Genomic DNA, 56,244 nt, shown 5'->3' with positions numbered 1-56,244 from the left:
ATCGCCTGAGCGACGGCGCCGCGGTCGCACTCGGCGCTAGAACGCGCCACCCATCTGCTCGAGTCGCTTGACGCGCTCGGCGATCGGAGGGTGGGTGGCGAAGAGCTTGTCCATGATGCCGGGCTTCAACGGATCGGCGATCCAGAGGTGGGCCATCGAGGAGTTCTGCCGTTTCATGGGCCGACCGTAGGTCTCGAGCTTCTCGAGGGCGCTCGCGAGCGCGTCGGGGTGCCGGGTGGTCATCGCGCCCGTGGCATCCGCGAGGTATTCACGTTGGCGCGAGACCGCGAGCTGCACGAGGCTCGCCACGAGCGGGGCGATGAGCATCGCCACGAGCCCGAAGATCATGACGATCGGGTTGCCGTTGTTGTTGCCACGGCCGAAGAACGCCATGCGCACGAGCATGTCGGAGATGAAACCGACGGCGACGACGAGACCGAACACGACCATCGAGAGCCGGATGTCGTAGTTGCGCACATGCCCGAGCTCGTGGGCCATGACGCCCTCGAGCTCGGCGTCGTCCATGATCTCGAGCAGGCCGGTCGTCGCGGCGACGACGGCGTGCTCGGGGTCACGGCCGGTGGCGAATGCGTTCGGCGCTGGGTCTGAGATGACGAAGACCCGAGGCATCGGCGTGCCGGTGGTGATCGAGAGGTTCTCGACGGTGCGCCAGAGCCGCGGGTGGTCGGCCTTGGACTGCAGCTCGACCGCGCCCGACATCGAGAGCGCCTGCCGATCGGCGGTGAAGTACTGGAACAGCGCGTAGGCGGACGCGATGACGAGCGTCACGATGACGATCGTGATGTCGCCGTAGATGTAGGCCGCGAGCCACCCCAGCCCACCGATGATGGCGAGGAAGAACAAGACGATGAAGACGGTGTTTCGTTTGTTCTTCGCGATCGCGCGGTACATCAATGACCCTTCGGGGTCTCGATACGCGTCACGCTCCGCGCGGCGCTACTCGACCTCGATGGGCGCCTGACGGCGTCTATCAGCAGGGCGTCCATCAAAACTGAACGCGCGGCGGCTCTGCGATGGCCGCGGGCTCCGTGACCTCGAAGAAGTCACGCTCGTGGAAGCCGAGGTTGCGCACGAAGAGCGTGTTCGGGAACACCTTGATCTTCGTGTTGAGCTCGCGCACACCGCCGTTGTAGAACCGGCGCGAAGCTTGGATCTTGTCTTCGGTGTCGACGAGCTCGGACTGGAGCTGCAGGAAGTTCTGGCTCGCCTGCAGCTGCGGGTACGCTTCGGCGACCGCGAAGATCGACTTCAGCGCCTGCTGCATGTGGTTCTCGGCAGCACCGGCCTCACCGGGGCCTTGGGCCGACAACGTCTCGGCACGAGCCCGGGTGACGTTCTCGAAGACCGACTTCTCGTGGGCGGCGTAGCCCTTCACCGCCTCGATGAGGTTCGGAATCAGGTCGGCGCGACGCTTCAGCTGCACCGTGATGTCGCTCCACGCCTCGTCGACACGCACGTTCAGTGTGACGAGGGAGTTGTACGTGGCCCAGAGGTAGATGCCGATGATCACCACGAGCGCAACGACGATGATGACGGGGATGAGCCATTCCATGGCACGGACTCCTAGCGCTCTGAGCTTGGTTGCTGTGCGTCCATCCTACCGAGGGGCCTTCACAGCGGCCTGCGCTTCCCATGAGACTCGGAGGAACTCGACGGCCGCCTCCGGGCATAGGCTCAGCCTGTGACGGAGCACGCAGAACCCCGCCGGAGAGGTCGCCCCCGTGGCGCGAAGGCAGGCGACACCCGTGCGCGCATCCTCGAGGCGGCGACGGCCGAATTCGGCGAGCACGGCTATGAAGCCGCGTCGATGCGGGCGATCGCTCGGCGCGCGGGCGTCGATCCGGCGCTCGTGCACCACTACTTCGACGACAAGCGGGCCCTCGTGGCGGAGGTCGTCGAGGTGCCGTTGCGCCCCGACCGCTTGGTGCGCGACGCACTCGCCGCCCCGATCGACGAACTCGGCGAACGGCTCGTGCGCGCGGTGCTCGGCGCCTGGGATTCGAGCGCGGTGCGTCCGGCGGCGGTCGCGGCACTCCGTTCCGCGATCGGCCAGGGCCCGGTCGCTCGCATGCTGCGCGAGTTCCTGCGCCGCGAGATCATGCAGCGAATCGCGTCGGCACTCCCTGATGCCGACGACGCCGATCTGCGGGCCGAGCTCGCGGCCTCGCAGCTCGTCGGCGTGATCATGGTGCGGTACGTACTCGAGTTCGAGCCGGTGGCGTCGGTCAGCGTCGACGAGCTCGTGCGCCGGGTCGCGCCAGCGGTGCAATGGCACCTGACCGGGCGTCCCGACTCGCTTGACAGCGTCGTTCGCCCGGCGCACAATTCAGCAAATGATGAATAGCTCGGATGCCGCGGCAGCCGGCGCCGTCGGCGCCGCGGTCATCGTCGAGAACCTCACGATCGTCCGGGGCGGTGCGACCGTGCTCGACCGGCTCTCACTCGCGGTCCCCCGCGGCCGTATCGTCGGCCTCCTCGGCCCGAGCGGCAGCGGCAAGACCACGCTCATGCGTGCCCTCGTCGGCGTGCAGATCGTGAAGTCGGGCACGATCGAGGTGCTGGGGCTGCCGGCGGGCAGTCGCCCGCTCCGCAAGCGCATGGGGTACGTCACCCAGCAGGCGAGCGTCTACGACGACCTCACCGTGCGCCAGAATCTCGCGTACTTCCGGCGCATCGTCGGCGCACCGGCATCCGACATCGACCGTGTCATCGAACGCACCGACCTCGGCACCGTCGCCGGCCGCCTCGTCGGCTCGCTCTCGGGCGGGCAGCGCAGCCGGGTTTCACTGGCGGCGGCGCTCCTCGGCCGACCCGAGGTGCTCGTACTCGACGAGCCCACCGTCGGCCTCGACCCCGTGCTCCGCGTCGAGTTGTGGGACCTGTTCCGGAGCCTCGCCGATGACGGCACCACCCTGCTGATCTCGAGCCACGTCATGGACGAGGCCAAGCGATGCGACCGCCTGCTGCTCATGCGCGACGGCCGGCTGCTCGCCGACGACACCGTGCGCGGCGTGCTCGAGGTCACCGGCACCGACGATGTCGAGCAGGCCTTTCTGCGCCTCATCGAGCGCGGTGAGCCCGACCTGCGGCCGACGAGCGAGACGGAGGCGCAGCGATGAACCTCACGCGCACGTTCGCGACCACCGGCCGTGTGCTCACCCAGATCCGCCACGACCCGCGCACCGTGGGCCTCCTGCTCATCGTGCCGAGCCTGCTCATCGGCCTCGTCGCGTGGATCTTCACCGACACCGACGTCTTCTCCGACATCGGCCCCGCGATGATCGCGCTCTTCCCCTTCATCGTGATGTTCCTCGTCACGAGCATCTCGACCCTTCGGGAGCGCCGCAGCGGCACCCTCGAGCGGCTGCTCTCGATGCCGATGGGCAAGGGCGATTTCATCCTCGGTTACGCCCTCGCGTTCGGTTTGCTCGCGGTGTTCCAGACCGCGATCGCCGTCTCCTTCGCCGTGTGGGTGTGCGGCCTCGAGATCGCAGGGTCGATCTGGCTCCTCTTCGCCGTCGCCGTCGCCGATGCGCTCCTCGGCACGGCGCTCGGGCTCCTCGCGAGCGCCTTCGCGCGCTCCGAGTTCCAGGTCGTGCAGTTCATGCCTGTGCTCGTGTTCCCGCAGATCCTGCTCGGCGGCATCTTCATCCCGCGCGACCAGCTGCCCGAGGCGCTCGAGGTGATCAGCGAGTGGCTGCCGCTCAGTTTCGCGATCGACGCGCTGCAAGCGGTCGCCGACGACTCCGAGAGCGCCGCGTGGATCGCGGCGAAGATCCTCGTCATCTGCGCCTGGATCGTCGGCTCCATCGTGCTCGGCTCGGTGACCCTGCGCCGGCGCACCCCGTAGGGGGCGATTACTCGCCGAGCACGGCTACTCGCCGAGCACCCGGTCGAGATACGGGTTCGCGAAGCGGCGCTCGGGGTCGAGCTCGTCGCGAACCCGCACGAAGTCGTCGAAGCGGGGGTAGACCTCGCGCAGCGAGTCGGCTGTCTGCGTGTGCAGCTTGCCCCAGTGCGGCCGGCCGCCGAAGTCGCGCATGATCGCCTCGACGCCCGCGAAGTACTCGCAGTGGTCTTCACGGAAATAGCGATGCACGGCGATGTAGCCGGTCTCACGGCCGTGCGCGGTCGAGAGCCAGTTCTCATCGGATGCCGCGGCGCGAACTTCGATCGGGAAGCTGACGCGCCAGTCCTTCCGCTCGATGAGTGCGCGCACCTCACGTACCGCATCGGGGACCGTGTTGAGCGGCACGGCGTACTCCATCTCGCGGAAGCGCACGGTGCGGTTCGTCACGAACACCTTCGGCGAGAAGTCCGCGAAGTCGCGGTCGCCCGTGAGCTTCTCCACCTGGCGGGCGAAAGTCGGGATGACACCGGGCACCGCGCGGCCGACCGCGCAGATGCCGCGATACATTCCGTTCGCGAGCAGTTCGTCGTCGACCCAGCGCGAGACGCGACCGAGTGGGCGCCGCGGGGCGTCGCCCGGCAGTCGGGTGTTCGTCTTCGTGAGCGCTGCCTCGGTGTGGGGGAACCAGTAGAACTCGAAGTGATCGGCGCTGCGCACGCGCTGCTGCCAGCCATCGAGGACCTCGCCGAGCGGCTCGGGCTTCTCGACGGCGTTCAGCACGAATCGCGGCACGAGTTGCAGCGTGACCTCGACGAGCACGCCGAGCGCGCCGAGCCCGAGTCGCACCGCGGGCAGCAGTTCAGGTCGCTCGGTCTCGCTCACCGTGAGGAGTTCGCCGCCGCCCGTGACGAGCTTCGCGGCCACGATCTGCGTCGCGAGTCCGCCGAGCCCGAGCCCTGTGCCGTGCGTTCCCGTGGAGGTCGCACCGGCGATGGTTTGCCGGTCGATGTCGCCCATGTTGGGCATCGCGAGACCGTACGGGGCGAGAAGCGCCGGCAGTTCGTGCAGTCGGGTGCCGGCGCCGAGCGCGACTCGGCCGGTCGCGATATCGGCATCGACGACGCCCGACAGCGCGGTGAGGTCGAGCTGCACGCCGGGCGCGACCGCGATGCCGGTGAAGCTGTGTCCGGCACCGACCGCCTTGATGCGCAAACCGGATGCCGCGGCGGCGGTGACCGCCCGTTGTACCGCGCCAGCGGTGGCGGGCCGCTCCACGCGTAGGGGCCGCACCGATTCCGTGCGACCCCAGTTGCGCCACGTCGCCCCGGTCGCCGTCACAGGAACGCCTCGTTTCCGTCCCGACCCGTCAACACAGGCCACGTCGCCCCGGTCGCCGTCACAGGAACGCCTTTCCTTCGCCCCGATAGCTCGGGATCGTCTCGACGACCTCGCCGGCTTCGACGACGACGAACTCGTTCAGGTGTTCGGCGAGCTCCCCCGACTTCGTGTGCCGCAACCACACCCGTTCGCCCACCGAGAGGCCGCGAGCGGCCCGCCCGCTCACCGGCGTCTGCACTTCGCCCGCCATCTCGCGAGGCTCCATCACGAGCCCCTCGGGCCACGCGATCTTCGGCAGCCGGTCTGCGGCAGGCGGGCCCGAGGCGACCCAGCCGCCGCCCAGGATCGTCGCGTGATCGTGGCTCGGCCGGCGCACGATGTCGAGTGCGAACGCGGCGGCCGGCGCCGGAGTGAATCGCTGGTAGCCGTCGAAGAGATGCCCGCCGAAGATGCCGGAGCCGGCGGCGATCTCGGTCACCGAGGCATCCGCCGCCGTGACCTCGAGCGACCCCGTGCCGCCGCCGTTCACGAACTCGAGCTCGGTGACCTTTCGCACTGCAGCGACCGCGCGAGCGCGGCGCTCGACGAGCTCGGGCATCGACTTCGATTGCATCCACCGGTTCACCGCGCCGTCGACGGGGCGGCCGGCCGGCCGGTTGACGACGCCCGCGATCTGCGCCTCGTACGACATCATGCCCACGAGCTCGAACCCCGGCCGCTTCACGATGTACGCGGCGAGCGCGGCGGCGTCTTCGGGCGAGTGCACGGGCGAGCGGCGCACGCCGAGATGTCCGAGCAACGGGGCGTTCCACGAGGCGTCGAGCTCGAGGCAGACCCTGATCCGCTCTCGCTTGCCGGGCGGCAGCACCGCGTCGACGAGGTCGAGCTGTGCCGGCGAGTCGACCATGAGGGTCACTCGCGCGGCGAAGTCGGGGTCGCTCGCGAGCCGGCGGATGCTCGCCCGCTCGGCGGTCGGGTAGCCGACGACGATGTCGTCGACCGTGTCGGCGAGCCAGAGGGCCTCGGCGAGCGTGTAGGCGAGCACCCCGTGGTATCCCGGCATCGCGAGGAGCGCCTCGACGACCCCGCGCACGCGCAGCGACTTCGAAGCCACCCGGATCGGCGTGCCGTTCGCCCGGCGCAGCATGTCGAGGGCGTTGTGGCGCAGCGCCCCGAGGTGCAGTGCCCCGACGGGGGCGTCGAGGTGGGCGGTCGCGGCGGTCAGCGCCGGCCAGTATCGTTCGGGCCGCAGCCACTCCGCGGCATCCGTCGCCGGCACGCCGGTCTTGCGCAGGTCGAGAGCCATCAGCGCACGCTTCTCACGCGGGCGACCGCGAAAGCGCCGGCGAACGAGAAGGCGGCACCGAGGAGGAACACGAGCATGAACGAGCCTGAGATGACCACCGCGGCGGCACCGATCATCGGAGCAACGGCCTGCGGAACCGCCGAGGCGATGTTCATGATGCCCAGGTCTTTGCCCCGCGACGCCGCGTCGGGCAGCACCTGGGTCGCGAGCGCCTGATCGACCGAGAGGAAGCACCCGTAGCCGAGCCCCAGCAGACCGGCTGCGACCATCGCGACGGTGAGGTCGGGGAAGAGCGCGAGCAGCAGGGCCGCGACGCCCTGCAACGCCGAAGCGAAGAAGACGAACATCTTGCGACGGCCGAGTCGGTCGGAGAGCTTGCCGAGGAGCAGCGAGGCCGCGATCACGAACACCATGTAGATGAGCGTCAGCACGATGAGATCGTCTTCGGCATGCGCGTCGTTCAATTGGAACATCAGGAAATAGAGCAGCAGGCTCGTGCCGAGCGCGTTGCCGACCGAGACGAGCACCCGGCTGAGCAAGGTCCAGCCGAAGTCGGGGTGCTTCCGCGGGCTGATCCAGAATCCGGCGATGATGCCCTTCGCCGTGACGCGGGCGCGCTCGGCCGTCGCGAGCGGCTGATCGGCACGGAAGAGGAACGGAACGGCGAGCACGACGAGGATCACGGCGAGCAGGATGTAGCCGACCGAGGCGTCGGTCACGAGCTCGGTGACGAGCACGAGCCCGACGATGATGCCGACCGCCTGCGGCGCCGACATCCAGCCCGAGACGAAGCCGCGCTGGTTCACGGGCACCTGGTCGGAGATCGTCGCGGTGAGGGCGGCGGTCATGATGCAGAAGCCGACGGATGCCGCGACCCACGCCGCCCCGATCGCCCAGATCTCCGTTTGCAAGCCGAGCGAGACGAGCGAGAGCGCGAAGACGACCGCGCCGATCGCGATCCAGGGGCGGCGGCGCCCGAACCGCGACGTCGTGCGGTCGGAGAGCGCGCCGGTGAGCGGATAGGCGATGATCGTCGCGATCGCGGCGATGCCCGAGATCATGCCGAACGCGACGACGCTGTCGACCCAGTTCTCGGGGTGCAGTTGCGCGTCGATCTGGGCGGGCAGCAGCAGCTGCACGGGCGTCAGCTGCGCCATCCAGATGCCGAGCCAGACCGTCGCGAACGAGGCGATCCATCCGGCCGAAACCCGTCGAACCGGCTCGCCGAGCGCGGAAGCGGGCGGCGGCACGGGAGGTTGCGCGGAGGGCGCGGCATCGAGGCTCGTCATCGGGGTTCGGCCATTCTCGAGAGGGCGTCGGCGGCCGCGTGCGCGACCGCCCGGGAAGCGGCATCGTCTCGGTCGACGAGCCAGGTGAGGGTGAGCCCGTCGGTGAAGGCGACGAGCACGCGGGCGACCTGCGCGACGGGGGCGCGCCACACGGTGCCGGCCCGCCGGGCGGCCGCGTCGAGGGAGCGGGCGGCCAGCTCGGTGTACCGCGCGTACTGCGCCAACGCGAGTGGATGCCGCTCGGGCGAGCGCAGCGCGTACTGGGTGAGCTCGAGCATCGCCTGTTCATGCTCGGGATCGGCGCGGAGGTGTTCGAAGTACCGCAGCAGCCCGGCCTCGAGCATGTCGCGCAGATCGTCGCCTTCGAGCTGATCGGGCAACACGGCTGCCTGCTCGCGGGCGACGACCGTGGTGATGAGCTCGTCGATGAGTTCGTCGCGCGAGTCGAAGGCGTAATGGAAGCTCGCGAGTGACATGCCCGCCTCCGCGACGATGGCTCGGGTCGTGGCCTGCGCGATGCCACGGCGCGACACGACCCGCAGGGCCGCTTCGACGAGAGCGGCGCGGCGCTCCGGTGCTGGGATGCGGGTCACGCGACTCCTCTCGACACCATTGACGCGAAGTGGGACACCTGTCCCAGTCGCATCAGTATGCATGAAAACCGTTACGCTCGCACCATGCGCCTCGGAGTGCTCGACGTCGGTTCCAACACGGTGCACCTCCTCGTCGTCGACGCGCATCGCGGTGCCCGGCCGGTCCCGACGTCATCGAACAAATCGGTGCTTCGGCTCATGCGATACCTCGAGCCGGACGGCGCGATCAGCGAGGTCGGCGTCAGGGCGATCATCGAGGCCGTGGGCGCAGCGGTCGACGCGGCCGGTCGAGCCGGACTCGACGAGCTCCTCGCGTTCGCGACTTCGGCGATCCGAGAGGCCGCGAACGGCGAGGCGGTGCTCGATCGCGTCGCCGAGGAGACCGGCGTGCGCCTGAGCGTGCTCTCGGGCGAGGAGGAGGCACACCTCACGTTCCTCGCCGTGCGCCGCTGGTACGGCTGGTCCGCGGATCGGATCCTGGTCTTCGACATCGGTGGCGGCTCGCTCGAACTCGTGCAGGGACTCGACGAGATCCCGGATGTCGCGCGTTCGCTCCCCCTCGGCGCCGGCCGGTCGACGATCGAGTTCCTGCCCGACGACCCGCCGTCGACCGAGCAGGTCGCCCACCTCCGGGGGCACGCCCGCGCCGTGCTCGCGGAGGCGATCGCGCCGTTCCGCGAACTGCCCTCACCCGATCACGTCGTGGGCTCATCCAAGACGATCCGATCGCTCGCGCGGCTCGCGGGCACGGTAGAGGAGGGTGTCGGGTCATCCGATCGGATCGTGCTCACGCGCCGCGCTCTCGACGACTGGACGCCGCGCCTTGCGAAGATTCCCGCTGATGCGCGGCCCGCGCTCCCCGGTATCACCGCCGACCGAACCTTCCAGATCGTCGCAGGCGCCGTCGTGCTCTCCGAGACGATGCGCGCGTTCGGCGTCAACGAGCTCGAGGTCTCGCCGTGGGCGCTCCGCGAAGGGCTCATCCTCCGGCGACTCGATCGGCTCGGCTGAGACCGATCACGTTTCGGGGCGGATCGGGCCGGCGACACCGGCGGGGCCCGTCGGTTCACCCGCGAGGGGGTCGACCGGTTCGGGCAGGTCGGGCTCGATCGCCTCGCGCGCGGTCTTCGCCCAACTCGTTCGCCCCGTCCAGTGACGCACGAGTGCTGTGAGGAAGACCGGGAAGACGATCCAGGTGTAGGCGGCGTACGGCACCGTCTCGACGAGCGCGAACAGGAACCCGCGAACGCTGCGACGACGGAGGAAGAGCGTGATGAAACCCGGACCGAACCCGAGCATGAAGAACAGCAGGAGGATCGTCAACGTCGCCGGGATGATGGGAATCTGCAACACGACGGCCAGCACGATCGTCGCGAAGAAGTCGAGCCCGGCGGCGGAGATCAGCACGGGCGTCAGCATGTAGTGCACGGCGTCGATCCTCGCGATCGGGCCCTGCTCGATGCGAGCGGTGCCACCGATCAGGCCGAGCGCCTGCCAGCCGCCCTGAGCCCAGCGCACCCGCTGGCGGTAGAGGCGTCGCAAGGCGGGAACGCCCTGCTGGTCGATCGCAGCGCCGTTCTCCTGGGCGCCGCGCCATCCGGCCTGGAGGAGCCGCACCCCCAGATCCTGGTCCTCCGTGAGTCGATCGCGCCACGGCCCGTCGTCCACCGCGATCGAGGTCAGCGCGGACAAGCGGTTGAACTGGCCGTTGCCGCCCATGTTCGCCGTCCCCCACGAAGCGCGGCCAGCCTGGTAGACGAACCCGAACGACGAGAACTCGACATCCTGCGCCCAGGTCAGGAATCGATCCGAGTTGTAGATGCGCACGAGCACCTGCACTCCGGCCACGAAGGGGTCGACGAAATGCCAGGCGACCCGGCTCGGCGCGTGGCGCTCGAGTCGACCATCGGCGTCGACGATGCCGACGATCACCCGGTCGTGTGCGATTCCGCTGAACGCGGGCTCGCTCAGCAACTCGTCGCGGATGTGATGGTAGGCCTCGTTGAGGGCGGCCGCCTTGCCGCGCCGAGCGTTCGGAGGTGTGCGGGTCAGCACCCGCAGTCGCGGGTCGTCGATACCGCGCAGGATCTCTCCGGTGCGGTCGGTCGACCCGTCGTTGACGACCAGGATGACCGCGCGTTGCGCGTCGACGTCGCGGAGTCGTGCCACGCTGTCGGCGATCGTCACCTCCTCGTCGAGCGCTGGCACCACGAAGACCCAGAGGAAGTCGTCCACGTCCGGCTCGCCCTCCGGAATCGGATGTCTGCGCCCTCGCCGAGACCGGTGACCCGCGATCGCGAGACCCGAAATGGAGACGAAGGAGATCACCGTCAAGGTCAACGCGATCCAGAAGAGCACCTGGAAGACGACCGGAACCCCGGCGAACAAGTCCGCCCAGACGATCGGCTCAAGCACCAGCCACACCACCGAGGCCGTCGGCCACACCATCGTGCTGAAGCTCGGCGAGATCGTCGGCAGGGTCCTCGAGGTACCCCGCCGCGCGCAGCACGCCCTTGCGGTCGATCCCGGTGCCGAACTGTTGCGGAGCGTGACCATCGAATACGACGTGCTCGGTGAGCGCGAGAATCCGATCGGCTGCGTGGCCGTCACCGTACGGGTTCGACCGAGCCGAGCGCCGAGCGTACTCCCGCGGATCGTCGAGCAACCGGGATGCGGCCGAGATGATGCGATCGGGGTCGGAGCCCACGAGCTCGACCGTGCCCGCTTCCACGCCCTCCTGCCGCTCCGTGGTCTCGCGCAGCACGAGAACCGGCCTGCCGAGCGCCGGCGCTTCCTCCTGGATGCCACCCGAGTCGCTGATGACGAAGGCGGCTCGACCGAGGAGTCGCGAGAACCCCGCATAGCCCATCGACTCCACCAAGGAGGCATTCGGATGCGATGTCAGGTGACGGCGCAGCACCTCCTGCACCGCCGGATTCGGATGGAGCGGCACGATGAAGCGCACGTCGGGATACGCCGCCGCGAGGTGTGCGACGGCCCCCGCGATGCGCTCGAGCGGATCGCCCCAGTTCTCTCGTCGGTGGGCCGTCACCACGACGATGCGCGTCGTCTCGTCGTCCTCGAGATCTTCGAGGCCCGCGACCCCGTAGGGCACGTCGAGCGAGGCCGCGAAGAACAGCGTGTCGATCGCGGTGTTGCCGCTCACGAAGATGCGCCCCTCATCGATCCCCTCGAGGATCAGGTTCTGCTCGTTGCGGAAGGTCGGGGCGAGGTGCAGCGCGGCGATGCGCGAGATGAGCTGACGGTTCAGCTCCTCGGGGAACGGCGAGAGCGTGTCATCCGTGCGCAGCCCGGCCTCGACGTGCACGACCGGCACCCGGGTGTGGAACGCCGCGAGCGCCGCCGCTGCCGCACTCGACGTGTCGCCGTGCACGAAGCATGCCACCGGAAACCCATCGGGTGGCGCACCGTAGTTCGTCTCCCGAGTCGGCCCGAATCTCTCGAAGACACGGCTCATGCCGCCGAGCACGTCGGCGAAGAGCTGGTTGAGGCTGCGGCCGGGGGCTGCGACATCGAACGTCACATCTGCCTCGACGCCGCCCAGGGCGAGCACATTCTCGACGAGCTCGGCGTGCTGACCCGTCGAGACGACGAACGAGGCGAAGCGGCTGCTGTCGCGGAACGCCCGGATGACAGGCAGCATCTTGATCGCCTCCGGCCGCGTGCCGACGACGAAGACGACGACGAGCGGTCCCTGCACGGCGTTCTCCATGCGCCCACCGTATCCATGTGGCGCGACAGGTGCCAGAGTCGGGCGATCCGATCCGCCGCGCTCCTCGGCATGCCAAGCGGGGTCCGAATCGCACGGGAATGGAGGAGCGTACGGTGCTCCCGCTGGGACTCGAACCCAGACTGAGGCGATTTTAAGTCGCCTGCCTCTGCCGATTGGGCTACGGGAGCGCGGCGCCACCCGAAGGGCGGCGCCGCGTCACAGCATAGTCAGAGCCGTCGCTACTTGGCGGCGACGGTCTCTCTCTTGGTCGACTTGCTCACCTTCGCGGCTGCATCCGCAGCCGGGACCGGCGCCTCGACGGCCGGCGGCTTCGGACGTGCGGCGAACAGCTCGAACTGCGCGCGCGGCTGTTGCACCGCAGCGAGCGAGACGATGTCGCGGCCGAGCCAGAAGTTGTTCCACCAACCCCAGAAGACGCGGAACTTGCGCTCCCAGCTCGGGATGGCGAGCCCGTGGTACCCGCGGTGGGCGAACCAGGCGATGAGGCCCGTCAGCGCGAGCTTGCCCGACTGGAAGACGCCGGAGCCGATGCCGAGACCGGCGACCGCGCCGAGGTTCTTGTGGAAGTACTGCTTCGGCTCTTCGCCGCGCAGCACCGCGACGATATTCTTCGCGAGGAGCTTGCCCTGACGCACCGCGTGCTGGGCGTTCGGCACGCAGTAGCCGCCGACGCCCCCACCGGTCAGGTCGGGCACCGCGGCGATGTCGCCGGCTGCCCAGGCGTCGGCCACGAACTCCTCGTCGTCTCCGATTCGGAGGTCGGCGCGGGTCTTGAGACGGCCGCGCTCTTCGACGGGCAGGTCGCTCGACCGCACGATGGCAGGGTTCGCCATGACACCGGCGGTCCAGACGATCAGATCGGTCTCGAAGCTCTCACCGGTCGACAGCTCGATGACGCCGTCGACGGCGCTCGTGAGCTGCGTGTCGAGGTGGATCTCGGCGCCGCGCTGGGCGAGGTGCTTGATGACCCAGTGGCTCGTCGGCAGGGAGACCTCGGGCATGATGCGCCCCATGGCCTCGATGAGGTGGAAGTGCGTCTCGTCGAAGGTGAGCTGCGGGTAGTACTCGAGCAGTGAGCTCGCGAAGGAACGGAGCTCGGCGAAGATCTCGATGCCGGCGAAGCCGCCGCCGACGACGACGAACGTGAGCAACCGCTCGCGCTCGGGGCCCGGGGGCAGGTTCGAAGCCAGGTCGAAGTTCGTGAGCACACGGTCGCGGATGGCGACCGCCTCTTCGATCGACTTGAGGCCGATGGCGTTGTCGGCGATGCCCGGGATCGGGAAGGTACGCGAGACTGCGCCGCCCGTGACCACGACGACGTCGTAGTCGAACTGCCACGGCTCGCCCAACTCGGGCGTGATCGTCGCGGTCTTGGCCGCGTGGTCGATACGGGTGACCTTGGCGGTCACGACGTTCGTCTTCTTCAGGTGCCGGCGCTGTGCGACGACGGCGTGCCGGGGCTCGATCGAGCCGGCCGCCACCTCGGGCAGGAACGGCTGGTACGTCATGTAGGGCAGCGGGTCGACGATCGTCACCTCGGCCTCGCCGGCACGCAGCCACTTCTCGAGCTTCCACGCCGTGTAGAACCCCGCATAGCCACCGCCGACGATGAGAATCTTGGGCACGGTGAATGGACTCCTCAGTTTTGGAACGTGCGGGCTGATTTGCGTGCGATCACTGCTCGCGAATGCGGACAGTCCGCCTGGTATGCCGAGTGGCGCCGATGCCCAACAGCGCTGCTAGCGTACCAAACCCTGCGACCAGTGAGAGCGGCACCGTGATGTAGGCGAGCGTCCAGGGCGTGGGCAACAGCGTCTGCGCGCCATCCGACCTCGGTAACGGCGGATCGGCGATCGGCACGATCGGCACTTCTTCAGCGCTCTCCTCGGGAGACGCCACCTCGGCGCGGCGATGCAGGGTGATCCAGTCGGCGAGGCTGCCGAGCGGATTCTCGTCGACCTTCGTCACATTCGCCGTGAGGGCGGCAACGGGGTCGATCAGGCCGTAACCGTAGAGCGCACTGGGCACCGCCTGGCCGTTCGGGTCGGCCGTCGCGATGAGACGTTTGATGACGTTCGCCGCGTCGAGCTCGGGATGCTCGGCGCGAATGAGCGCGACGAGCCCCGAAACGATGGGCGCCGCACCGCTCGTGCCGTCCCAGATCACGTAACTGCCGTCGGGTTGCAGACCGACGAGCTGTTCGCTCGGCGCCGCGACGGCGATCGTGATGCCCTGAGAGCTGGCATCGAGGCTCGCGTTCTTCGACTTGTCGACGCCTGCGACCGTCAGTACGCCCGGGATCGTCGCCGGCGCGCCGACCTCGCTCGTTCCGCTGCCTCGATTGCCGGCCGCCGCCACGACGACGACGTCGTGGTCGTACGCGTACATGAACGCGTCGTCCCAGCTCACGGGCCAGTCGCGGGTGTTGCGGGTCAGCGACATGTTGATGACGTCGGCGCCGTTGTCGACCGCCCAGCGCACCGCCTCGGCGATCTGGTCGTCGTTCGACTTCACCGCGCCGGTGTCTTGACCGAACGCGACCGAGACGGTCAACAGGGATGCCTCGGGCGCGATGCCGATCATGCCGTTGCCCTCGCCGGTGCCGCGACCGGCGAGCAGGCCCGCGACCATGGTGCCGTGCGTGTTGTCTTCGCCCACGGGCGTCTGCCCGTCGGGGCTGCCGAGCCCCGAGACATCCGTGCCGTCGGTGACCGCGCCGCGAAGCTCGGCGACGTTGCCGTTGACGCCCGTGTCGATGACCGCCACCGTGACACCCTTGCCGCGGGTCGTGTTCCACGCGGTCGTGAAGCCGTAGTCGGTGAGCCAGTACTCGTAGTCGCGCACGAGGTCGGCGTGCGCCGGTGCCGCGCCCGCGAGTGCGAGGAGGGTCGCCGCCGCGACCGCGGCAGTCGCCCGCGCGAGCAGGGCGAGGGGGCGGCGGCGGGCGCCGAGCACACCACGAGCACCCCGCGCCGGAGGCGGCGGGCGCTCAGCAGATCGAGTGCGACGACGGAGGATCACGCGGTCGAACCCCCGGTCGCGTCGGCCTCGGCTGGCGCGTCGATCTCGACCGGCGCGTCGTCGACTCCGTAGTCGGGGCAACGGCACACTGCAGGCGACCAGCTCGAGCGCTCGAGCGCGATGTCACCCATCGGGTTGGCGCCCGGCCCCGCTGCGAGCGCATGTGCAGCGAGCGCGTGCAGGCATTTCACGCGGGTGGGCATGCCGCCCGCGGAGATGCCGGCGAGCTCGGGGACGACCGCGATCGACTCCCGATCGGCGAGGTAGTCGCCGTGCGCCCGCCCGTAGGCGTCGGCGACCCCTGGATCGCTCTCGAGGAGCTCACTGCACTCGACCATCAGTTGCGCCGCTTCGAGGAACGACATCGCCGCGGTCGCGACGGGGTGCGAGAGGTAGTAGAACGTCGGGAACGGGGTGCCGTCGGACAGGCGTGGGGCCGTCGAGACCACGGTCGGCGCGCCGCAGACGCAGCGGGCGGCGATGCCCACGACGTCGCGCGCAGGGCGGCCGAGTTGCGCAGAGACGATGCGAACATCGCGCTCGCTCACCGTCTCGAAGGGCGGGCGGCTCATCGGGTCTCCTGGGCGGCGGGCGTCGCGATCGTCGCTGCGGGGTCGGTCGGCGCGGGGTCGGTCGCTGCGGGGTCGCTCGACTGCGGCACGGCCTCGGGTGCCAGCCCCGCGGTCAGCGCGGAGTCGAGCAGGGTGCGCATCCAGTCGCCCTTCGATTCGGTCACGTCGGCGGAGACTTCGGTCGCGGCATCCGCCTTCGCCGCTGCCGTCCGGTCGTCGTAGACGAGGTAACTCACCTCGCCCGGCATCACGTAATAGAGACGCTCTCGCGCCTGGGTCACGATGAACGTGTCGTCGTTCCAGCGCTCACGTTCGGCGCGGAGGCGCGCCACCTCCTCCTCTTGTGCGGAGACGGCGGCGCGGAGCTCTGCGATCTGCTGCCGCTGTTGTGCATACGCCCCGATGGTCGGCGCGAGCACCACCACGGCGAGCACGAGCACTCCCATCATGATGAGGGAGAAACCTGAGAATCGGATGCCGCTGAGCCATCCCGATCGCACCGAGCCGGTCGCCTGGGCGGCCTGACGGCTGCGTGCGGTGGCTTTCGCGGAGCCCGCGGCCTTCGCCGAGCCCGCGGCCTTCGCCGATGTGCCTGCCCCCCGCTTGGTCGGGGCCGGCTTCGAGGTCGGGGCCGGCTTCGGGGTCGGAACCGTCGGACGCCTGGGGGCACGGCCGGAGCGACCGGTATCGTCGCGCATCGCTCCTCCTCGTCGTCGACCCGGATCAACGCGACGACGGGGGCGGCCACGCGGCCGCCCCCGTCACGCGCGAACTGCTCTAGGCCGTGTAGCGGGGGAACGCCGTGCGGCCGGCGTACACCGCGGCCTCACCGAGCTCCTCTTCGATCCTCAGAAGCTGATTGTACTTGGCGACCCGCTCGCTCCTGGCCGGCGCGCCCGTCTTGATCTGACCGCAGTCGGTCGCGACCGCGAGGTCGGCGATCGTCGTGTCTTCGGTTTCGCCGGAGCGGTGCGACATGACGACGGTGTAACCCGAGCGCTGCGCGAGCGTGACGGCGTCGAGCGTCTCGGTGAGGGTGCCGATCTGGTTCACCTTGACGAGGATCGAGTTGCCGGTGTGCTTGGCGATGCCCTCGGCGAGACGCTTCGGGTTGGTGACGAAGAGGTCGTCACCGACGAGCTGCAGCTTCGTGCCGAGCTCGGTCGTGAGCTGCGCCCAGCCGTCCCAATCGGACTCGTCGAGCGGATCCTCGATGGAGACGAGTGGGTAGGCGGCGGCGAGCTCGGCGTAATACGCGCTCATCTCGGCCGACGTGCGGTCCTTGCCCTCGAAGCGGTAGACGCCGTTCTCGTGGAACTCGCTCGCCGCGACATCCAGGCCGAGGGCGATGTCGGTACCGAGCGTGAAGCCGGCCTTCTCGATCGCCTCGGAGATGAAGTCGAGTGCAGCACGGTTGTGCGCGAAGTCGGGGGCGAAACCGCCCTCGTCGCCGAGACCGGTCGACAGGCCCTTGGCCTTCAGCAGGCCCTTGAGCGCGTGGTAGGTCTCGACACCCCAGCGGAGGCCCTCGGAGTAAGTGGGTGCGCCGATCGGCAGCACCATGAACTCCTGGATGTCGACACCGGTGTCGGCGTGCGCGCCACCGTTGATGATGTTCATCATCGGCACGGGCAGCACGTGGGCGTTCGGGCCCCCGAGGTAGCGGAAGAGTGGCAGGTCGGCCGATTCGGCTGCGGCCTTCGCGACGGCGAGGGAGACGCCGAGGATGGAGTTGGCGCCGAGGCGGCTCTTGTTCTCGGTGCCGTCGGCCTCGATGAGGGCGGCGTCGACGAGGCGCTGGTCGGCAGCGTCGAGGTCTTCGATGGCGGGGCCGAGGTCGTCGAGCACGGCGTCGACGGCCTTCTGCACGCCCTTGCCGAGATAACGGTCGTTGTCGCCGTCGCGCAGTTCGTACGCCTCGAAGGCGCCCGTCGATGCGCCCGAGGGCACTGCGGCGCGGGCGAGCGAGCCGTCGTCGAGCAGCACCTCGACCTCGACGGTCGGGTTGCCGCGCGAGTCGAGAATCTCGCGTGCGCCTACAGCTTCGATGATTGCCACAGTGAACTCCTCTGTGATGGGTGGGTGTGCAGCGGACGACTCCGTCGTGATCCGCCAGCCAGTCTAGTTACGCTCGCGACCGGCGACCACGCCGCCGCAGGGTCTCGGCCGGATGACCTGCGCCACGTGGCATCCGCTCGCCGCCCGACGCGAAACGTCGCAGATGGCGACTTCTGCGCGCAGGTGGTCGCCATCTGCGACCTCTCGGTGAGGTCGCCCTCGGCACTCAACGGGCGACGCGAGCCTCGGCGAGCGCGATCAGCGCTCGGACTCGCCCGATGAACGCCGCCTGATCGACGAAGAGATCATCTGAGGTCACGCGGATCACGGTCCAGCCCGCGGCCTCGAAATCGCGCTTCCGACGGATGTCCCGCTGCCAGATCGCACGATTCGCACGATGACCGTCGCCCTCGTACTCGAAGACGATCCGCCAGCGCTCCCACTTCAGATCCGGATGCAGCACGGTTCCGTCTGCCATCGGCGTCGGGTCGTTCGGCACCGGCTCGGGGAAGCCAAGTTCGACGAGCACGAGCCGAGTGAGCGATTCGGGTCGCGACTCGGCTCCGACCCTGACCCTCTGGAGCGCCCACGTGAGGTTGCGGGCACCTCGGCGCCCCGCCCAACGCTCCGCGGCACGCGCAAGCTCTTCCCTGCTCGTGAGCGCCGGAGCTCGCCCGCTTCGCGTACGGGCTCCGGTGACGAGCGCATCGCCGACGGCGACGAGGTCGGTGCGATCGAGCGTTGCCGCGAGCTGACACCACACGAGCGCAGGGTCCACGACCGGGAGTGCATGGCGCAGCACCGCGGGACTCGGTGCATCACTCGAGTGCCCGGCCACACCACGGCCGCGCGCCCGCACGAGCCCGGGAGGCGAGATCACGTGGAGCAGCGGGCCCGCCGCCGGCAAGGGCGCACCGAACAGCAGCGCAGCAGTCTCGTGACTGAATGCCTCGCCCGGGCGCAGCAAGGGCTCGTAGGCACGGCAGCGATCGAGCACCGAATCGAGGTCGAGACCGACCGACCGCACGGCCGTGAACGGCCGCTGCACGTCACTCGCGCGAAGCCGGCTCCGTGTCGATTCGTGCAACGCCACGTCGCGCACGTGGAACGCCATGCCGGTGAGGTAGCCGGGCAGAGTTGATCGATTCCGCACACACCGACTCTGCCCCTACGCCCGGATTCGGGTCGTTCACTCTCCACAGGCCCGTCTCAGAGCGCGTCGAAACGTCGCGGATGGCGACTTCTGCGCGCAAGAGGTCGCCATCCGCGACCTCTCGCGTGCAGGGAGCGGAAGGAAGGGTCAGCCGAGGTCGCGGAACGCGAGCGACGCGGCATCCGTAGAGCCGACGCCGACCTGCGCGAAGGCGTCGAAGCCGTCGGCGGTCACGCGGTCGAGCAGGGCGCGCAGGTTCTTCACGCGGCGCTCGAGACGAACCCGGGCTCCGGATGCCACGAGCTCGCGTTTCAGGGCGAGCAGCTGTGCCGCAGGGACATCCGCGTCGTGGACGAGCACGACGGCACGGGGGCGTTCCTCGTCGCGCACGGCCAGCAGGTCGACGATGCGCTCGAAGCCGATCGAGAAGCCGCACGCCGGCACCTCCTGGCCCAGGAAGCGCCCGATCATGTGGTCGTATCGGCCGCCGCCGCCGAGCGAATAGGCGTAGTCGGGGTGGGCGATCTCGAAGATCGAGCCGGTGTAGTAGCCCATGCCGCGCACGAGGGTCGGGTCGAACTCGATCGCAGCATCGGGCAGCGCCGCGCGCAGCGCGAGCAGCTCGGCGTAGGCCTCGCGGTCGAGCCACGCAGGCGGGGGCGTGACGCCATCGGCCAGGTGCCAATCGGCAGCGGTCAGCGCCTCGAGCTCCGCCGCGACATCCGCGTCGCCGGTCACGATGCCGAGCTCGGCGAGTTCGGCCGCCACTCCCCCGGTGCCGATCTTGTCGAGCTTGTCGATCGTGATGAGCGCGCGTTCGCGCAGTTCGTCGGGCACACCCCACGAGCCGAGGATGCCGGCGAGGATCCGCCGGTCGTTCAGCCGGATCGTGCACCCGGCGAGGCCGAGCGCGTCGAGCGTCGCGACGGTCGCGGTGAGCAACTCGAGCTCCGCGAGCGGGCCGGCTTCGCCGATGATGTCGATGTCGCACTGCACGAACTGGCGGTAGCGACCCTTCTGCGGGCGCTCCGCGCGCCACACGGGCGCGATCTGGATCGCCCGGAACACCGGTGGCAGCGCGGCCCGGTGCGTCGCGTAGAACCGCGCGAGCGGCACCGTGAGGTCGTAGCGCAGGCCGAGATCGGCGAGCGAGAGGGCATCGCCGGATGCCGCGGCGCGCGCCAGGTCGTCGGTGGTCAAGCCGCGCTTCATGACGGCGAATGCGAGTTTCTCGTTGTCGCCGCCAAGGCCGGCGTGCAGCCGCGACGCGTCTTCCATGACCGGCGTCTCGATCTCGTCGAAGCCGTGCGCCGCATAGACCCCGCGGATCACGCCGAGGGCGTGCTCGCGTCGGGCCTTCTCGGCAGGCAGGAAGTCGCGCATTCCGCGCGGTGGAGTGACGGATGCGGCCATGCCGACCATTCTTCCAGCACGCGGGCGTCGCCCGTGGCGCACGCTTCAGCCCGCTTCAGCACGCGTCAGCCCGCGTCGAGCTCGATCCCGCGAGCCGCCGCCGCGCCGCGCAGCGCTTCGGCTTCGTCGATGCCGACGGCGAGGTAGACGTGCAGCCCGTCGGCGTCGTCGCGCACGAGGTACTCGGAATCGCTCGTCACGATGAGCTCGTCGTTCGCGTCGAGATAGCTCCACCGCACGCGCACCATCGAGATGAGCTCGGTGAGCGCGCTCACTGCGCGAAGTTCGGGCACTGCCGACTCGAGCCCGAGCCGCCGGTAGAGCGGATACGACGATGAGAGGCCGGCGGCCATGTCGGCGCGACTCTCGAGCGCTCCGGCGAACTCGTCGGTCATCACCATGCCGGGCAGTCCCCAGAGCTGCGCGGTCGCTTCCGCGTCGTATTCGCGGAGCGCCGCAGCGTAGGCATCGAAGAACTCGGCGAGCCGCTCCTCTTCGATGCCCATGGACTCCTCCTCGGTGCGCCCGTCTCCTCCGACGGTACGCCCGCGCCGCGGCATCCGCGAGCCATCGGGCGGCGGGGCCGTCAGTCGGTGCGCGACCGCTCCGCCGCACGCACCTCGTCTTCGAGGCCCCGCACAGCGACGCGCAGCGCGCGCTCCGCGTCGAGTCCCTGCGAGCGCGCGGATGCCACGAGCCCGAGCAGTACCTCGCCGAGCTCGCCCTCGGTCGCGGGCGCGGGCGTCGCGGGCGCGGGCGTCGCGGTCGGCGCCGACCCCTCGGCATCCGTCACGCCGACCTTCTCGGCCTTGCCGAGCACCTTCTGCGCGAGCGCGAGCGCCGGCATGCCGCGCGGGATGCCGTCGAGCACGCTCGTACGGTGCGGCTTCTCGTCGGCCTTGAGGTCGTCCCAGAAGGCGACGACGTCGGCGGCGGTCTCGGCCTCGCGATCGCCGAAGACATGCGGATGCCGCGACACCATCTTCGCCGTCATGTGACGGGCGACATCGTCGATGTCGAAGTCTTCACCGGGCGTCTGCGCGGCGATGTCCGCGTGGAAGAGCACCTGGTAGAGCACATCGCCGAGTTCCTCGATCATCTCCTCGCGACTACCGGACTCGATCGCGTCGATGAGCTCCCAGCTCTCCTCCACGAGGTACTGCACGAGGCTCTCGTGGGTCTGCTCCGCGTCCCAGGGGCATCCGCCCGGCGCACGGAGCCGGGCGACCATCGCGACCAGCTCCGTGAGTCCCTCGTGCGCGTCGCGGGACTCGGCCGATGCGTGTTCGGTGCGGGCGTCGCTCATGCGTGCCAGCCTACGTCGACCCCACCCCGATAGGATCGAACGCGGAGCGCCGGGAAGTCTGGTCGGCCGACGGGAGACCGTCGTCATCGTCCCACCGACGTCGCATGCGTATCCGAGGCTGGTGCGCACGAGACTTCTTGGAGTCCCATATGAACTTCCTTCGCTCGGAGCGCTGGTCAGCAGCCCTCCTCCTCATCGCCGCAGTGCTCGGCCTCGTGATCGCGAACCTGCCCGTGGGCGCCGAGCTCATCGCCCTGAAGAACGAACACCTCGACCTGCCGTGGCTCGGTCTCGACCTCTCTGCCGGGCACTGGATCAGCGACGGGCTGCTCGCCGTCTTCTTCTTCATCGTCGCCGTCGAGCTGAAGCGCGAACTCGTCATCGGCGAACTCAACTCGCTGTCGAAGGCGCTGCTGCCTGCGATCGCAGCGATCGGCGGGGTCGCCGTGCCCGCGCTCATCTTCTTCGCGTTCACGGCGGGCACCGAGACGGTCGACGGATGGCCCATCCCGACGGCGACCGACATCGCCTTCGCCCTCGGCGTGCTCGCGATGTTCGGCAGATGGATCCCGACCCGCGTTCGGGTCTTCCTCCTCGCGCTCGCGGTGCTCGACGACCTCATCGCGATCCTGATCATCGCCTTCTTCTTCACCGACGACGCCGACCTCGCATCACTCGGCTTCGCCGGCATCGCCATCGCCCTCTTCGGCGCGGTCAGTCGCATGATGAAGCCGCGCTCGACGTGGATCCTCTCGCGACGGCCGCAATGGCCGATCGGGCTCGTGCTCGTCGCACTCGGCGTGCTCGCCTGGTACTTCGTCTCCCAATCGGGTGTGCACGCGACGATCGCGGGCGTCGCGCTCGGCCTCGTCATGGCGCGTCGCCCGGGCGGGCGGGCGGTGCACTCGCTCGAGCCGTGGTCGAACGGCATCATCTTGCCGCTGTTCGCGTTCTCGGCGGCGATGGTCGCGTTTCCGCAGGTGGAGCCGAGCGAACTCGACCCCGCGTTCTGGGGCATCCTCGTCGGGCTGCCGGTCGGCAAGATCGTCGGCATCATGCTGGCCGGCGGCCTCGGCGCGCTCGTCGTTCGCCGTCGAACTGGAATCCCGCTCACGCTCGGCGACCTCTTCGTCGTCGGTACGCTCGGCGGCATCGGTTTCACGGTCTCGCTGCTCATGAACGAGCTCGCCTTCGCCGGGCTGCCGGAGGTCGCCGACGAAGGCACGCTCGCGGTGCTGCTGGGCTCGGGTATCGCGATCGCGGCCTCCGGCGTCGTCGTGAGCCTGCGGTCGTCGCACTATCGCAAGCGCGGCGGCCACGCGGGCGTCGGCGGGGCGTTCTCGCACTGACCATGCAACACCGAACCCACCTGTCAGACTGATTCGATGAGCGAGAGCACGCCCGCAGCCCGTTTTCTTCGTGCAGAGCTGCACGAGACCCGCCGTCGGGGCCTCGGCAAGGCGTGGCACACCGCCCTGCTGCTCGCTGGCGAGGCCACGGGCCTCGGCGGCCCGTCGATCGCCGACCTCGTGGTCATGCGTACGGGCACCGATGCACCGGTGATCCGCACGAGGGCCGGCTCCCTCGACGAGGCCGATGCCCTGCTCCGGGCGATCAACGCCGATCTCGAGCGGATGTCGGTCGAGGAGTTCCTCGCCGAGTGGGGCCACCTGAGGGTCTAGCTCGCAGCTCCACCGAAGGTTCGACTCGCTCGCGGCTCCGCCGACGGTTCGACTCGCTCGCGGCACCCGCCGACGGTTCGCTCGCTCGCAGCTCCGCCGACGGTTCGTCTCGCTCGAGGCTCCGCCGACGGTGTCTAGCTCGCGGCACCACCGCCTGAGCCGGCGGCGCTCCCGGCCGCCGCGGCATCCGTCGCAGGTGCCTCGGGCACCGGGAAGATCGCGATGATGAGCCGCGACACCCAGTCGATGAGGTCGGCGTCGCCCGGCAGTTCGCCGTTGGTGACCGGGAACGGCACGAGGATCACGTCGTTCTGGGCGAAGTGCTTGGCGCCCGGGTACATGCGCTCGAGGCGCACACGACGCGAGTCGGGGATGTTCGCGGGGGCGATGCGGAGTTTCGACCCGGTGGCGATGACGTCGGAGAGGCCGGCGCGCTGCGCCTCGCGGCGCAGTCGGGAAACGGCGATGAGGTGCTTGACCTGCTCGGGGGGCTCACCGTAGCGGTCGACGAGTTCGTCGAGCACCTCATCGATCTGCCCGTCTTTGGCGGCGGGGCCGCTCGCGGCGGAGAGCTTCTGGTACGCCTCGAGGCGCAGCCGTTCGCTGTCGACGTAGTCGTCGGGGATGTGTGCGTCGACCGGCAGTTCGAGCCGGAGCTCGGTCTGCCCTTGCGCGACATCGCCGCGGAACGCGGAGACCGCCTCGCCGATCATGCGCAGGTACAGGTCGAAGCCGACGCCCGCGATGTGACCGGCCTGTTCGGCACCGAGGAGGTTGCCTGCGCCGCGGATCTCGAGGTCTTTCAGCGCGACCTGCATGCCGCTGCCGAGCTCGTTGTTCGCGGCGATCGTCGAGAGGCGGTCGTGCGCGGTCTCGGAGAGCGGCTTCGCGGGGTCGTAGAGGAAGTAGCCGTACGCGCGCTCACGGCCACGGCCGACGCGCCCGCGCAGCTGGTGCAGTTGGCTGAGCCCGTACTTGTCGGCGCGATCGATGATGATCGTGTTCGCGTTCGTGATGTCGAGGCCGGTCTCGATGATCGTCGTCGAGACGAGCACGTCGAACTTGCGCTCCCAGAAGTCGTTCACGATCTGCTCGAGCACGTGTTCGTTCAGCTGGCCGTGCGCGACGGCGATTCGCGCCTCGGGCACGAGCTCGGCGAGTTGCGCGGCGGCGCGGTTGATCGAGGAGACCCGGTTGTGCACGAAGAAGACCTGCCCCTCGCGGAGCATCTCGCGGCGGATCGCCGCGGAGACCTGCTGCTCGGAGTACGGCCCGACGAAAGTGAGGATGGGGTGCCGGTCTTCTGGCGGCGTCGCGAGCGTGGACATCTCGCGGATGCCGGTGACGGCCATCTCGAGCGAACGCGGGATCGGCGTCGCGCTCATCGCGAGGATGTCGACGTTGGTCTTCAGCTTCTTGAGCGAGTCTTTGTGCTCGACGCCGAAGCGCTGCTCCTCGTCGATGATGACGAGGCCGACATCTTTGAAGATCACCTTCTCGGTGAGGATGCGGTGCGTGCCGATGACCATGTCGACCGTGCCGTCGGCGAGCCCCGCGATGGTGTCCCGCGCCTCTTTGTCGCTCTGGAACCGGCTGAGGGCGCGCACGTGCACGGGGAATCCGGCGTACCGCTCGTTGAACGTCTCGAGGTGCTGCTTCACGAGGAGCGTGGTGGGCACGAGCATCGCGACCTGCTTGCCGTCTTGGATCGCCTTGAACGCGGCACGAACGGCGACCTCGGTCTTGCCGAACCCGACATCGCCCGCGAGCAGGCGATCCATGGGGATCGGCCGCTCCATGTCGGCTTTCACCTCGTCGATCGTCTGCACCTGGTCGGGTGTCTCGACGAACGGGAAGGCCTCTTCGAGTTCGTGCTGCCAGGGCGTGTCGGGCCCGAACGCGTGGCCCTTCGCCGCCATGCGCGCCGAGTAGAGCTTGACGAGCTCGACGGCGATGTCGCGCACCGCCTTGCGGGCGCGGCCTTTGGCCTGGGACCAGTCGCTGCCGCCCATCTTCGAGAGCGATGGGGCTTCGCCCCCGACGTATCGGGAGAGCAGGTCGAGCTGGTCGGTCGGCACGAAGAGCCGGTCGCCCGCGTGACCTCGCTTGGATGGCGCGTATTCGATGACGAGGTACTCGCGCACCGCGGTCGGCTGCTGCTGGATGCCCGCAGTACGACTCGGTCCGGTCGGGCGCGAGCCCGTGGCAACCTCGCGTTGGACCATTTCGATGAACTTGCCGATGCCGTGCGTCTGGTGCACGACGTAGTCTCCGGCCTTCAACTGCAGCGGGTCGACGACGTTGCGGCGACGACTCGCGAGCTTCTTGCCCTGCCGTGCGTCGTAGCCGGCCGAGCGACCGTAGAACTCGGCTTCGGCGATGAGGCCGAGTTTCAGCTCGGGCACTTCGTAGCCGCGCGAGGCATCGGCCTGCACGAGGTAGGCGACCCCGGGCTCGAGCTTCGGCGGGACCTCGTCGACGATCCGTGCGGCGAGTCCTGCTTCTGCGAGCACGTCTCGTGCGCGCTCGACGAGACCGTGACCGGCGGATGCCACGACGAGGCTCCATCCGTCGCGCAGGCGTTCGGCGGCATGATCGACCGCGCCGGCCACGTTGCCCTGGAAGCTCGGCATCGCATTCGCCGCGAGCCGCACCGTCGTCGATGCGCCGGCCGTCTGCGGTGCGACCTCGCCGCCCGCGGCCGCGACGACCTCGGCCGCGTCGCCGATGTCGAAGCCCGAGAAGTTCCACCACACACGACGAGGGTCGGGCTCTCCGGGTGCACTGAACAGCGCGGCATCCCGTAACTGGCGCACCGTGAGGAAGTCACCGGCCGCGAGATCGATCGGCGCTTCGGCGCCCGCTGTGGCTGCGCTCCACGCTGCTCCGAGGAACTCTCGGTTGGTCTCCCCGAGACTCACCGCCCGGCCGGCGACGCGCTCGGGCGCGAGCACCGCGACGGCCGCCCCCTCCGGCAGGTAGTGCGTGAGCGGCACGAGTCGGTCGAGGAGTGCCGGCGCAAGCGATTCCATGCCCTCGACGGGGATGCCCTCGGAGATCTTCTCGAGCAGCCCCGACAAGCTCGGGAACTCGTGCACCATCTCGCGCGCCCGCTGGCGCACGGGCCCGGTGAGCAGCAGTTCTCGGCTCGGCGGCAGGGTCACGCGTTCGACCGCGTCGGGCAGCGACCGCTGGTCGGCGACTGAGAACGCGCGCAGCTCTTCGACCTCATCACCGAAGAACTCGACCCGCACCGGATGGTCGGCGGTCGGCGGGAAGACGTCGAGGATGCCGCCGCGCACGGCGAACTCACCTCGACGCGCGACCATGTCGACGCGGGCATATGCGAGGTCGACGAGCTTCGTTGCGAGGTCGGCGAGGTTGTACCCGCGCCCTCGGGCGACGAGTTCGACAGGTTCGAGCGAGGCGAGATTGTCAGCGAGCGGCTGCAGGGCCGCGCGCACCGAGGCGACCACGACGAGCGGATGCCGCGAGCCGGCCTCTGACCATTCGTGCATGCGGCGCAGCGCATGCAGCCGGCGTCCGACGGTCTCGGCCGACGGGCTCAGTCGCTCGTGCGGCAGCGTCTCCCATGCGGGGAACTCGAGCAACTCTGCGTCGGCGAGGTACGGCGCAAGCGACGCCCTCAAGGATTCGCCCTCACGGCTCGTGGCGGTGATGACGAGCAGCGCCGGCGGGAGTCCGGCCTCTGCGCGGCGTTGCAGGAGGCCGGCGAGCAGTGGGGCGTCGAGACCGTCGGGGGCCGAGAAGTCAGCGTTCCTCTGGGCTTCGGCGAGCGCGGCGTCGACGGTTGGGGCGCGCGAAAGCGCCGTGAGAAAGCCTTGGAGGTTCACCCGACGAGTCTACGCGGCACGTCCGACACACCGTCCGGCCTCGCGGAGTCCGAGGCGATCCGCACGCGACCCGCCGCCGCACGCGCGCACGGCGTCGTCGTCGCCCGCCGATACGATGGGCGCGCACGTCGAACGCCAGGAGGCTCCCGCAATGATCACCGCTGCCGCAGACGGATCCGCCCTCGGCAACCCAGGCCCGGCCGGCTGGGCCTGGTACGTCGACGACGACTGCTGGGCCGCCGGCGGGTGGAAGCACGCCACCAACAACCAGGGCGAGCTGAAGGCGGTGCTCGAACTCTTCCGCGCGACGGCCCACCTCGACGATGACCTCCTCGTGCAGTGCGACAGCCAGTACGTGATCAACTCGGTCACCAAGTGGATGCCCGGCTGGAAGCGCAAGGGCTGGCGCAAGTCAGACGGCAAGCCGGTCATGAACGTCGAGCTCCTTCAGGAGCTCGACGAAGCGATCGCCGGGCGCCGCTACCGCTTCGAATGGGTGAAGGGCCACGTGGGTCACGAGCTCAACGAGGCGGCCGACGTGCGCGCTCGCGCGGTCGCCGAGGCGTATCAACGCGGCTTGTCGGTTCCCGGCGGCCCGGGGTGGAGCGGGGCCTGCGAGACGGATGGCTCGGCGACGATCGCCGAACCCGCGCCTGCAGCCGACGCCGTACCGGAACCAGAGCCCGCACCGACACGCGACGCCGTCGCGCCCGCCTTCGACGACGGCGCGCTGTTCAGCCTCGACCCCGAGCCCGAGGCGTGGCACAGCATCACGCTCGAGCTCTCGACCGAAGAACTCGATCGGCTCCGCGTACGCTCCCAAGCCGAGGGCCTTCCGCCCGAGGAATTCCTCCGCGGGCTGATCTGAGTCCGCGGCCAGCCGATCCGGTCCGTCTTGCGCCTAACTCGGTGCGTGGAATCGCTGTTGCGCCGCCACGAGCCCCTCGCTCGCCACCGCCTCGACCGCGTCCGCGGCATCCGACACCAGGTTCGGAAGGTTCGGGCGCTCCGCGCTCGAGAAGTCCTTCAGTACGAAATCGGCCGGGTCCTGCCTGCCGGGAGGGCGGCCGATGCCGACGCGCACGCGCGTGAACGGCGCTGAATCGGTGGCCTTCTGAACGTCGCGGAGTCCATTGTGCCCGCCGTGCCCGCCGCCCTGCTTCAAGCGCACGGTGTCGAACGGCAGATCGAGTTCGTCGTGCACGACGATGAGGCGCTCGGGCTCGATCGAATAGAACTTCAGGAGCGCCGCGACCGGCCCGCCCGAAGTGTTCATATAGCCATTGGGCTTGGCGATGACGAGCTTCGGGCCGCCCGGGCGGAGGAATCCCTCGGCGACACGCGACGGCGTCTTGTGGCTCTTGAACTGCGCACCGATGCGTGCGGCGAGTTCGTCGGCGACCATGTGGCCCACGTTGTGCCGGTTGCCGGCGTATTGCGCGCCCGGGTTGCCGAGGCCGACCACGAGCCAGGTGTTCTGGGCCACGATGTCGTCCTTCCGGCGAGGGCGCAACAGGTCGAGGAATCCCATCTGACCTCCGAGCGAGCGAGAAACGCGTGGGCCCCGCGCCCCGCATTCCGAGCGTACCCGGATGCGGGAGGCGAGGCCCCGACGCGGTGGTGCGAGTGCAGTGGTGCGAGTGCTACTCGGCCGGCTCTTCGGCGGCCTCTTCGGCAGCGCCTTCGGCCGCTTCGCCCTCGGCGGCCTCTGCAGCGGCCTCTTCGCCCAGGTCGACCTTCTGCGGCGTGTGCACGTTGATGACGAGCGCCTCGGGGTCGGAGAGGAGCGTCGAGCCCTTGGGCAGTTCGACGGCGCCCGCAAGGATCTGCGTGCCCTCTTCGAGACCTTCGACGTTCACGACGACGCGCTCGGGGATGTGGGTCGCTTCGGCCTCGAGCGAGAGGGTGTGCTGGTCGAGGTCGGCGATCGTGCCCGGGGCAGGCTCGCCCTCGAGGTGCACGGGCACCTCGACCTGGACCTTCTCGCCCTTCTTGATGACGATGAGGTCGAGGTGCTCGATGACCTGGTGCACCGGGTCCTTCTGCACGTCCTTCACGAGGGCGAGCTGGCTCTTGCCGTCGATCTGCAGGTCGAGCACGGCGTTCGCCTTGCGGAGGATGAGCCCGATCTGGTGCGCCGGGAGCGCGACGTGCACGGGGTCGGTGCCGTGACCGTAGACGACCGCGGGGATCTTGCCGGCGGCGCGGAGCTTGCGGGCCGCACCCTTGCCGAACGATTCGCGCGCGTCTGCGACGACCTTGTTGTCTTCAGCCATTTGTTTCTCCTTGCTGGGCCCGGCTTTGGAGGCGCTGGCGGCCCAGATCGTGTGTCTGTTGTCTCGACTCGAACGCGCGCAACGAATGTGCGCAAATGCGTGAGGAAAAGCCGTGGAGCCTGCTCCTACCGCGTCGATCACGGATGCCGCCGCCCGCTCTCGCGACCGGTGAGGCATCCCTCGCCGAAGTCCAATCGACAAGTCTACCGGATGTCGCGCGCCCTCGACACCGCGGTCTTCAGCACGCCGGAGTTCACCAGTCGTGGACGGTGCCGTCCGCAAGACGGTTGTATGGGAGGTATGCCTGCTCGTAGGGATACTTTCCCGCTTCATCCACGTTGAGGTCGACGCCGATGCCCGGGTTGTCCCCGGGGTGCAGCAGTCCGTCCTTCCACGTGTACGACTGCTCGAAGACCGCATCGGTCTTCGAACCGTGCTTCATATACTCCTGGATGCCGAAATTGTGGATCGCGAGGCCCAGGTGCATGGCTGCGGCCATGCCGACGGGTGAGATGTCGGTCGGCCCGTGCATGCCCGACTTGATCTGGTACTGCGCCGCGTAGTCGAGCACCTTCTTCAGGTGCGAGATGCCGCCCGTGTGGGTGACCGCGCTGCGCACGTAGTCGATGAGCTGCTCACGGATGATCTGCTGGTAGTCCCACACCGTGTTGAAGATCTCGCCGATGGCGAGCGGCGTGGTCGTGTGCTGACGCACGAGCCGCAGCGCCTCGGGGTTCTCGGCGGGCGTGCAGTCCTCGAGCCAGAACAGGTCGTAGGGCTCGAGGGACTTGCCGAGCTGGGCGGCCTGGATCGGCGTCATCCGGTGATGTCCGTCGTGCAGGAGCGGTAGCTCCGGCCCGAACTCGGACCGCACGGCCTCGAACACCGTCGGCACATGGCGCAGGTACGAGCGGGTGTCCCAGTCCTCCTCCTTCGGATACGCGCCGCGCTGGGCGGGCTCGTAGTCGTAGCGAACGCCCGTGTTCCCCTCGAGGGTGGCATTGGAGGCGATGCCGTAGATCGATTCGAGACCGGGCACCCCGGTCTGGATCCGAATCGCCCGGTACCCCTGTTCCTGGTACGAACGCACGCTGTCGAACAATTCCTCGTTCGACTTGCCAGAGGCGTGACCATAGGCGAGCAGACCGGTTCGCGATGCCCCGCCGAGCAACTGGTAGAGCGGCATCCCGGCGGCCTTCGCCTTGATGTCCCAGAGCGCGACATCGACCGCCGCGATCGCCGCCATCGTGACCGGACCACGACGCCAGTACGCGCTTCGGTAGAGGAACTGCCAGGTGTCCTCGATCTTCGACGCATCGCGACCGATGAGCAGAGGCACCACGTGGTCCTTGAGATAGCTCACCACCGCGAGCTCCCGGCCGTTGAGGGTTCCGTCGCCGAGCCCGGTGATGCCCTCGTCGGTCGTCAGCTTGAGAGTGACGAAGTTGCGATCGGGGCTGGTGACGATGACTTCCGCGCGTTCGATCTTCATGATGGATCCTATTCTGCTGAGAGTGGCTCTGGCCGGCGAGATCTCCGGGTCATCTCGTCACCATTCCGCCAGGGAACCGTCGTCGTGCCGCCAGATCGGCGAACGCCATTCGTGCCCCGCCCTGTCGGCCGCACGCACGGCGGCCTCGTCGATCTCGATGCCGAGGCCAGGCCCGGTCAGTCGCTCGATGGCGCCGTCGACGAATTTGAGCGGCTCCGTGTCGAGCACGTAGTCGAGCACCTCGGCGCCCGTGTTGTAGTGGATGCCGATGCTCTGCTCCTGGATGAGGTAGTTCGGCGTCGCGAAACCCACCTGCAGGCATGCGGCGAGCGCGAGCGGCCCGATCGGGCAGTGCGGCGCCAACTGCACGTCGTAGGCCTCGGCGAGGGAGGCGATGCGACGCACCTCGCTGATGCCGCCGGCGTGCGACAGGTCGGGCTGAGCGACGGCGATTCCGGCCGCGAGCACGGGAAGGAACTCCTGCCTGCTGTACAGCCGTTCGCCCGTCGCCACCGGGATCGTCGTCGACGAGACGAGCGCACCGATCGCATGCGAGTTCTCGGGCACGATCGGCTCCTCGAGGAAGAACGGGTGGAACGGCTCGAGCAGCGGCGCGATACGGCGCGCGGTCGCGAGCGTGAATCTCCCGTGGAGGTCCACGGCGATGTCGCGGGCCGGGCCGAGCACCTCACGGGCAGCGGCGACCCGCTCGACGACGGCATCCAGTTCAGCCGCCGAGCCGTTGCGGCTCATCCGGCCGCTCGCGTTCATCTTCACCGCGGTCAGCCCGACATCGAGCTGAGCCCCGATGGCATCCGCGATCTCCGCCGGGTCGTCGCCGCCGACCCAGCCGTAGGCACGGATGCGGTCGCGCACCGCTCCGCCGAGCAGTTGGTGCACGGGCACGCCGAGGTGACGGCCGGCGATGTCCCACAGCGCCTGGTCGATGCCCGAGACGGCGCTCGAGAGCACCGGCCCGCCCCGGTAGAAGCCGGACTTGCTGAGTACCTGCCAGTGGTCCTCGATCGTGAGCGGGTCGCGCCCGACCAAGTACTCGGCGAATTGCTCCACGGCGGTACGGACGGTTGCCGAGTGGCCTTCGAGGGATGCCTCGCCCCAGCCTGCGACGCCCGAGTCCGTCTCGATGCGGACGAACAGCCAGCGGGGCGCGACCATGAAGGTCTCGACGCGATCGATGAGCACGGCGGGATCAGCCCTTCGTCGCGCCGGCGGTGAGCCCCGACACGATGTACTTCTGGGTGAACAGGGCGATGACCATGATCGGCACGGTCACGACGACGGCGGCGGCCATGAGCCCTCCCCAGTCGATGCTCGCGTACGACACGAAGTTGAAGATCGCCACGGGCAGGGTTTTCGTGTTTGCGCCGGAGAGCACGAGCGCGAACATGAAGTTGTTCCACGAGAAGATGATCGACAGGATTCCCGCTGTCGCGATGCCGGGGGTCGACAGCGGCAGCGTGATCCTGAGGAATGCGCCGATCGGCGTGAGCCCGTCGACCTGCGCCGACTCTTCGAGGTCCTCCGGAAGCGAGTCGAAGAACGACATCATGATGTACACGATGAGCGGCAGCGCGACGAACATGTGCGACAGGATCAACACGCTGTAGTCGCCCACCATGCGCAGATTCGCGAAGATGAAGTACCACGGCACGAGCAGGCTGACACCGGGGATGATGCGCGCCAGCAGCACGATGCCCGCCGACTTCTGCATGGTGAACCGGCTCATCGCGTAGGCGGCGGGAACCCCCACCAGCAGGGAGAGCGCCGTCGAGGCGAATGCGATCCAGGCGCTGTTGAAGATGAACTGGAAGTAGTTGTCGCGCCCCAGCACGTTCGCGAAGTTGTCGAGCGTGGGCGTGAACGCGAGCGTCTTGCCGACGTCGTAGATGTCGACGTTCGTCTTGAACGACGACAGCAGCATCCAGGCGAGGGGCAGGATGAAGACGACGACGATGACGATGAGCGAGACTGCGCGGAACCACGTGTAGGCGCGGGAGCGCAATGGTTTGCGCCGACGGGCCGGCGGCGGAGGCGGTGAACTCGCGGGGGGAGCCGGTGTCGTGGTCGATTCGACGGTCGTGGTCATTGCGACGCCTTCTCCTTTCTTCTGAACGTGATGGCCCACATGATCGCGATGATCAGCAGGAAGAAGATCATGAGCACGGCGGATGCGACGCCGTAGTCGTTGTAGTCGAAGCTGAGTCCGTAGGCGTAGACGTTGAGCGTCTCGACCTCGTGGAACGAGCCGCCGCCCTTGCCCTTCGTCGCGTACAGGATGTCGAAGGTCTTGAGCGCGTCGATGCTGCGCAGCAGGATGGCGACGATGACCGTCGTCCTGAGCAGCGGCAGCGTGACATACCAGAAGCGCTGCCACGCGCTGGCGCCATCGATGCGGGCCGCCTCGTCGGGCTCGTCGGAGAGGGAGGTGAGGCCTGCGAGAAGGATGAGCACGACCATCGGCGTCCACTGCCAGATGTCGACGAACATGAGGGTCGGCAGTGCCGTCAGCTCGCCCGACAGCCACGGCTGCGGCGGGATGCCGAAGAAGCCGAGCAGCTGGTTGGCGAAGCCGATGTTGGGGTCGAAGATGAGCTTCCACATCATGCCGACCGCGACGGGGGTCGCGACGAGAGGCAGCAGGATGGCGACCCGCACCCAGCGCTCGCCGCGGAACGGGCGCCAGAGGAGCAGGGCGATGGCCATGCCGAGCACGAGTTCGACGATGAGCACACCGCCCGTGAACAGGAAGGTGCGCCAGACCGCCGGCCAGAAACGGTCGAAGTCGGTGAAGACCTCGGCGTAGTTCTCGAAGCCGATGAACTCGTGCTCGGCGCGCACCGATCCTTCGGAGTTGGTGAAGCTCAGGTAGATCGTCCAGACGAGCGGGATGGCGACCAGCAGGCCGACGATGATCATCGCCGGGGAGGCGAACAGCCACTTGCGGCGGCGATTCGCCCAATCGGAGAACGCCTTCTGTGGCGATGGGCGGATGCCGGTCTCCGTCGATGTACGGGCACTGGTCGTCGCAGTCATCGTTCACCTCCTCGTGAGTGAGAATCCGGGGGTTGGGTGCTGGGTGCTGCTACTGGCTCTCTTCGTCGAGGAGCGCCTGGAGCGCCTCGTTCGCGGCATCCGCGGCGGCATCCGAGTCTCCACCGGTGATGGCGACGACGATCGGATCGCCGACGATCTCACGCGCCTCGGGGACCTTGACGACGAGCGGTCGGTCGTGGCCGACGCCGTTCTTGGTGCTGATGGCGATCGCCTCGGCGAGGTCTGCCGGGTAGGTCGAGATTCCCTCGGGGTCGTCCCACACGGAAGCGCGGGCGCCGGGGACGCCGGCCTGCTGGATCTCGAGCGTCATCTCCTGGCTGGTCGCCCATTCGATGAACTTCCAGGCGTTGTCCTGGTTCGAGGAAGTCTCGTTGACGCCGAGCGCCCACGAGGGCACGTTGTATGCCTTGGAGCCGTCGGGACCGGCCGGGATGGGGGCGAAACCGACGGTGTCGGACACCTTCGAGTTCTCGGGGTCGGTCGCGTTCTTGTAGAGGCTGTCGGCCTCGGTGTAGAACGCCGCACCGCCTTGCGTGAAGATGGCCATCGCCTCGGACCAGCTCATGTCGGTGCTGACGTTTTCGGGGCCGAAGTCGTGGATCAGCTTGCCGTAGGTCTCGTACGCGGCCTTCGCTTCTGGCGTGTTCACGCTCGCGTCGCCGTCTTCGTCGATGAAGTCACCGCCATAGCTGTACAGGAAGCTCGAGAATTGGGTGACCGCCGCGGACTTGCCGGTGCGGGCCACGAAGCCCGCGATGCCGGGGTTCTCGTTCTTGATCTGCTCCGCCGCGGCGAGGAGGTCGTCCATCGTCTTGGGAACCTCGAGGCCGGCTGCCTCGAGCAGATCCTTGCGGTAGTAGAGCACCTCCTGCTCGGTGATGATCGGCACGCCGACGACCTGGCCGTCATAACTCGTCGAGTTGACGGGGCCCTCCTGGTAGTCCGACCAGTCCCAGTCGCTGCTCTCGGCGACGCGGTCGCTCAGGTCGGCCATGTAGCCGTTCTTGGCGAAGAGCTTGCCCTCCTGGAGGGGGCGGTACATCATGACGTCGATCTCGTCGGTGCCCGCGTTGAGCTTGACGTTGTACTGGTCGGAGAGCTGGTCTTCTCCGAACTGGGCGACCTCGACCGTGATGCCCGTCTCCTTCTCGAACTCGGGGATCTTCTCCTTGATGATGTCGGTCCACACGTGGTTGACGAGCGTGACACGCACCGTGTCGGAGCCCTCCCCGCCGTCGCCGCCCGAGCTGCAGGCCGAGAGCCCGCCTCCCAGGAGCAGGGCGGCGGTCGCGAGCCCGGTGATTCGGATGACAGATCGCTTCATTACGACTTCCTCTGTGTCTTGGTGATGATGCACTCCTCTGTGCACGGAGATTCCGCACTTCACGATCGCTACGTCATCTCAATGCAGGCACCATAACAAATAAAGTCATACTTATTCAACTCGTAAGCCGGTCCGGTATGATTTATCCGTGACTAGCGATGCAAAAGGGACGGCCGTCGAGAAAGATCACGGCCCCTCCGGCCCTGTGATGGGCCTCCACGCGCAGGTCCTCGACAGGCTCGGCCTCGCCCTGTGTTCGGGAGAGCTTCCCGCAGACGTCGTCGTCCGCATCGACGAACTCGAGCAGCGCTACGACGTGTCCCGCTCCGTCGTGCGCGAAGCGCTCCGTGTGCTCGCCGCGATGGGCATGATCTCCTCGCGGCGTCGCGTCGGAGTCAAGGTGCTGCCCCAGTCCGAATGGAACCTGTACGACCCGCAGTTGATCCGCTGGCGCCTCGCATCCCCCGGCCGCATCGCCCAGCTGCGATCGCTGACGGAGCTGCGGACGGCAGTCGAGCCCGAGGCCGCGCGGCTCGCCGCCATCCGCGCCCCCCTCACGGGAGCGAGCGAGCTCATGGGGCTCGCGGGCAAGCTGTGGGCGGCGGGCCAGGAGGGCGACAGCGACCGGTTCCTCGAACTCGACATCGAGTTCCACCGCCTGGTGCTCACCAACTCGGGCAATGAGATGTTCGGCAAGCTGCACACCCTCGTCGAGGAGGTGCTCGCAGGTCGCACTCATTACGGGCTCATGCCGACGAATCCGCATGTCGAAGCACTGCAGTTCCATGTCGACGTCGCCAGCGCCATCCAGCGTGGCAACCCCGAAGATGCACAAGCCTCGATGCTGCGGATCATGCAACGCACCTTCCTCGAGATGAGCTCCATCTGGGAAGGAGGAGAGGCGGATGCCATCTCGGGAACCTCGGGGCCCCGCGTGCTGGGGCCGAATGAGACGGTCTGACCGGCACCCCGTACGGCGCCCAGCACCTGACCTCAGCCCCTGACCTCAGCCCCTGACCGACGACGCGGCCTCGCCCGGACGCCGAGCGGATGCCACCATGTCGTGCACGACGGCGAGTTGTTCGACGACGGCGTCGCGGAAGGCCGTCGAACTGCGCACCGGCTCGGGGAACACCTCACCGATCGCGAAGAAGCGGTCGACGAGCTCACCCGGCTCGTCGGCGAGCGCGCCCGGTGTGCCGACGGCTGCGTGCAGTCGGTCGGCCAGTGGATCGTCGAGCGCCGGGGCATCCGGCTCCAGCGACCTCGTGACGTAGGCGATCCACGCAGCCACGACGAGCGCGAGCCCCGCGGGCACCGCACCGGCGGCGAGCCGGTCGGCGGCGGTGCCGAGCACCCGGATGGGCAGTTTGTGCGATCCGTCCATCGCGACCTGGGAGGTGGCGTGCGCGAGCGCCGGATTGGCGAACCGCGTGAGCACGCTGTCGCGATACTCGGAGAGGTCGATGCCCGCCGGCGCCGAGAGCGTGGGCAGGATGTCGTCGTCGAGCACGCGACGAGCAATGGCGTGAAGGCGCGGATCGGCGATCGCCGCTGCGATCGTGGCGTACCCGCTGAGCGAGCCGAGCCAGGCGAGCAGTGAATGCGTCGCGTTGAGCACTCGGAGCTTCACCTGCTCGTACGGTGTCACATCGTCGGTGAAGGTCGCGCCGGCGAGCTCCCAACGCGGGCGGCCGGCGGCGAAGTCGTCTTCGATCACCCACTGCGCGTACGGCTCGGCGACGACGAGTGCCTCGTCGCGGAGCCCCAGGAGCGAGAACGCCGCCAGGCGGTCGGCCTCGGTCGTCGCCGGCGTCAGTCGGTCGACCATCGACGACGGGAATGCGACCGACGCCTCGAGCCATGTACGGAATTGGCGACCACGGGGGCCGACCGTCTCGGCGATCGAGAGCACGAGCTCACGGGAGACGGCACCGTTGTGCGCGAGGTTGTCGCACGAGAGCACGGTGAACGGGCCGCCGCCGGTACGGAAACGGCGGGCGAGCCCCCGCACGAGGAGCCCGAGCGGGGTGCGTGACGCCGATGCGCCCGGCGCGGCTGCGAGCTCGCCGGCGATCAGGTCGACGTCGTTCGCGATGCCGGGATGACGCCGGTCGATGCCGCCCGCCTCCGCCCGGTGGTAGCCCCGCTCCGTGATCGTGAGCGTGGCGAGCTGCGTCGACTCGGCAGCCAGCGTCGCGACGATCCGCTCCGATTCGGTGCCCGGCCAAGCGCAGTCCACGACCGACCCGACGAGCCGCAGCGATGCCTCGTGCTCCCCTGAGACGAGCACGCCGTACAGGCAATCCTGCGGTCGCAGTTGTCGCACCACCCGGTCACTGCGACCGGTGACGCCGAGGATCCCCCAGCGGGTCTCGCCGGTCGCGGCCGCGGCATCCTCGGTCAGCAAAGCCTGATGGCTGCGGTGGAACGACCCGATGCCGAAGTGCACGATGCCGACCGTCAGCTCGGCGGGATCCACTCGAGGGCGGGTCACTTCTGCGGGGACCTTCGAGGGCGGCAGCGCCGCGAGCGCCTCGCGAGTCAGACGCGGCGGCGCCGCATCACTCATCGCGGGACTCCTTGACCTGGGCCACGAGTTGGGTCGGGTTGATGAAGCGCAGAGCGATGATCAGGATGAGGAGCATCAGGCCGGTGTAGACCACGCCCATCGAGGAGATCAACTGTCGTGCCTCGCCGCCGCCGGCGCTCGTCATGGCCCGGTAGATCGCGACCACGAGCGTGTCGGACGTCGGACCCGACACGAGGAACGTGAGCTCGAACATCCCGACGGTTCGGACGAGCACGAGGATGCCCGCCGCGAGGATCCCGGGGATCAGGAGCGGCGCGAGGATCTTGGTGAAGACCTGCATCATGTTCGCCCCGCACATGCGAGCGGCGTTCTCGATCGACGGGTTGATCTGCTCGATGAACGGCGTCATCGTGATGATCACGAACGGGATCGACGGCACGAGGTTCACGAGGATCACGGCGAGGATCGTGCGACCGAGGCCGAAGTTGTACATGACGGTCGCGAGCGGGATGCCGAAGGTGATCGGCGGAATCAGGATCGGGAGCAGGAACAGCAGCAGCACGAGCCGCTTGCCCGGGAAGTTGCTGCGCGCCAGCACGTACGAGGCAGGCACGCCGACGAGGATCGACACCACGATCACCGCGAACGCGACGAGGAGCGTCACACCGATGATCTGGCCGAGGTCGAAGCGAGTCCAGGCCTCCGCGTACCAGTTGAGCGTGAAGGTCTCGGGCAGCCACGTGTTGAACCAGGGCTTGCCGAGTGAGTCCACGAGCACACTCAGCACGATGCCGAAGAGGAACACGAAGAACACCGCGATGCCGGCCCAGACGAACCATGTGCCTGGGGAGGCGGCGAGCAAGCGCTCGCCGGGAGGCAGCTTGCCGCGCTGGGTTCCGGAGATGTCGACCGATTCGGTCGGGGGCGCCGCATTCGCGGGAGGCGTGGTGAGTGTGGAGACGGACATCAGCCCTTCCCTCCTGTCGAACCCTTGTAGAGGAAGGAACGGCCGAGGAACACGATCGCGATGACGATCAGTTCGACGACGCCCATCATGATGGCGATGGTGGAAGCCATGCTGTAGTCGAGCTGCTCGGCGAACGAGCGGTAGGCCATCAGCGCGAGCACGCGCGTCTCGCCTGCCGCGTCACCCACGAGTCTCGCCGAGGGGAACACGCTGAATGCGAGCACGAAGGTGAGGATGAAGGTCGTCGCGAGGCCCGGTGCGAGCAGCGGAAGCGTGATGCGCCGGAAGCGTTGCTGCCAGTTCGCACCGAGCGTCTTCGCGGCCGCTTCGAGCGACGGGTCGATGCCCGAGAGGTACGAGGAGATCAACAGGTACGCGAACGGAAATCCCGAGATCACAAGTGAGAAGAAGACGCCGAGGTAGTTGTTCACGAGTTGCAACGGCTCCGAGATGACCCCGATGTCGAGCAGGAATCGGTTCAGCCAGCCCTGCCGCCCCGCGAAGATCAGCAGTCCCTGCGCCGTGAGCACCGTTCCCAGTGCGATCGGCAGCACGAGGAGCGTCTGCATCGTGCGCTTTCCCCTGAACTTGCCGCGCAGCTTGTAGGCGATCGGAATCGAGACGATCACGTTGAACAGCGCCGCCGGCAACGCGAGCCGCATCGTGAGCCACACGGAGTCGAAGATGAACGAGTCCTGGAAGAACGCGATGTAGTTGGCGAACGGCCCGCCGCCCCAGCTCTGCTGAGTGGTCGCGAGCGGCTGAAGGGTCAGCCCGATGCCGTACGCGAAGGGATAGACGAACAGGGCGAGCGCGAAGACCACCGCCGGAGCCAGCAGCCAGAGTTTCGGGTCGATGCCGCGCTCGGCGAGCCGGTGCCTGCGGCTCGCCGAGCTCTTCGACCGCGAAGCAGCATCCGTCGACGAGGTCATCCCCGCACCTCCGCGAGCGGAGCCCGCTCGACCGGGGCGGGGTCGAGTGCGCCGTCGAGCGCGCTGCGATACACGAGCGCGCGGTCGGGGTCGACCGAGAGGGTCACCGTGGCCCCGGGTGCAGGTGCGAAATCCGCGTGCACGTGCAGGTTCACGCCCTCGCGTGTGGTGACGCCGACCGCGAACTCCCTGCCCTGGTACTCCACGACGTTGACCGTTGCCTCGATGGCATTCGCCGGCGGCGTGGCCGCGGTGTGCACGGTCAGGTCGGAGGGCCGGATGGCGAGCCGGATGCGCTCGCCGACCGCGACATGCTGCACTGGGCGGCCGACGAGCGAGAGCCCGTCGCCCGACACACGGGCATGGTGTCCGTCGACGGTCTCGACGGTGAGGTCGAGAAGGTTGCGATAGCCCATGAAGTCGGCGACGTGCCAGTTGGCGGGATGGTCGTGCAGCTCCTCGGGCGTGCCGATCTGCTGCACGCGACCCTCCCGCAGCACCACGAGGCGATCCGCGAGCGAGAGCGCCTCCTCCTGGTCGTGCGTGACGTAGACGGTGGTGAGGCCGAGCGACTGGTGCAGCCGCCGGATCTCGGTGCGCATCTCGAGCCGGAGCTTCGCGTCGAGGTTCGAGAGCGGTTCGTCCATGAGCACGAGCCGCGGCTCGAGCACGATGGCTCGAGCGATCGCGACGCGCTGCTGCTGTCCGCCCGAGAGCTGGCCGGGCAGCTTCTTCGCGTGCTCTTCGAGCTTGACGAGCGCGAGGCCCTCCGCCACCCGGCGGTTGATCTCCGTGCGCGGCAGCTTGCGCATCTGCAAACCGAACGCGATGTTCTTCGCGACGGAGAGATGCGGGAACAGTGCGTAGTTCTGGAACACCATGCCGAAGTCCCGCTTCTCGCTCGGCAGCACGTCGATGCGCTTACCGTCGATGCGGATCTCGCCATGGGTGAGCGGAAGCAGCCCGGCGAGGCAGTTCAGCGCCGTCGACTTGCCGCAGCCCGACGGTCCGAGCAGGGCGATGAACTCCCCCGCTCGGATCGTCAGGTTGAGGTCGACCAACGCCGCTCGACCGCCGAAGCTCCGCCCGACGTCGTTCAGCTCGAGGGACTCGAATGCATTGGCCGTGAGTGGCATGATCTACTGCGCCTCGTACTTCCCGGCACCGATCTCGCGGTCCCAGATGTCGAACGCCTTCACGAGTTGCTCGGCGGGCAATGGGGTCGCCTTCGGCATCTCTTCGATGAGGTCGTCGTACCAGTCACGACCGAACTCGGCAATCAGGTCCTGGCTCGCCTGCGGCGCCTTGTCGAGCGTCGCACCCTCGACCGCTGGGCCGGGGTAGAAGTACCCGCTGTCATAGGCCATCGCGTTGACCTCGGGAGTCAGGATGTACTCGAGCAGCAGCAGGATCGCCGACAACTTGTCGGCGGACTGCCCCTTCGGGACCAGCGCATAGTGCGCGTCGGTCACCCAGGTGAAGTCGTCGAACGGCGCGGCTTCGATCGTCGCCGGCTCCTTCGCCGTCGCGCGAGGCTCGATGTCCCAACCCGTGGTGGTGGGGATCAGCGCCCAGCTTCCATCGGCCATGTTGGTGATGACCTGGCCGGTGCCCGTCGGGTAGTTGTCGATCGTGGCGCCGAGTTCCTTGAGGTAGGCCCAGGTCTTGTCCCAACCGTTCTCGGGATCGCCGGGATCGTCGTCGCCGAGGATGTAGGGCAGCCCCTGCAGGAACGTGCGGCCGGGGCCCGAGTTCGCGGGCCGTGCATACCCGAACTTACCCGGATTCGCCTGCGCCCACTCGAGCAGTTCCTCGGGTGTCGACGGCACGTCGGTGACGACGGCCGGGTCGTACTGCAGCAGCGGCCCGGAGGGGTAGTACGTCGTGACGACCCCGTAGTCCTCTGAGAGTTCCTGCATGGCCGCAGCCGGTTCGAGGTAGTTCTCCTGGTTCGACACGCGATCGCCGTAATCGGTGACCAATGGGATCCAGAGGTCTTGGGCGATGCCCGCCGACAGGCCGTCGGTGCCGCTCATCACGAGATCGACCGACAGGTTGCCGCTGTCGACCTGTGGCTTGATGGTGCCGACGAGGTCGGGTGCGCCGGCGCTCTCCCAGGTGACGGCGGAGATGACGTCGGGGTACTCCCTGATGAACTCGTCGATCATCGGGCCGGTGAGCTTCTGGTTGCCCGCGACGTCGAGGATGTTCAGGGTGACCGGCGCCGAGGGCTTGTCGGGTACCTCGTTCGGGTCGCTCGCCGCGCTCGCGTCGCCGCCGCCCGTGTTCGGGGCGGTGCAGCCGGTCAGCGCGAGGGCCGTGACAGCAGCGAGTGCAGCCGCGATCTGGGTGGTACGTCGGATGCGCATTGGTGGTCCTTCCTCTTCTCTGGGTTCCAGACACCGCTGTCTGGAAGGAGCTCAGACGCTGAGTGCGCCCGAATGGGGGGTGTGCTCTGCGATCGCGACGGGCGCGACGCCGGTCGACTGCCGCACGATGAGCTGCACGGGTACGTCGGGGAGTTGCTTCGTCTCGGTCGAACGGCCGAGCACCGTATCGAGCAGCGTGTCGACACACGATCGACCCATCTGCACCCGCGGGTTCTCGACGGTCGTGAGATTCGGCCAGATCATGGTGGACACCGGGATGTTGTCGAACCCGGTGACACTGAAGTCATCGGGAACGCGGGCACCGCGTTGGCGCAGCCGATCGAGGAGGCCGAGTGCCATGAGGTCGTTGTACGCGACCACGGCGGTCGCGCCGGAGGCGATCGCGAGGTCGGCCGCCTGAACTCCGCCGGCGAACGATGGCGGGAAGGTGCCGAGCTCGACGAGCGTGAGCCCGGCATCCGCCTGGCCGAACGCGGTGAACGCCTCGGCGCGTTGCGCGTTGGACCAGGAACTCGGCGGGCCGGCCGCATAGGCGATCGACCGGTGCCCGAGCGCGACCAGGTGCGCCATGATGGCGCGGATACCGCTCGCATTGTCGAAATTGATCGAGGGTACGCCAGGCACCGACCGATTCAGCAGCACCAGCGGCGTCTCGGCGGCGAGCGAGAGCACCGCCTCTTCGCTGCCTCGCGCCGAAGCCAGGATGACGCCGTCGACCTGTTTCGCAAGGCTGCGCACGACCTCCGCCTCGAGCACCGGGTCTTCATCGCTGTCGGCGATGAACACCGCGTAGCCCGCGGCTCGGGCGCGATCCTGCACGCCCTTGCTGATCGAGCCGAAGAACGGGTTCTCGAGGTCGGGTACGACGAGACCGAGGCATCCAGTGCGCCCGGTGATGAGCCCGCTCGCGGCGCGATTCGGACGGTATCCGAGCTCGCGGGCCACCTGCTGAACGTGCGTGCGGGTGGGTTCGGCCACCTGCTCGGGTGAGGCCAGGGCACGTGAGACGGTCGAGATCGACACGCCGGCGGCCTTCGCCACGTCTCTGATCGTCACCGCCATGCCACACCGCCCTGTGCTTCGACCGGCGCACGCCGCCGGCATCGATACATTCTGCAAACCTTTTCAAACTTCTGTCAAGCGGTTCGCCCAGAATGCCTCCCATCGAGTCGATGGCCACATCTGCCATCAGGACAGGCCGCAGAAATACGCCTATAGTGTGGGATCAGATGCCGTACGCAGCGGTAGGCCGGCACGTTCAACGCCTGAAACAAGACTGCATCTTGTTTCATCGCGTCACGAGCCGATACTTCGACGAGGGGCGGACATTGCCTGCACCATGGACACTTCACCCCGACCGCGCGCTGCCCGTCGATCCGGGCCAGCGTGCGATCGCGCGCGAGATCTATCGAGAGATCGCCTCGCTCCCGATCGTGTCCATGCACGGTCACGTCGACGCCGCGGCGCTCAGTCGCAACGAGAGCTTCGGCGATCCCGCCGAGCTGCTCATCATCCCCGACCATTACCTGGTGCGGATGCTCGTGTCGCAGGGATTCTCCCACCGTGAACTCGGCATCCGCCCGCTCGACGGGTCGGCGGTGGAGACCGACCATCGCCGCATCTGGCGACGGTTCGCCGAGAACTGGAAGCACTTCCGCGGCACCCCGACGCGCTATTGGCTCGAGCACGTCCTCGTCGAGGTGTTCGGCGTCACGCAGCCACCGAGCAGTGAGAGCGCCGACGCGCTCTACGACGAGCTCGCCGAGAAGCTCGCCCGCCCCGAATTCCGCATCCGCGCGCTCTTCGATCGGTTCGGCATCGAGATACTGAGCACGACCGACTCGCCCGACTCGGATCTCGCCGACCACGCCGCGCTCGCGGCGGAGGGTTGGGGGGAGCGCGTCGTACCGACCTTCCGTCCCGACTGCCTGTTCTTCCCCGACCGCACAGGGTGGCGGAGCGACCTCGAGTCGCTCGAGGTCAGCGCCGAGCTCGAAGTCGTCGACTACCCGGGCTTCCTCGAAGCGCTGCGAATCCGGCGCCGAGCGTTCGTGGCGGCAGGCGCCCGGGCGAGCGACCACGGCCACCCCACCGCCGACACGACTCCGCTCGAACCGTACGAGGCCCGCCGGCTGTTCGCGGCGGCGCTCCGCGGCGAACTCGGCCGGGCCGAGTCGGAGGCGTTCGCCGCGAACATGCTCTTCGAGAGCGCGCGAATGTCGCTCGATGACGGGCTGGTCATGCAGCTGCATCCGGGAGTGTCCCGCAATCACTCCGACGCGATCCTCGGAACGTACGGCACCGACCAGGGCTTCGACATCCCCGAGGCGGTCGAGTTCACCCGTTCGCTTCGGCCCCTGTTGAACGCGTTCGGGCACGACCCCAGGTTCCGCCTGATCCTGTTCACGATCGACGAGACCGTGTACTCACGCGAACTCGCCCCGATCGCAGGCGCCTACCCGACGGTCAAACTCGGCGCACCATGGTGGTTCCTCGATTCCCCTGCCGGCATGACGCGCTTCCGGGAACTCGTGACCGAGACGGCGGGTTTCTCCAACACCAGCGGGTTCGTCGATGACACCCGGGCATTCGCCTCGATCCCCGCCCGCCACGACCTCGCGCGCCGGATCGACGCCGGCTACCTCTCGAAGCTCGTCGCAGAACATCGCCTTCCGCACGACGAGGCGATCGAGACCGCGATCGACCTCACCTATACGCTGCCGCTCGCGGCATACGCTCGGCGCGAGTGACGCCGGCCGCCCACCCGTCGCCACCCGTCGCCACCCGTCGCCACCCGTCGCCCCTCACCGCAACAGCGCTTAACGGTGAGGGCTGCTCGGACTACGCTGGATGACGAACCCATCCCGTGTCGAGGAGATCATTCGTGCCTGTCACCCCTTCAGCAAACATCGGCGTCGTCGGCCTCGCGGTCATGGGGTCGAACCTCGCCCGCAACCTCGCGAGCCGCGAGGGCAACACGGTCGCCGTGTTCAATCGCTCCCCCGAGCGCACGCACACGTTGACGAGCGAGCATCCCGAAGCCGGGCTCGTCGCGTCAGAGAGCTACGACGACTTCGTCGCCTCACTCGTCAAGCCCCGCACGGCGATCATCATGGTGCAGGCCGGCAAGGGCACCGATGCCGTGATCTCTGAACTCGTCTCCCGCTTCGAGCCGGGCGACATCATCGTCGACGGCGGCAACGCGAACTTCCACGACACGATCCGCCGCGAGGCCGAGATCAGCCCGACGGGCATCCACTTCGTCGGCACCGGCATCTCGGGGGGCGAAGAGGGCGCACTCAACGGCCCGTCGATCATGCCCGGCGGCAGCGTCGAGTCGTACAAGACCCTCGGCCCGATCCTCCGATCGATCGCCGCCATCGCGCCCGACGGCGAGCCGTGCGTCACCCACGTCGGCACCGACGGCGCCGGCCACTTCGTCAAGATGGTGCACAACGGCATCGAATACGCCGATATGCAGCTCATCGCCGAGGCGTACGACCTCATCCGCCAGGGCACCGGCAAGTCCCCCGCCGAGATCGCCGACATCTTCGCCGAGTGGAACACCGGCGAACTCGAGAGCTACCTCATCGAGATCACGGCCGAGGTGCTTCGCCAGACGGATGCCACGACGGGCGAGCCGCTCGTCGACGTCATCCTCGACGAGGCGGGCGCCAAGGGCACCGGCGCGTGGACGGTGCAGAACGCCCTCGACCTCGGCGTGCCGACCTCGGGCATCGCCGAGGCGGTCTTCGCGCGCAGCCTCTCCTCGAAGCGCGCGCAGCGCGAAGCATCCGTCGATCTGCCCGGCCCTTCGACCGAGTGGAAGGTCGACGGCGCCGACGCCGACGCGTTCATCGAAGACGTGCGCCGCGCCCTCTACGCGTCGAAGATCATCGCCTACTCGCAGGGCTTCGACGAGATCGTCGCCGGCGCCGAGCAGTACGGCTGGGACATCAAGAAGGGCGACATCGCGAAGATCTGGCGTGCAGGCTGCATCATCCGCGCCCGGTTCCTGAACCGCATCGCCGAAGCGTACGCCGACGACCCGTCGCTCGTGGCGCTCGTCGTTGCACCCTACTTCCGCGACGCCGTCGCCGGCACGCAAGAGGCGTGGCGCCGAGTCGTCGCGATCGCGGCGCAGGCCGGCATCCCGACGCCCGCCTTCTCGTCTTCGCTCGCCTACTACGACGGGCTCCGCGCTCCGCGGCTCCCCGCCGCGCTCATCCAGGGCCAGCGCGACTTCTTCGGGGCGCACACCTACAAGCGGGTCGACAAGCCCGGCGTGTTCCACACGCTCTGGTCGGGCGACCGCTCGGAGATCGAGACGACTCCCTCGTCGCACTGAGGCTCGGCATGCAACTGACGCTCGGCATGCAACTGAGGCTCGGCATGCAGCTGACACGCACCGGCACACCGCGACCGACCAGATCGACCGAGTAGGAACAGGCAGGCAGGGCATCCGTGGGCGAGCCGAAGTGGCGCGAAGAGGGCGAGGAGCCCGACTACCGGTTCACGCTCGCCAACGAGCGCACCTTTCTCGCCTGGATCCGCACGGCGCTCGCCCTCCTCGCGGGCGGCGTGCTGCTGCACCAGTTCGCGACCGAACTCGACCCACGGCTCGTCGTCACGGTGCTCTCAGTCGGGTTGGGCGTGGTGGCCGCGGTGCTCAGCGTCACGTCGTACACGAGATGGCGAGCGAATGAGATCGCGATCCGGCGCGGACGCCCGCTGCCGTTCAGTTGGGTACTGCCTGGGCTCGCCGCCGTCTGCCTCCTCACGAGCGCCGTGCTCGTGGTGCTCCTCCTCGTGACGTGAACACACTCAGGATGGACGACTGACATGGCCGCACACAGTGTGCCCGCGACGGGCGATCGGGGCCTCCAACCCGAACGCACCGCGCTCGCCTGGAGCCGCACTGCGCTGGCCCTGGCGGTCAACGCGCTGCTCTCGATGCGTGCGGGTTTCATGGCCGGCGAACCTTGGCTCGTCGCAGTCGGGGCACTGCTGTTCGCGGCGTCTGGCGGCGCAGTGGCCATCGGCACGGTGCGACGCCGCCAGCTCGCGGGTCATCGTCTCGTGATCACGCCCCCACGCGGCGCGCTCGCCGGCGTCGCCGTGGCCACGCTCCTCGCGAGCCTCGGCGGCATCGCCTCGATCTTCGCCGGCGGTGTCGTGTGAGCGAGCCGTATCCCGAGTTGCAAGGTGCCGACGACGACGACTCCCGAGGCCCTGTCTACGGCGAGCGGCGTCGCCGAATCATCCGCATCACCGTGCTCGTCGCCCTCGTCGCCATGCTGCTGCCCGTCGTGCTCTCGGTCTACGGCACCGCTCAGGCAGCGGCACAACGCGCGTGCGCGGTCTACGTCTCGCAATTCGACACGGATGCCGCGGGCGCTCGCGTCTCGTTCGAGTTGTTCGGCCCGGACGGCGCCGGTTGGCAGTGCTTCTCCGTCGCCGAGAGCGGCACCGCGACGCTCATCGCCGAACTCGGACTCCTGCCTGGAGCCCCTCGCCCGATCGACGTCGACGAACGCGACACCTGAGGGCTCGGCGGGCTCAGCCTCGCGCGTGCACCGGCGACTCGGGAATGGCGGACTGGCCGATCACCCGCAGCAGATCGAGCGCAGCGGCATCCGCACTCCCGGTCTCGGCGGAGTACGCGACGATTCGCAGGTCTGCCCCCTGCACGGTCAGGATGTCGCAATCGAGGGTGATCACGCCGAGCTCGGGGTGCTCGATCCTCTTCCGGAGGGCAGCGTGAGTGGACTCTCCGTGGTCCCACAATTCGGCGAACCGCGGCGAGGCCGACTGAAGTCCGTGGACGAGATCCGCGAGCTCCCGGTCGCGCGGATACCGCGCGGTCGCCTGTCGAAGATCGGCGACGACCCCGGACTCGAGCGCACGCCGCTCGTGCGGGCTGTGTCGTACGCGCCCGCCCGAGCCGGTGAAGATCTGCCACGGCAGGTTGCGGTCGCGCACCGACCCTTGGAGCGGAGCACCCATGAGCGCATTCCAGAGCGGGCTCGAGGTGATGAGGGACCAGCGTGCATCGAAGACGGCGACCGGCAGGTCGCGCATGCGCTCGACGAGCCGCTGCACACCGGGAGTGAGGTGGGCGTCGACGACTCCGGCCGATGGTGCGAGGAGGCCGGCGAGCAGGAACAGGTGGTCGCGTTCGTCGACGCTCAGTCGAAGGGTGCGCGCCAGCGCCGAGAGCACTTGCGGCGACGGATGCGTCGAGCGACCCTGTTCGAGGCGTGTGAGGTAGTCGACCGAGACGCCGGCCGCGAGCGCGACCTCTTCGCGCCGGAGGCCCGCTGAGCGCCGCTTCGGGCCGAGCGCGATGCCGACTTCACGAGGATCGGCCCGGTCGCGCCAGGTGCGCAGCATCCGGCCGAGCTCGCGGTCGTCTTCTCTCATGCTTGAAGTATCCCGCGGATCGCGACGAGCTGGGTGGTACTGCCGGTCCCAGGACGAGGAGACGACTGGTCGGCGCACCCGCGGCGTCCGACGATGGGGAGATGACCATCACACTCATCACCGGGGGCAACAAGGGCCTCGGATTCCAGACCGCTCGCGAACTCGTCGCGGCCGGCCACACCGTCTATCTCGGAGCACGCGACCCCGATCGCGGGCAAGCGTCGGCCGCGGCACTCGGCGCACGACACGTCACACTCGACGTCACCGACGATGCCTCCGTCGCGGCGGCGGCCGAGTTCATCGAGGAGCGCGAGGGCATGCTCGACGTGCTCGTGAACAACGCCGGAATCAGCGGCTCGTTCACCTCACCGCGCGACACCCGCGCCGAGGAGGTGCGTGCGGTCTACGAGACGAACGTCTTCGGCATCGTGCGCATGATGCACGCGTTCATCCCCGTGCTCGAACGATCGGATGCGCCGGTCGTCGTCAACGTCGGCAGCGGCATGGGCTCGCTCGCGGTGACCACCGACCCGCAACGGCTCGAGTCCACGATCATCGGCATCGGTTACGCCTCGTCGAAGACCGCGATGAACATGATCACCTCGCAGTACGCGAAGGCGCTCCCCAGGTTCCGCGTCAACGTCGTCGACCCCGGTTACACGGCGACCGATTTCAACGGCGGCCGGGGCAACCAGTCCGTCGCCGAGGGTGCGTCGATCATCGTGCGCATGGCGCAGATCGGGGCGGATGGCCCGACCGGCTCCTTCGTCGATGCCGCCGGTCCTCTCGGGTGGTGATCGCTCCGGCGCGACACCGCTCAGGTGAGACCGCTCGGCTGACACCGTTCAGGTGACACCGCTCAGGTGAGACCGCTCGGCTGACACCGGCGGCGGTCCGCCCCGGCTCACGCCTCGGGCAGGAACACCCGCTTGTACTTTCGTCCGTCGGGCAGCTCGACCGTCTCGGCGCGCAGCAGCCCGCGCGTGACCCGCTGGTAGATCGCCTGCGGAGTCACTCCCAGCTTCGCGGCCGCCTCGGACACCGAGAGGCCGGGCAGCTCGGTCGGCACGCTCGAGGGTCGTTCGCGCTTGCGCTTGCGGCTCGCCTCGTGTCGAGCCGCGATCTCATCGTCATCACCCGCCCAGCGGTACTTCGCGGCCGAGGCGCTGATGCCCGCGGCATCCGCGATCTCGTCCCACGACCGGCCGGCCTCGAGTGCCTCGCGTACCGAGGCGAGCGACGCCGGGTCGGCCTCGAGAGCGGCACTGAGCGAGCGGATGCCTCGGAGCCGCTCGAGCGGCGAGGCATCCGTCTCATCATCGGAGCCGCTGGTGCCGCCGTCGTCGAAGCCGTGCAGCGCGTCGAGCGCCACGAGTTCGGCGAGCGCGCGGGCGGTCTCGGCGGAGAGGAACGTCATGTCGGCGCCGCTCAGCTGTTCAGGAGGCCGTTGCGCACTTCGCGGCGCAACACCTTGCCGATGAGCGATTTCGGGAGTTCGTCGGCGACGAGCACGCGCTTCGGCACCTTGTAGGCCGTGAGGCCGTCGCGGGAGAAGTCGCGCAGCGCCTGCTCATCGAGCGTCGCGCCCTCACGCAGCACGACGACCGCGACGACCTGCTCGCCCGAGTGCTCGTCGGGCAGCCCGACGACCGCGGCATCCTCGACGTCGGGGTGGGCGCGCAGCGCCTCTTCGACCTCGCTCGGGGCGACGTTGAAGCCGCCCGTGATGATCAGTTCCTTGATGCGATCGACGATGCGCACGAAGCCCTCGTCGTCGATCGAGACGATGTCGCCCGTGCGGAACCAGTCGGCACCGCCGTCGGTCGCCGGCACGAACACGGCCTCGGTCTCTTCGGGCTTCTGCCAGTAGCCCGAGAACACCTGCGGGCCGCGCACGATGAGTTCGCCCTCGTCGCCCGCGGCGACATCCGTGCCGGGAGCGTCGGGGTCGACGACCCGCACCTCGGTCGACGGCAGCGGCAGCCCGACGGTGCCCGCCTTGCGGTTCGGCGCGACGGGGTTCGCCATGAGCACTGGCGCGCATTCCGACAGGCCGTAGCCCTCGACGAGGTAGCCGCCCGTCTCTGCCTCCCACGGCTCGACGACGGCCGCCGAGAGCGGCATCGCGCCCGAGATCGCGATGCGGATGCCGTCGAGCGAGACGCCCTCGGCGACGGCGGCCTTGGTGAGTCGGTCGTAGATGGGCGGCACGGCCGGCAGGAAGGTCGGCGGATGCCGCTTCACGACCTTCAGCACGAGGTCGGGTTCGAACTTGGGGAAGAGCACGAGGCGTGCGCCCATGCTCATCGCGAAGGTGAGGCAGAGCGTGAGCCCGTAGGCGTGGAACATCGGCAGCACGGCGTAGACGACGGCCGTGCCTCGCTCGATCTCGGGCACCCACGCGCGGGCCTGCGCGGCGTTCGCACCGAGGTTCGCGTGGGTGAGGGTCGCGCCCTTGGGGCTGCCGGTGGTGCCGCTCGTGTACTGGATCACGGCGACGTCGGAGACCTCTGGCCCGATGATGTGCGCATCGATCGGGTCGGCGCCGACGACCTTCTCCCACGTCGTCGTGCCGCGCACGCTCGTGGTCAGCGCCGCGCGCGACTCGCGCGCCTTCGCGATCGGCAGACGCAGCATCGCACGCATCGAGAACGGCATCGCGCGAGTCACGTCGACCGAGACGATCGTCTGCACCGCGACATCCGCCGGAAACGCCTGGATCGTCTCGACGACGTTGTTCCAGGCGACGACGACTCGCGCGCCGTGGTCTTCGAACTGGTGGCGCAGCTCACGCGGGGTGTAGAGGGGGTTGTGCTCGACGACGATCGCGCCGAGGCGCAGTACCGCGTAGAACGCGACGATGTGCTGCGGGCAATTCGGGAGCACGAGTGCGACCGGGTCGCCCTTCTGCACGCCGAGAAGCCGCAGGCCCTCGGCGGCGCGCTCGATCTGCTCGCCGAGCTCGGCATACGTCGTGGTGCGCCCGAAGAATTCGAGGGCGACATGGTCGCCGTAGGCGTCGACGGATGAGCGGATGAGGTCGGAGAGCGAGCTGGTCTCGGCCGGGAGGTCGCTCGGCACACCCTCGGCGTAGCTCGTGAGCCACGGGCGAGGCGTCGTGATCGCCATCTGCGAACCTGCCTACGCCGCGCCGTCGAACATGCTCGTCACCGAGCCGTCTTCGAACACCTCGTGGATGGCACGGGCGAGGAGCGGCGCGATCGGCAGCACCGTCAAGCGGTCCCAGCGCTTCTCTTCGGGAACCGGCAGGGTGTCGGTGACGACCACGCTGTCGATGACGTCGGACTGCAGGATCTCGGTGGCGGGATTCGAGAACACCGCGTGGGTCGCTGCGACGACGACACCGGTCGCGCCGGCGGCCTTGAGCGCCTCGGCGGCCTTCACGATCGTGCGCCCCGTGTCGATGAGGTCGTCGACGAGCAGGCAGATGCGGCCGTTGACCTCGCCGACGATCTCGTGCACCGAGACCTGGTTGGGCACGAGGGGGTCGCGGCGCTTGTGGATGATGGCGAGCGGTGCGCCGAGCTTGTCGCTCCAGATGTCGGCGACACGCACTCGGCCCATGTCGGGCGAGACGACCGTGAGCGTCGACGGGTCGAGTTTCTCCTTGAAGTGCTCGAGCAGCACCGGCATCGCGAAGAGGTGGTCGACGGGGCCATCGAAGAAGCCCTGGATCTGTGCCGCGTGCAGGTCGATCGACATGATGCGGTCGGCACCGGCGGCCTTGAAGAGGTCGGCGACGAGACGTGCCGAGATCGGCTCGCGGCCACGGCCCTTCTTGTCTTGCCGGGCGTAGGGATAGAACGGCGCAACGACGGTGATGCGCTTGGCCGACGCACGCTTGAGCGCGTCGATCATGATGAGCTGCTCCATGAGCCACTCGTTGATCGGGGAGGTGTGGGACTGGATGACGAACGCGTCGGAACCACGCACGCTCTCGTCGTACCGGGCGTAGATCTCACCGTTCGCGAACGTGCGCGCGTCGGTCGGCACGAGGTCTGCGCCGAGCTCTTCGGCGATCTCGATCGCGAGCGAGGGGTGCGCACGACCCGACACCAACACGAGGCGTTTGGATCCGGTGGTCTCGATTCCCGACATTTCTGTCCTCTCCACCCGCGGTCTGCCGGTGCGTCAGTCGGCGGCGGGGCCGGATGCCTCTGCGGCAGCCTCGGCTGCCTCAGCAGCCGCGGTGCCGGCTCGGTGCTTCTGGACCCAGCCCTCGATGTTGCGTTGCGGGGCCACATTCACGGCGAGCGCGCCTGCCGGAACGTCTTTGCGGACGACGGTACCGGCGCCCGTGTAGACCCCGTCAGCAATCCTAACGGGCGCGACGAACACCCCGTGCGACCCGGTTCGCACGTGCGAGCCGATCTCGGTGCGGTGCTTGTTCACCCCGTCGTAGTTCGCGGTGATCGAGCCGGCCCCGATGTTCGACTGCTCGCCGACCGTCGTGTCGCCGATATAGGAGAGGTGCGGCACCTTGCTGCCCTCGCCGATGTTCGCGTTCTTCGTCTCGACGAAGGCGCCGATCTTGCCGTCGGCGCCGAGCACCGTGCCGGGACGAAGGTAGGAGAATGGCCCGACGGATGCCCCGGGGCCGACGACGGCGAGGGTGGCGTCGGTGCGCTTCACCTCGGAATTCTCACCGATCTCGCAGTCGACGAGCGTCGTGTCGGGGCCGACGATCGCGCCGGTCGCGATCGCCGTCGCACCCTTCAGCTGCGTGCCGGGGCGGATCGTGACATCCGGTTCGATGCGCACCGCGAGGTCGATCCAGGTGGTCGCGGGGTCTTCGATCGTGACGCCGTTCAGCTGCCAGCCGCGCACGATGAGCGCGTTCAGGCGAGCAGCGGTCTCGGAGAGCTGGGCCCGGTCGTTGATGCCCGCGACGAGCCACGGTTCGGAGACGGGCACCGCCTCGACCTCGGAGCCGGCCGCGCGGAGCAGACCGATCACGTCGGTGAGGTACTTCTCGCCCTGCACGTTGTCGGTCGTCAGGTTCGCGAGCTGGTCGCGGAGCGCGGCTGCGCCGAACGCGTAGATGCCCGCGTTGATCTCGGCGATGGCGCGCTCGTCGTCGCTCGCATCCTTCTGCTCGACGATGCGATCGAAGAGGCCGGCGTCGTCGCGCACGACGCGGCCGTATCCGCTCGGGTCGTCGTAGACGGCGGAGAGCACGGATGCCGCCGCGGTATCCGCGCGATGCTGCTCGAGGAAGGCGGCCAGCGTGTCGGCGTTCAAGAGGGGCACATCGCCGTTCAGCACGAGCACCTCGCCGTCGAAGTCGGCGGGCAGCGCGGCGAGCGCCTGCTCGACGGCACGGCCGGTGCCGGGCACCTCGTCTTGGTCGACGATGATCGTGCCGGGCAGTTCGATCTCGACCGCTGCGGCGACGAGGTCGCGCTCGTGGCGGACGACCGCGATGATGTGCTCGGCGTCGAGCGCGCGAGCCGTGGCGAGCACGTGCGCGACGATCGGCGCACCGGCGAGCGGGTGCAGGAGCTTCGGCACCGCCGACTTCATGCGGGTGCCTTGGCCGGCGGCGAGAACGATGATGGCGAGGTTCTGGTCGGTCATTCGCGCCTATTCCTATCGGTGCAGTCTGTGGGGTGCATGGCGGCCGTTCCGGCTCCGCCACCAGGATTCGAACCTGGACCGAACAGCTCCAAAGGCTGCCGTGCTGCCGTTACACTATGGCGGATCACTCGGACAGACGCCCGTGCGCGACATCCAGTCTGCCATGATCCTCGGCCACTCCGACGCGTTCCGATCGTTGCCATGTCATGAGATGCGCTCCCTGAACGCCGTGCCGATCACGTCTCGCGGAACGTGCACACGTCACTGCGCCCGAGCGGAGAGGATGCGGTGAGATCGCTGCTCGAGACGGGCGAAGCACTCGCGCATGCGAAGTGAACGACTCCGCGACCCGAGCGGCGCGATAATGGCTGGATGACCGATGCTGACGAGGTCGACCGGATCGTGGACGACTGGGAACGCGAGCGCCCCGACCTCGATTTCTCGCCGCTGCAGGTGCTCTCGCGTGTCGCGCGACTCTCGAAGCACCTCGACCGCGCCAGACGGCAGGCGTTCACCCGGTCCGAACTCGAGTCGTCGGAGTTCGACGTGCTCTCGGCGCTCCGGCGCGCCGGATCGCCCTACCGACTCTCCCCCAAGGCACTGCTGCTGCAGACGCTCGTCTCGAGCGGCACCATGACCAATCGCATCGACCGGCTCGTCGAGCGCGGACTCGTGACGCGCCAGACCGACCCGAACGACGGGCGCGGCATCCTCGTCGAGATGACGTCGGCCGGGCTCACCCGGGTCGACGCAGCGATCACACGGCTCGTCGATGCCGAGGCCGAACTGCTCGGCAGTCTGCCTGCAGCCGAACAGAAGCGGCTTGCCGGGCTGCTGCGTAAACTCAGCCTCGGATTCGACTGAGCGCGACGGGCTCGTACCGGTGCGGCTCGCGTGCGAGCAGGGGCGGCGCCGCAGGTCAGAGAAGTTCTCCCCAGCCATCGAACATACGTTCTGGGTATCTGTCTAACTGAAGTAGACTCGTGGCCGTGGCTGAGTCTGCTCATCCGGTCGGCGGGGTCGACTACCCGCGGACGTTTCAAGAACTGCGCGAGTGGTTCCCCGACGACGCGGCGTGTCTGGAGTATCTGGCGTTGCTGCGGTGGCCAGGCGGGTTCATCTGCCCTGGCTGCATGGGTCGTGAATCCTGGGCGACGGGTGCGGGCTTGTGGATGTGTCGGGCGTGCGGGCGGCGGACGTCGGTGACTGCGGGCACGATCTTCCATCGAACTCGTACCCCGCTGTCGACGTGGTTCGCGGCGGCGTGGTTCATCACGTCGCAGAAGAACGGGATGTCCGCGCAGAGCCTGCAACGGGTCCTGGGGCTGAAGTCGTACGAGACGGCGTGGGCGTGGATGCACAAACTGCGCCGGGCGATGGTGCGCCCGGAACGCGAACTGCTGCAGGGAGTGGTCGAGGTGGACGAGACGTTCGTCGGCGGCGTCAGCATCGGGCGCTCCGGCGCGAGTTCCACGAAGGCGGTCGTGATGGTCGCCGTTGAAAAGCCCGGGCCAGGTCGCAAGCTCGGCCGGATTCGGCTCGGGGTGGCGGACCGGCCGAACACGCTCGGACTGGTCGCCTTCGCGCAGAACAGCGTCGTACAGGGCTCGACGATCCACACCGACGGTGCCCGGATGATGCGCCGGCTGTCCGATCTCGGCTACGCGCACGAGTACGCCACCGGGTACAACGCCCCCGACCCATCCGCGGTGCTGCCGGGCGTGCACCTGACCGCGTCACTGCTGAAACGCTGGCTGACGGGTACCCTGCACTACGGCGTCGCCGAGCATCAGCTGCCGTACTACCTCGACGAGTTCACGTTCCGATTCAACCGGCGCAACGCGACCAGTCGCGGCCTGCTGTTCTACCGGCTCCTGCAACAGGCCGTACACACCGACCCGCACCCGCTCGACGACCTCCTCGACCCCGACTCGAATCCACACCTCAGCGCGAATGACTGACAGTGACTGATTTACGACTGCGTGCGGGAATGAAGGACCGTAGCGCGTGATGCGGTCCCTCAT

The 56,244-nt window shown here is 68.5% G+C and carries 53 protein-coding genes and 2 tRNA genes (1 of these 55 only partly in view); 17 read left to right on the top strand and 38 right to left on the bottom strand.

What is annotated here, in order from left to right:
• Positions 1-9: the end of a winged helix-turn-helix domain-containing protein gene (locus AC1C2S_RS14750; protein ID WP_495353365.1), read on the top strand. It extends 1,200 nt beyond the left edge of the window; only the last 9 of its 1,209 coding nucleotides appear in the window; its start codon lies off the left edge, out of view; it ends in the stop codon at positions 7-9.
• 27 nt (positions 10-36) lie between these two features.
• On the opposite strand, the gene AC1C2S_RS14745 is transcribed toward AC1C2S_RS14750, so the two are convergent.
• Together AC1C2S_RS14745 and AC1C2S_RS14740 are read right to left on the bottom strand one after the other, a co-directional pair.
• Complete coding sequence (locus tag AC1C2S_RS14745) at positions 37-912, bottom strand: M48 family metalloprotease (RefSeq protein WP_495353364.1); 876 nt, start codon at positions 910-912, stop codon at positions 37-39.
• A 94-nt stretch (positions 913-1,006) separates the two neighbouring features.
• Positions 1,007-1,573: a LemA family protein gene (locus AC1C2S_RS14740; RefSeq protein WP_495353363.1), complete on the bottom strand. Its 567-nt coding sequence runs from the start codon at positions 1,571-1,573 to the stop codon at positions 1,007-1,009.
• A 129-nt stretch (positions 1,574-1,702) separates the two neighbouring features.
• On the opposite strand from AC1C2S_RS14740, the gene AC1C2S_RS14735 reads away from it, so the two are divergent.
• The 3 genes from AC1C2S_RS14735 to AC1C2S_RS14725 are packed head-to-tail and all read left to right on the top strand — an operon-like array spanning position 1,703 to position 3,871.
• Complete coding sequence (locus AC1C2S_RS14735) at positions 1,703-2,365, top strand: TetR/AcrR family transcriptional regulator (RefSeq protein WP_495353362.1); 663 nt, start codon at positions 1,703-1,705, stop codon at positions 2,363-2,365.
• Positions 2,355-3,140 (top strand): ABC transporter ATP-binding protein, encoded by a 786-nt coding sequence (locus AC1C2S_RS14730; protein ID WP_495353361.1) that lies wholly within the window; start codon positions 2,355-2,357, stop codon positions 3,138-3,140. Before AC1C2S_RS14735 ends, AC1C2S_RS14730 begins: the two co-directional genes overlap by 11 nt.
• Positions 3,137-3,871: an ABC transporter permease gene (locus AC1C2S_RS14725; protein WP_495353360.1), complete on the top strand. Its 735-nt coding sequence runs from the start codon at positions 3,137-3,139 to the stop codon at positions 3,869-3,871. Before AC1C2S_RS14730 ends, AC1C2S_RS14725 begins: the two co-directional genes overlap by 4 nt.
• A 24-nt stretch (positions 3,872-3,895) precedes the next feature.
• Here the strand turns inward: AC1C2S_RS14725 and AC1C2S_RS14720 are convergent, their stop codons facing one another.
• Genes AC1C2S_RS14720 through AC1C2S_RS14705 form a run of 4 tightly spaced genes read right to left on the bottom strand, consistent with a single transcriptional unit; the run spans position 3,896 to position 8,397 of the window.
• On the bottom strand, positions 3,896-5,209 hold the full coding sequence (locus tag AC1C2S_RS14720; RefSeq protein WP_495353359.1) for a D-arabinono-1,4-lactone oxidase: 1,314 nt from the start codon (positions 5,207-5,209) through the stop codon (positions 3,896-3,898).
• Positions 5,210-5,267: 58 nt separating this feature from the next.
• Positions 5,268-6,515, bottom strand: coding sequence for an alanine racemase (locus tag AC1C2S_RS14715; RefSeq protein WP_495353358.1), 1,248 nt, complete (start codon positions 6,513-6,515; stop codon positions 5,268-5,270).
• On the bottom strand, positions 6,515-7,804 hold the full coding sequence (locus AC1C2S_RS14710) for an MFS transporter (RefSeq protein ID WP_495353357.1): 1,290 nt from the start codon (positions 7,802-7,804) through the stop codon (positions 6,515-6,517). The genes AC1C2S_RS14715 and AC1C2S_RS14710 overlap by 1 nt, the downstream gene beginning before the upstream one ends.
• The gene (locus AC1C2S_RS14705; protein ID WP_495353356.1) at positions 7,801-8,397 is read right to left on the bottom strand and encodes a TetR/AcrR family transcriptional regulator; all 597 of its coding nucleotides are present in this window, start codon (positions 8,395-8,397) and stop codon (positions 7,801-7,803) included. The genes AC1C2S_RS14710 and AC1C2S_RS14705 overlap by 4 nt, the downstream gene beginning before the upstream one ends.
• An 84-nt stretch (positions 8,398-8,481) precedes the next feature.
• Between AC1C2S_RS14705 and AC1C2S_RS14700 the strand changes: the two genes are divergently transcribed.
• Complete coding sequence (locus tag AC1C2S_RS14700) at positions 8,482-9,408, top strand: Ppx/GppA phosphatase family protein (RefSeq protein ID WP_495353355.1); 927 nt, start codon at positions 8,482-8,484, stop codon at positions 9,406-9,408.
• Positions 9,409-9,414: 6 nt separating this feature from the next.
• Here the strand turns inward: AC1C2S_RS14700 and AC1C2S_RS14695 are convergent, their stop codons facing one another.
• The 12 genes from AC1C2S_RS14695 to AC1C2S_RS14640 form a co-directional block, all read right to left on the bottom strand.
• The gene (locus AC1C2S_RS14695; protein ID WP_495353354.1) at positions 9,415-10,845 is read right to left on the bottom strand and encodes a glycosyltransferase; all 1,431 of its coding nucleotides are present in this window, start codon (positions 10,843-10,845) and stop codon (positions 9,415-9,417) included.
• Complete coding sequence (wecB, locus tag AC1C2S_RS14690; RefSeq protein WP_495353353.1) at positions 10,805-12,130, bottom strand: non-hydrolyzing UDP-N-acetylglucosamine 2-epimerase; 1,326 nt, start codon at positions 12,128-12,130, stop codon at positions 10,805-10,807. Before wecB ends, AC1C2S_RS14695 begins: the two co-directional genes overlap by 41 nt.
• Positions 12,131-12,244: 114 nt before the next feature.
• Positions 12,245-12,318, bottom strand: a tRNA-Leu gene (locus AC1C2S_RS14685).
• A gap of 51 nt (positions 12,319-12,369) precedes the next feature.
• Positions 12,370-13,776: an NAD(P)/FAD-dependent oxidoreductase gene (locus AC1C2S_RS14680; RefSeq protein WP_495353352.1), complete on the bottom strand. Its 1,407-nt coding sequence runs from the start codon at positions 13,774-13,776 to the stop codon at positions 12,370-12,372.
• Between the two features lie 49 nt (positions 13,777-13,825).
• Positions 13,826-15,106, bottom strand: a complete 1,281-nt coding sequence (locus AC1C2S_RS14675) for a S8 family serine peptidase (RefSeq protein WP_495353351.1) — start codon at positions 15,104-15,106, stop codon at positions 13,826-13,828.
• Between the two features lie 62 nt (positions 15,107-15,168).
• The gene (locus AC1C2S_RS14670; protein ID WP_495353350.1) at positions 15,169-15,744 is read right to left on the bottom strand and encodes a DUF501 domain-containing protein; all 576 of its coding nucleotides are present in this window, start codon (positions 15,742-15,744) and stop codon (positions 15,169-15,171) included.
• Positions 15,741-16,442 (bottom strand): FtsB family cell division protein, encoded by a 702-nt coding sequence (locus AC1C2S_RS14665; RefSeq protein ID WP_495353349.1) that lies wholly within the window; start codon positions 16,440-16,442, stop codon positions 15,741-15,743. Before AC1C2S_RS14665 ends, AC1C2S_RS14670 begins: the two co-directional genes overlap by 4 nt.
• A 79-nt stretch (positions 16,443-16,521) precedes the next feature.
• A complete protein-coding gene (eno, locus tag AC1C2S_RS14660) occupies positions 16,522-17,802 on the bottom strand; it encodes a phosphopyruvate hydratase (RefSeq protein WP_495353348.1) in 1,281 nt (426 codons plus the stop codon).
• A 226-nt stretch (positions 17,803-18,028) separates the two neighbouring features.
• Positions 18,029-18,955, bottom strand: coding sequence for a hypothetical protein (locus tag AC1C2S_RS14655; RefSeq protein ID WP_495353347.1), 927 nt, complete (start codon positions 18,953-18,955; stop codon positions 18,029-18,031).
• A gap of 147 nt (positions 18,956-19,102) precedes the next feature.
• Positions 19,103-20,368 (bottom strand): histidine--tRNA ligase, encoded by a 1,266-nt coding sequence (hisS, locus tag AC1C2S_RS14650; RefSeq protein ID WP_495353346.1) that lies wholly within the window; start codon positions 20,366-20,368, stop codon positions 19,103-19,105.
• Positions 20,369-20,433: 65 nt separating this feature from the next.
• A complete protein-coding gene (locus AC1C2S_RS14645; protein WP_495353345.1) occupies positions 20,434-20,874 on the bottom strand; it encodes a DUF6841 family protein in 441 nt (146 codons plus the stop codon).
• 80 nt (positions 20,875-20,954) lie between these two features.
• The gene (locus tag AC1C2S_RS14640) at positions 20,955-21,674 is read right to left on the bottom strand and encodes a nucleoside triphosphate pyrophosphohydrolase (protein ID WP_495353344.1); all 720 of its coding nucleotides are present in this window, start codon (positions 21,672-21,674) and stop codon (positions 20,955-20,957) included.
• A 149-nt stretch (positions 21,675-21,823) separates the two neighbouring features.
• Between AC1C2S_RS14640 and AC1C2S_RS14635 the strand changes: the two genes are divergently transcribed.
• Positions 21,824-23,023 carry a Na+/H+ antiporter NhaA gene (locus tag AC1C2S_RS14635; RefSeq protein WP_495353343.1) on the top strand — a complete coding sequence of 400 codons (1,200 nt, stop codon included), beginning with the start codon at positions 21,824-21,826 and terminating at the stop codon, positions 23,021-23,023.
• A 36-nt stretch (positions 23,024-23,059) separates the two neighbouring features.
• Positions 23,060-23,356, top strand: a complete 297-nt coding sequence (locus AC1C2S_RS14630; RefSeq protein ID WP_495353342.1) for a hypothetical protein — start codon at positions 23,060-23,062, stop codon at positions 23,354-23,356.
• A 134-nt stretch (positions 23,357-23,490) separates the two neighbouring features.
• On the opposite strand, the gene mfd is transcribed toward AC1C2S_RS14630, so the two are convergent.
• Positions 23,491-27,210, bottom strand: a complete 3,720-nt coding sequence (gene mfd, locus AC1C2S_RS14625; RefSeq protein WP_495353341.1) for a transcription-repair coupling factor — start codon at positions 27,208-27,210, stop codon at positions 23,491-23,493.
• Between the two features lie 151 nt (positions 27,211-27,361).
• Here mfd and AC1C2S_RS14620 point away from each other — a divergent pair, with 151 nt between their 5' ends.
• Positions 27,362-28,078 (top strand): ribonuclease H family protein, encoded by a 717-nt coding sequence (locus tag AC1C2S_RS14620; RefSeq protein ID WP_495353340.1) that lies wholly within the window; start codon positions 27,362-27,364, stop codon positions 28,076-28,078.
• A 33-nt stretch (positions 28,079-28,111) separates the two neighbouring features.
• Here the strand turns inward: AC1C2S_RS14620 and pth are convergent, their stop codons facing one another.
• The 7 genes from pth to AC1C2S_RS14585 all read right to left on the bottom strand — a co-directional run bounded on the left by pth (position 28,112) and on the right by AC1C2S_RS14585 (position 35,377).
• Positions 28,112-28,741, bottom strand: a complete 630-nt coding sequence (pth, locus tag AC1C2S_RS14615) for an aminoacyl-tRNA hydrolase (protein WP_495353339.1) — start codon at positions 28,739-28,741, stop codon at positions 28,112-28,114.
• A 112-nt stretch (positions 28,742-28,853) separates the two neighbouring features.
• Positions 28,854-29,486 carry a 50S ribosomal protein L25/general stress protein Ctc gene (locus AC1C2S_RS14610; RefSeq protein ID WP_495353338.1) on the bottom strand — a complete coding sequence of 211 codons (633 nt, stop codon included), beginning with the start codon at positions 29,484-29,486 and terminating at the stop codon, positions 28,854-28,856.
• Between the two features lie 253 nt (positions 29,487-29,739).
• A complete protein-coding gene (gene manD, locus AC1C2S_RS14605) occupies positions 29,740-30,978 on the bottom strand; it encodes a D-mannonate dehydratase ManD (protein ID WP_495353337.1) in 1,239 nt (412 codons plus the stop codon).
• Positions 30,979-31,035: 57 nt separating this feature from the next.
• A complete protein-coding gene (gene dgoD, locus AC1C2S_RS14600; RefSeq protein WP_495353336.1) occupies positions 31,036-32,181 on the bottom strand; it encodes a galactonate dehydratase in 1,146 nt (381 codons plus the stop codon).
• 7 nt (positions 32,182-32,188) lie between these two features.
• Entirely contained in the window at positions 32,189-33,085 is an 897-nt protein-coding gene (locus tag AC1C2S_RS14595; RefSeq protein ID WP_495353335.1) for a carbohydrate ABC transporter permease, read from the bottom strand.
• Complete coding sequence (locus AC1C2S_RS14590; protein WP_495353334.1) at positions 33,082-34,032, bottom strand: carbohydrate ABC transporter permease; 951 nt, start codon at positions 34,030-34,032, stop codon at positions 33,082-33,084. The genes AC1C2S_RS14595 and AC1C2S_RS14590 overlap by 4 nt, the downstream gene beginning before the upstream one ends.
• A gap of 49 nt (positions 34,033-34,081) precedes the next feature.
• On the bottom strand, positions 34,082-35,377 hold the full coding sequence (locus AC1C2S_RS14585; RefSeq protein ID WP_495353333.1) for an ABC transporter substrate-binding protein: 1,296 nt from the start codon (positions 35,375-35,377) through the stop codon (positions 34,082-34,084).
• Positions 35,378-35,525: 148 nt separating this feature from the next.
• Between AC1C2S_RS14585 and AC1C2S_RS14580 the strand changes: the two genes are divergently transcribed.
• Positions 35,526-36,338, top strand: a complete 813-nt coding sequence (locus tag AC1C2S_RS14580) for a FadR/GntR family transcriptional regulator (protein ID WP_495353332.1) — start codon at positions 35,526-35,528, stop codon at positions 36,336-36,338.
• A gap of 45 nt (positions 36,339-36,383) precedes the next feature.
• Here the strand turns inward: AC1C2S_RS14580 and AC1C2S_RS14575 are convergent, their stop codons facing one another.
• From AC1C2S_RS14575 to AC1C2S_RS14550, 6 genes are read right to left on the bottom strand one after another with little or no spacing between them, the layout of a single operon-like run.
• Positions 36,384-37,949: a mannitol dehydrogenase family protein gene (locus tag AC1C2S_RS14575; protein WP_495353331.1), complete on the bottom strand. Its 1,566-nt coding sequence runs from the start codon at positions 37,947-37,949 to the stop codon at positions 36,384-36,386.
• Positions 37,942-38,877 (bottom strand): ABC transporter permease, encoded by a 936-nt coding sequence (locus AC1C2S_RS14570; protein ID WP_495353330.1) that lies wholly within the window; start codon positions 38,875-38,877, stop codon positions 37,942-37,944. The genes AC1C2S_RS14575 and AC1C2S_RS14570 overlap by 8 nt, the downstream gene beginning before the upstream one ends.
• On the bottom strand, positions 38,877-39,809 hold the full coding sequence (locus AC1C2S_RS14565; protein ID WP_495353329.1) for an ABC transporter permease: 933 nt from the start codon (positions 39,807-39,809) through the stop codon (positions 38,877-38,879). Before AC1C2S_RS14565 ends, AC1C2S_RS14570 begins: the two co-directional genes overlap by 1 nt.
• Positions 39,806-40,945: an ABC transporter ATP-binding protein gene (locus tag AC1C2S_RS14560; RefSeq protein ID WP_495353328.1), complete on the bottom strand. Its 1,140-nt coding sequence runs from the start codon at positions 40,943-40,945 to the stop codon at positions 39,806-39,808. Before AC1C2S_RS14560 ends, AC1C2S_RS14565 begins: the two co-directional genes overlap by 4 nt.
• A 3-nt stretch (positions 40,946-40,948) precedes the next feature.
• Positions 40,949-42,178 (bottom strand): extracellular solute-binding protein, encoded by a 1,230-nt coding sequence (locus AC1C2S_RS14555; RefSeq protein ID WP_495353327.1) that lies wholly within the window; start codon positions 42,176-42,178, stop codon positions 40,949-40,951.
• 51 nt (positions 42,179-42,229) lie between these two features.
• Positions 42,230-43,261 (bottom strand): LacI family DNA-binding transcriptional regulator, encoded by a 1,032-nt coding sequence (locus AC1C2S_RS14550; RefSeq protein WP_495353326.1) that lies wholly within the window; start codon positions 43,259-43,261, stop codon positions 42,230-42,232.
• Between the two features lie 266 nt (positions 43,262-43,527).
• On the opposite strand from AC1C2S_RS14550, the gene uxaC reads away from it, so the two are divergent.
• The 5 genes from uxaC (at position 43,528) to AC1C2S_RS14525 (ending at position 47,745) form a co-directional block, all read left to right on the top strand.
• Positions 43,528-44,949, top strand: a complete 1,422-nt coding sequence (gene uxaC / locus AC1C2S_RS14545; protein ID WP_495353325.1) for a glucuronate isomerase — start codon at positions 43,528-43,530, stop codon at positions 44,947-44,949.
• A gap of 134 nt (positions 44,950-45,083) precedes the next feature.
• Positions 45,084-46,547, top strand: coding sequence for an NADP-dependent phosphogluconate dehydrogenase (gnd, locus tag AC1C2S_RS14540; protein WP_495353324.1), 1,464 nt, complete (start codon positions 45,084-45,086; stop codon positions 46,545-46,547).
• A gap of 116 nt (positions 46,548-46,663) precedes the next feature.
• Positions 46,664-47,017, top strand: coding sequence for a YidH family protein (locus AC1C2S_RS14535; RefSeq protein WP_495353323.1), 354 nt, complete (start codon positions 46,664-46,666; stop codon positions 47,015-47,017).
• 24 nt (positions 47,018-47,041) lie between these two features.
• Positions 47,042-47,380: a DUF202 domain-containing protein gene (locus tag AC1C2S_RS14530; protein ID WP_495353322.1), complete on the top strand. Its 339-nt coding sequence runs from the start codon at positions 47,042-47,044 to the stop codon at positions 47,378-47,380.
• The gene (locus AC1C2S_RS14525) at positions 47,377-47,745 is read left to right on the top strand and encodes a hypothetical protein (protein ID WP_495353321.1); all 369 of its coding nucleotides are present in this window, start codon (positions 47,377-47,379) and stop codon (positions 47,743-47,745) included. The genes AC1C2S_RS14530 and AC1C2S_RS14525 overlap by 4 nt, the downstream gene beginning before the upstream one ends.
• A 13-nt stretch (positions 47,746-47,758) precedes the next feature.
• Here AC1C2S_RS14525 and AC1C2S_RS14520 read toward each other — a convergent pair whose 3' ends face one another.
• Positions 47,759-48,622, bottom strand: coding sequence for a helix-turn-helix domain-containing protein (locus tag AC1C2S_RS14520; protein WP_495353320.1), 864 nt, complete (start codon positions 48,620-48,622; stop codon positions 47,759-47,761).
• A gap of 101 nt (positions 48,623-48,723) precedes the next feature.
• On the opposite strand from AC1C2S_RS14520, the gene AC1C2S_RS14515 reads away from it, so the two are divergent.
• Complete coding sequence (locus AC1C2S_RS14515) at positions 48,724-49,419, top strand: SDR family NAD(P)-dependent oxidoreductase (protein WP_495353319.1); 696 nt, start codon at positions 48,724-48,726, stop codon at positions 49,417-49,419.
• Positions 49,420-49,526: 107 nt separating this feature from the next.
• Here AC1C2S_RS14515 and AC1C2S_RS14510 read toward each other — a convergent pair whose 3' ends face one another.
• The 5 genes from AC1C2S_RS14510 to AC1C2S_RS14490 form a co-directional block, all read right to left on the bottom strand.
• Positions 49,527-50,039 carry a hypothetical protein gene (locus AC1C2S_RS14510; RefSeq protein WP_495353318.1) on the bottom strand — a complete coding sequence of 171 codons (513 nt, stop codon included), beginning with the start codon at positions 50,037-50,039 and terminating at the stop codon, positions 49,527-49,529.
• Positions 50,040-50,050: 11 nt separating this feature from the next.
• Entirely contained in the window at positions 50,051-51,751 is a 1,701-nt protein-coding gene (locus tag AC1C2S_RS14505) for a long-chain-fatty-acid--CoA ligase (protein WP_495353317.1), read from the bottom strand.
• A gap of 12 nt (positions 51,752-51,763) precedes the next feature.
• On the bottom strand, positions 51,764-52,741 hold the full coding sequence (locus AC1C2S_RS14500) for a ribose-phosphate diphosphokinase (RefSeq protein WP_495353316.1): 978 nt from the start codon (positions 52,739-52,741) through the stop codon (positions 51,764-51,766).
• Positions 52,742-52,774: 33 nt separating this feature from the next.
• On the bottom strand, positions 52,775-54,220 hold the full coding sequence (glmU, locus tag AC1C2S_RS14495) for a bifunctional UDP-N-acetylglucosamine diphosphorylase/glucosamine-1-phosphate N-acetyltransferase GlmU (RefSeq protein WP_495353315.1): 1,446 nt from the start codon (positions 54,218-54,220) through the stop codon (positions 52,775-52,777).
• 52 nt (positions 54,221-54,272) lie between these two features.
• Positions 54,273-54,344: transfer RNA gene (locus AC1C2S_RS14490), tRNA-Gln, on the bottom strand.
• Between the two features lie 248 nt (positions 54,345-54,592).
• On the opposite strand from AC1C2S_RS14490, the gene AC1C2S_RS14485 reads away from it, so the two are divergent.
• Both AC1C2S_RS14485 and AC1C2S_RS14480 read left to right on the top strand, forming a co-directional pair.
• Positions 54,593-55,084 carry a MarR family winged helix-turn-helix transcriptional regulator gene (locus tag AC1C2S_RS14485; protein WP_495353314.1) on the top strand — a complete coding sequence of 164 codons (492 nt, stop codon included), beginning with the start codon at positions 54,593-54,595 and terminating at the stop codon, positions 55,082-55,084.
• Positions 55,085-55,209: 125 nt separating this feature from the next.
• A complete protein-coding gene (locus tag AC1C2S_RS14480; RefSeq protein ID WP_495353313.1) occupies positions 55,210-56,181 on the top strand; it encodes an IS1595 family transposase in 972 nt (323 codons plus the stop codon).
• The last annotated feature ends 63 nt before the right edge of the window (positions 56,182-56,244 follow it).

Source organism: Agromyces sp. Y782, assembly GCF_059445405.1.
The sequence above is the reverse complement of the archived record's forward strand: the minus strand, read 5'-3'. Positions and strand labels throughout refer to the sequence as shown.

Excerpts from the sequence above, each read along its gene's own strand:
- AC1C2S_RS14560 (WP_495353328.1), bottom strand. The coding sequence starts at position 40,945 with ATGCCACTCACGGCCAATGCATTCGAGTCCCTCGAGCTGAACGACGTC.
- AC1C2S_RS14565 (WP_495353329.1), bottom strand. The coding sequence starts at position 39,809 with ATGACCTCGTCGACGGATGCTGCTTCGCGGTCGAAGAGCTCGGCGAGC.
- AC1C2S_RS14670 (WP_495353350.1), bottom strand. The coding sequence starts at position 15,744 with ATGAGCCGCCCGCCCTTCGAGACGGTGAGCGAGCGCGATGTTCGCATC.
- AC1C2S_RS14485 (WP_495353314.1), top strand. The coding sequence starts at position 54,593 with ATGACCGATGCTGACGAGGTCGACCGGATCGTGGACGACTGGGAACGC.
- glmU (WP_495353315.1), bottom strand. The coding sequence starts at position 54,220 with ATGACCGACCAGAACCTCGCCATCATCGTTCTCGCCGCCGGCCAAGGC.
- AC1C2S_RS14520 (WP_495353320.1), bottom strand. The coding sequence starts at position 48,622 with ATGAGAGAAGACGACCGCGAGCTCGGCCGGATGCTGCGCACCTGGCGC.
- AC1C2S_RS14575 (WP_495353331.1), bottom strand. The coding sequence starts at position 37,949 with ATGAGTGATGCGGCGCCGCCGCGTCTGACTCGCGAGGCGCTCGCGGCG.
- AC1C2S_RS14505 (WP_495353317.1), bottom strand. The coding sequence starts at position 51,751 with ATGGCGATCACGACGCCTCGCCCGTGGCTCACGAGCTACGCCGAGGGT.
- AC1C2S_RS14500 (WP_495353316.1), bottom strand. The coding sequence starts at position 52,741 with ATGTCGGGAATCGAGACCACCGGATCCAAACGCCTCGTGTTGGTGTCG.
- AC1C2S_RS14630 (WP_495353342.1), top strand. The coding sequence starts at position 23,060 with ATGAGCGAGAGCACGCCCGCAGCCCGTTTTCTTCGTGCAGAGCTGCAC.
- AC1C2S_RS14745 (WP_495353364.1), bottom strand. The coding sequence starts at position 912 with ATGTACCGCGCGATCGCGAAGAACAAACGAAACACCGTCTTCATCGTC.
- AC1C2S_RS14595 (WP_495353335.1), bottom strand. The coding sequence starts at position 33,085 with ATGACCACGACCGTCGAATCGACCACGACACCGGCTCCCCCCGCGAGT.
- AC1C2S_RS14550 (WP_495353326.1), bottom strand. The coding sequence starts at position 43,261 with ATGGCGGTGACGATCAGAGACGTGGCGAAGGCCGCCGGCGTGTCGATC.
- AC1C2S_RS14570 (WP_495353330.1), bottom strand. The coding sequence starts at position 38,877 with ATGTCCGTCTCCACACTCACCACGCCTCCCGCGAATGCGGCGCCCCCG.
- pth (WP_495353339.1), bottom strand. The coding sequence starts at position 28,741 with ATGGGATTCCTCGACCTGTTGCGCCCTCGCCGGAAGGACGACATCGTG.
- wecB (WP_495353353.1), bottom strand. The coding sequence starts at position 12,130 with ATGGAGAACGCCGTGCAGGGACCGCTCGTCGTCGTCTTCGTCGTCGGC.
- AC1C2S_RS14740 (WP_495353363.1), bottom strand. The coding sequence starts at position 1,573 with ATGGAATGGCTCATCCCCGTCATCATCGTCGTTGCGCTCGTGGTGATC.
- AC1C2S_RS14665 (WP_495353349.1), bottom strand. The coding sequence starts at position 16,442 with ATGCGCGACGATACCGGTCGCTCCGGCCGTGCCCCCAGGCGTCCGACG.
- manD (WP_495353337.1), bottom strand. The coding sequence starts at position 30,978 with ATGAAGATCGAACGCGCGGAAGTCATCGTCACCAGCCCCGATCGCAAC.
- AC1C2S_RS14610 (WP_495353338.1), bottom strand. The coding sequence starts at position 29,486 with ATGGCTGAAGACAACAAGGTCGTCGCAGACGCGCGCGAATCGTTCGGC.
- AC1C2S_RS14590 (WP_495353334.1), bottom strand. The coding sequence starts at position 34,032 with ATGACTGCGACGACCAGTGCCCGTACATCGACGGAGACCGGCATCCGC.
- AC1C2S_RS14715 (WP_495353358.1), bottom strand. The coding sequence starts at position 6,515 with ATGGCTCTCGACCTGCGCAAGACCGGCGTGCCGGCGACGGATGCCGCG.
- AC1C2S_RS14510 (WP_495353318.1), bottom strand. The coding sequence starts at position 50,039 with ATGACGTTCCTCTCCGCCGAGACCGCCCGCGCGCTCGCCGAACTCGTG.
- AC1C2S_RS14530 (WP_495353322.1), top strand. The coding sequence starts at position 47,042 with ATGGCCGCACACAGTGTGCCCGCGACGGGCGATCGGGGCCTCCAACCC.
- hisS (WP_495353346.1), bottom strand. The coding sequence starts at position 20,368 with ATGGCCGCATCCGTCACTCCACCGCGCGGAATGCGCGACTTCCTGCCT.
- AC1C2S_RS14515 (WP_495353319.1), top strand. The coding sequence starts at position 48,724 with ATGACCATCACACTCATCACCGGGGGCAACAAGGGCCTCGGATTCCAG.
- AC1C2S_RS14635 (WP_495353343.1), top strand. The coding sequence starts at position 21,824 with ATGAACTTCCTTCGCTCGGAGCGCTGGTCAGCAGCCCTCCTCCTCATC.
- AC1C2S_RS14555 (WP_495353327.1), bottom strand. The coding sequence starts at position 42,178 with ATGCGCATCCGACGTACCACCCAGATCGCGGCTGCACTCGCTGCTGTC.
- AC1C2S_RS14725 (WP_495353360.1), top strand. The coding sequence starts at position 3,137 with ATGAACCTCACGCGCACGTTCGCGACCACCGGCCGTGTGCTCACCCAG.
- AC1C2S_RS14645 (WP_495353345.1), bottom strand. The coding sequence starts at position 20,874 with ATGGGCATCGAAGAGGAGCGGCTCGCCGAGTTCTTCGATGCCTACGCT.
- AC1C2S_RS14695 (WP_495353354.1), bottom strand. The coding sequence starts at position 10,845 with ATGGTGTGGCCGACGGCCTCGGTGGTGTGGCTGGTGCTTGAGCCGATC.
- AC1C2S_RS14640 (WP_495353344.1), bottom strand. The coding sequence starts at position 21,674 with ATGAGCGACGCCCGCACCGAACACGCATCGGCCGAGTCCCGCGACGCG.
- AC1C2S_RS14700 (WP_495353355.1), top strand. The coding sequence starts at position 8,482 with ATGCGCCTCGGAGTGCTCGACGTCGGTTCCAACACGGTGCACCTCCTC.
- AC1C2S_RS14730 (WP_495353361.1), top strand. The coding sequence starts at position 2,355 with ATGATGAATAGCTCGGATGCCGCGGCAGCCGGCGCCGTCGGCGCCGCG.
- AC1C2S_RS14710 (WP_495353357.1), bottom strand. The coding sequence starts at position 7,804 with ATGACGAGCCTCGATGCCGCGCCCTCCGCGCAACCTCCCGTGCCGCCG.
- AC1C2S_RS14620 (WP_495353340.1), top strand. The coding sequence starts at position 27,362 with ATGATCACCGCTGCCGCAGACGGATCCGCCCTCGGCAACCCAGGCCCG.
- AC1C2S_RS14585 (WP_495353333.1), bottom strand. The coding sequence starts at position 35,377 with ATGAAGCGATCTGTCATCCGAATCACCGGGCTCGCGACCGCCGCCCTG.